At 68.9% G+C, this 53241-nt stretch carries 43 protein-coding genes and 1 pseudogene; 18 read left to right on the forward strand and 26 right to left on the reverse strand.

Going from position 1 to position 53241, the window contains the following annotated elements:
- The 7 genes and pseudogenes from ABDW59_RS19115 to ggt form a co-directional block, all read left to right on the forward strand.
- Positions 1-433 (forward strand): annotated as a pseudogene (locus tag ABDW59_RS19115) (NADH-quinone oxidoreductase subunit L); the annotation flags it as partial.
- An 18-nt stretch (positions 434-451) separates the two neighbouring features.
- Entirely contained in the window at positions 452-1921 is a 1470-nt protein-coding gene (locus tag ABDW59_RS19120; protein WP_343632036.1) for an NADH-quinone oxidoreductase subunit M, read from the forward strand.
- Between the two features lie 12 nt (positions 1922-1933).
- Positions 1934-3415, forward strand: coding sequence for an NADH-quinone oxidoreductase subunit NuoN (nuoN, locus tag ABDW59_RS19125; RefSeq protein ID WP_343632038.1), 1482 nt, complete (start codon positions 1934-1936; stop codon positions 3413-3415).
- Positions 3416-3440: 25 nt separating this feature from the next.
- Positions 3441-3776, forward strand: a complete 336-nt coding sequence (locus tag ABDW59_RS19130; RefSeq protein ID WP_343632040.1) for a DUF2818 family protein — start codon at positions 3441-3443, stop codon at positions 3774-3776.
- A complete protein-coding gene (locus tag ABDW59_RS19135; protein WP_343632042.1) occupies positions 3757-4422 on the forward strand; it encodes an NUDIX hydrolase in 666 nt (221 codons plus the stop codon). Before ABDW59_RS19130 ends, ABDW59_RS19135 begins: the two co-directional genes overlap by 20 nt.
- Before the next feature lie 12 nt (positions 4423-4434).
- Positions 4435-4893, forward strand: coding sequence for a DUF1178 family protein (locus ABDW59_RS19140; protein WP_343632044.1), 459 nt, complete (start codon positions 4435-4437; stop codon positions 4891-4893).
- Between the two features lie 196 nt (positions 4894-5089).
- Entirely contained in the window at positions 5090-6709 is a 1620-nt protein-coding gene (gene ggt, locus ABDW59_RS19145; protein WP_343632117.1) for a gamma-glutamyltransferase, read from the forward strand.
- Positions 6710-6753: 44 nt separating this feature from the next.
- Here the strand turns inward: ggt and ABDW59_RS19150 are convergent, their stop codons facing one another.
- The 4 genes from ABDW59_RS19150 to ampC all read right to left on the reverse strand — a co-directional run bounded on the left by ABDW59_RS19150 (position 6754) and on the right by ampC (position 11504).
- Positions 6754-8079: a M56 family metallopeptidase gene (locus tag ABDW59_RS19150; RefSeq protein ID WP_343632046.1), complete on the reverse strand. Its 1326-nt coding sequence runs from the start codon at positions 8077-8079 to the stop codon at positions 6754-6756.
- Positions 8072-8524, reverse strand: coding sequence for a BlaI/MecI/CopY family transcriptional regulator (locus ABDW59_RS19155; RefSeq protein WP_343632048.1), 453 nt, complete (start codon positions 8522-8524; stop codon positions 8072-8074). The genes ABDW59_RS19150 and ABDW59_RS19155 overlap by 8 nt, the downstream gene beginning before the upstream one ends.
- 69 nt (positions 8525-8593) lie before the next feature.
- Positions 8594-9919: a 3-deoxy-D-arabino-heptulosonate 7-phosphate synthase gene (locus tag ABDW59_RS19160; protein WP_343632050.1), complete on the reverse strand. Its 1326-nt coding sequence runs from the start codon at positions 9917-9919 to the stop codon at positions 8594-8596.
- A 352-nt stretch (positions 9920-10271) separates the two neighbouring features.
- Positions 10272-11504: a class C beta-lactamase gene (ampC, locus tag ABDW59_RS19165; protein ID WP_343632053.1), complete on the reverse strand. Its 1233-nt coding sequence runs from the start codon at positions 11502-11504 to the stop codon at positions 10272-10274.
- 279 nt (positions 11505-11783) lie between these two features.
- On the opposite strand from ampC, the gene ABDW59_RS19170 reads away from it, so the two are divergent.
- The gene (locus ABDW59_RS19170; protein WP_343632055.1) at positions 11784-12197 is read left to right on the forward strand and encodes a hypothetical protein; all 414 of its coding nucleotides are present in this window, start codon (positions 11784-11786) and stop codon (positions 12195-12197) included.
- 75 nt (positions 12198-12272) lie between these two features.
- On the opposite strand, the gene ABDW59_RS19175 is transcribed toward ABDW59_RS19170, so the two are convergent.
- The 3 genes from ABDW59_RS19175 to ABDW59_RS19185 form a co-directional block, all read right to left on the reverse strand.
- Positions 12273-13502 carry an esterase-like activity of phytase family protein gene (locus ABDW59_RS19175; protein WP_343632057.1) on the reverse strand — a complete coding sequence of 410 codons (1230 nt, stop codon included), beginning with the start codon at positions 13500-13502 and terminating at the stop codon, positions 12273-12275.
- 101 nt (positions 13503-13603) lie between these two features.
- On the reverse strand, positions 13604-15538 hold the full coding sequence (locus tag ABDW59_RS19180; protein ID WP_343632059.1) for a DUF2235 domain-containing protein: 1935 nt from the start codon (positions 15536-15538) through the stop codon (positions 13604-13606).
- 51 nt (positions 15539-15589) lie between these two features.
- On the reverse strand, positions 15590-17011 hold the full coding sequence (locus tag ABDW59_RS19185) for a YXWGXW repeat-containing protein (RefSeq protein WP_343632061.1): 1422 nt from the start codon (positions 17009-17011) through the stop codon (positions 15590-15592).
- A gap of 451 nt (positions 17012-17462) precedes the next feature.
- Between ABDW59_RS19185 and ABDW59_RS19190 the strand changes: the two genes are divergently transcribed.
- Together ABDW59_RS19190 and ABDW59_RS19195 are read left to right on the forward strand one after the other, a co-directional pair.
- Positions 17463-18686: an efflux RND transporter periplasmic adaptor subunit gene (locus tag ABDW59_RS19190; protein WP_343632063.1), complete on the forward strand. Its 1224-nt coding sequence runs from the start codon at positions 17463-17465 to the stop codon at positions 18684-18686.
- Between the two features lie 20 nt (positions 18687-18706).
- Positions 18707-21934 carry an efflux RND transporter permease subunit gene (locus ABDW59_RS19195; RefSeq protein WP_343632065.1) on the forward strand — a complete coding sequence of 1076 codons (3228 nt, stop codon included), beginning with the start codon at positions 18707-18709 and terminating at the stop codon, positions 21932-21934.
- A 127-nt stretch (positions 21935-22061) separates the two neighbouring features.
- Here ABDW59_RS19195 and ABDW59_RS19200 read toward each other — a convergent pair whose 3' ends face one another.
- Positions 22062-22448, reverse strand: coding sequence for a VOC family protein (locus ABDW59_RS19200; RefSeq protein WP_343632067.1), 387 nt, complete (start codon positions 22446-22448; stop codon positions 22062-22064).
- A gap of 134 nt (positions 22449-22582) precedes the next feature.
- On the opposite strand from ABDW59_RS19200, the gene ABDW59_RS19205 reads away from it, so the two are divergent.
- Both ABDW59_RS19205 and ABDW59_RS19210 read left to right on the forward strand, forming a co-directional pair.
- On the forward strand, positions 22583-22960 hold the full coding sequence (locus ABDW59_RS19205) for a type II toxin-antitoxin system RelE/ParE family toxin (protein WP_343632119.1): 378 nt from the start codon (positions 22583-22585) through the stop codon (positions 22958-22960).
- Positions 22941-23276, forward strand: a complete 336-nt coding sequence (locus ABDW59_RS19210) for a helix-turn-helix transcriptional regulator (RefSeq protein WP_343632069.1) — start codon at positions 22941-22943, stop codon at positions 23274-23276. Before ABDW59_RS19205 ends, ABDW59_RS19210 begins: the two co-directional genes overlap by 20 nt.
- A gap of 73 nt (positions 23277-23349) precedes the next feature.
- Here ABDW59_RS19210 and ABDW59_RS19215 read toward each other — a convergent pair whose 3' ends face one another.
- The 3 genes from ABDW59_RS19215 to ABDW59_RS19225 all read right to left on the reverse strand — a co-directional run bounded on the left by ABDW59_RS19215 (position 23350) and on the right by ABDW59_RS19225 (position 28505).
- On the reverse strand, positions 23350-26469 hold the full coding sequence (locus tag ABDW59_RS19215) for a two-component regulator propeller domain-containing protein (RefSeq protein ID WP_343632071.1): 3120 nt from the start codon (positions 26467-26469) through the stop codon (positions 23350-23352).
- Between the two features lie 144 nt (positions 26470-26613).
- Complete coding sequence (locus ABDW59_RS19220; protein ID WP_343632073.1) at positions 26614-28059, reverse strand: FAD-binding oxidoreductase; 1446 nt, start codon at positions 28057-28059, stop codon at positions 26614-26616.
- A complete protein-coding gene (locus ABDW59_RS19225; protein WP_343632075.1) occupies positions 28056-28505 on the reverse strand; it encodes a DUF2069 domain-containing protein in 450 nt (149 codons plus the stop codon). Before ABDW59_RS19225 ends, ABDW59_RS19220 begins: the two co-directional genes overlap by 4 nt.
- Before the next feature lie 19 nt (positions 28506-28524).
- On the opposite strand from ABDW59_RS19225, the gene ABDW59_RS19230 reads away from it, so the two are divergent.
- The gene (locus ABDW59_RS19230; protein ID WP_343632077.1) at positions 28525-29796 is read left to right on the forward strand and encodes a YihY family inner membrane protein; all 1272 of its coding nucleotides are present in this window, start codon (positions 28525-28527) and stop codon (positions 29794-29796) included.
- On the opposite strand, the gene ABDW59_RS19235 is transcribed toward ABDW59_RS19230, so the two are convergent.
- On the reverse strand, positions 29780-30106 hold the full coding sequence (locus ABDW59_RS19235) for a hypothetical protein (protein ID WP_343632079.1): 327 nt from the start codon (positions 30104-30106) through the stop codon (positions 29780-29782). The genes ABDW59_RS19230 and ABDW59_RS19235 overlap by 17 nt on opposite strands.
- Positions 30107-30298: 192 nt before the next feature.
- Entirely contained in the window at positions 30299-30877 is a 579-nt protein-coding gene (locus ABDW59_RS19240; RefSeq protein ID WP_343632081.1) for an XRE family transcriptional regulator, read from the reverse strand.
- A 154-nt stretch (positions 30878-31031) separates the two neighbouring features.
- Between ABDW59_RS19240 and kbl the strand changes: the two genes are divergently transcribed.
- Positions 31032-32261 (forward strand): glycine C-acetyltransferase, encoded by a 1230-nt coding sequence (gene kbl / locus ABDW59_RS19245; RefSeq protein WP_343632083.1) that lies wholly within the window; start codon positions 31032-31034, stop codon positions 32259-32261.
- Positions 32262-32325: 64 nt separating this feature from the next.
- Complete coding sequence (locus ABDW59_RS19250; protein WP_343632085.1) at positions 32326-33282, forward strand: NAD-dependent epimerase/dehydratase family protein; 957 nt, start codon at positions 32326-32328, stop codon at positions 33280-33282.
- Positions 33283-33311: 29 nt separating this feature from the next.
- Here ABDW59_RS19250 and ABDW59_RS19255 read toward each other — a convergent pair whose 3' ends face one another.
- Positions 33312-34154 (reverse strand): hypothetical protein, encoded by an 843-nt coding sequence (locus ABDW59_RS19255; protein WP_343632087.1) that lies wholly within the window; start codon positions 34152-34154, stop codon positions 33312-33314.
- Positions 34155-34337: 183 nt separating this feature from the next.
- On the opposite strand from ABDW59_RS19255, the gene ABDW59_RS19260 reads away from it, so the two are divergent.
- Entirely contained in the window at positions 34338-35030 is a 693-nt protein-coding gene (locus tag ABDW59_RS19260) for a hypothetical protein (protein ID WP_343632089.1), read from the forward strand.
- 6 nt (positions 35031-35036) lie between these two features.
- Here ABDW59_RS19260 and ABDW59_RS19265 read toward each other — a convergent pair whose 3' ends face one another.
- The 4 genes from ABDW59_RS19265 to ABDW59_RS19280 all read right to left on the reverse strand — a co-directional run bounded on the left by ABDW59_RS19265 (position 35037) and on the right by ABDW59_RS19280 (position 38698).
- Complete coding sequence (locus tag ABDW59_RS19265; RefSeq protein WP_343632091.1) at positions 35037-35987, reverse strand: hypothetical protein; 951 nt, start codon at positions 35985-35987, stop codon at positions 35037-35039.
- 126 nt (positions 35988-36113) lie between these two features.
- The gene (locus ABDW59_RS19270; protein WP_343632093.1) at positions 36114-36473 is read right to left on the reverse strand and encodes a DUF962 domain-containing protein; all 360 of its coding nucleotides are present in this window, start codon (positions 36471-36473) and stop codon (positions 36114-36116) included.
- A 54-nt stretch (positions 36474-36527) separates the two neighbouring features.
- Positions 36528-37382, reverse strand: coding sequence for an alpha/beta hydrolase (locus ABDW59_RS19275; protein WP_343632121.1), 855 nt, complete (start codon positions 37380-37382; stop codon positions 36528-36530).
- Between the two features lie 5 nt (positions 37383-37387).
- On the reverse strand, positions 37388-38698 hold the full coding sequence (locus ABDW59_RS19280) for an O-acetylhomoserine aminocarboxypropyltransferase (RefSeq protein ID WP_343632095.1): 1311 nt from the start codon (positions 38696-38698) through the stop codon (positions 37388-37390).
- A gap of 179 nt (positions 38699-38877) precedes the next feature.
- On the opposite strand from ABDW59_RS19280, the gene ABDW59_RS19285 reads away from it, so the two are divergent.
- Positions 38878-39336, forward strand: a complete 459-nt coding sequence (locus ABDW59_RS19285) for a CBS domain-containing protein (RefSeq protein WP_343632097.1) — start codon at positions 38878-38880, stop codon at positions 39334-39336.
- Between the two features lie 80 nt (positions 39337-39416).
- On the opposite strand, the gene ABDW59_RS19290 is transcribed toward ABDW59_RS19285, so the two are convergent.
- The 8 genes from ABDW59_RS19290 to uxaC form a co-directional block, all read right to left on the reverse strand.
- Positions 39417-40355 carry a sugar kinase gene (locus tag ABDW59_RS19290; protein WP_343632099.1) on the reverse strand — a complete coding sequence of 313 codons (939 nt, stop codon included), beginning with the start codon at positions 40353-40355 and terminating at the stop codon, positions 39417-39419.
- Between the two features lie 41 nt (positions 40356-40396).
- A complete protein-coding gene (locus ABDW59_RS19295) occupies positions 40397-41257 on the reverse strand; it encodes a GntR family transcriptional regulator (protein WP_343632101.1) in 861 nt (286 codons plus the stop codon).
- A gap of 152 nt (positions 41258-41409) precedes the next feature.
- Positions 41410-43539 carry a glycosyl hydrolase family 28 protein gene (locus tag ABDW59_RS19300; protein WP_343632103.1) on the reverse strand — a complete coding sequence of 710 codons (2130 nt, stop codon included), beginning with the start codon at positions 43537-43539 and terminating at the stop codon, positions 41410-41412.
- A gap of 91 nt (positions 43540-43630) precedes the next feature.
- Entirely contained in the window at positions 43631-44902 is a 1272-nt protein-coding gene (locus ABDW59_RS19305; protein WP_343632105.1) for a porin, read from the reverse strand.
- A 148-nt stretch (positions 44903-45050) separates the two neighbouring features.
- Positions 45051-46403 carry an MFS transporter gene (locus ABDW59_RS19310; protein WP_343632107.1) on the reverse strand — a complete coding sequence of 451 codons (1353 nt, stop codon included), beginning with the start codon at positions 46401-46403 and terminating at the stop codon, positions 45051-45053.
- Positions 46404-46707: 304 nt separating this feature from the next.
- Positions 46708-48183 carry a tagaturonate reductase gene (locus tag ABDW59_RS19315; RefSeq protein ID WP_343632109.1) on the reverse strand — a complete coding sequence of 492 codons (1476 nt, stop codon included), beginning with the start codon at positions 48181-48183 and terminating at the stop codon, positions 46708-46710.
- A gap of 13 nt (positions 48184-48196) precedes the next feature.
- Positions 48197-49888 (reverse strand): altronate dehydratase family protein, encoded by a 1692-nt coding sequence (locus ABDW59_RS19320; RefSeq protein WP_343632111.1) that lies wholly within the window; start codon positions 49886-49888, stop codon positions 48197-48199.
- 49 nt (positions 49889-49937) lie between these two features.
- Positions 49938-51329 (reverse strand): glucuronate isomerase, encoded by a 1392-nt coding sequence (gene uxaC / locus ABDW59_RS19325; RefSeq protein ID WP_343632113.1) that lies wholly within the window; start codon positions 51327-51329, stop codon positions 49938-49940.
- A 205-nt stretch (positions 51330-51534) separates the two neighbouring features.
- Between uxaC and ABDW59_RS19330 the strand changes: the two genes are divergently transcribed.
- Positions 51535-53103: a methyl-accepting chemotaxis protein gene (locus ABDW59_RS19330; protein WP_343632115.1), complete on the forward strand. Its 1569-nt coding sequence runs from the start codon at positions 51535-51537 to the stop codon at positions 53101-53103.
- Positions 53104-53241: the final 138 nt, after the last annotated feature.

Genomic DNA, 53241 nt, shown 5'->3' on the forward strand with positions numbered 1-53241 from the left:
CCCGGTCGCGATGGCGATGCACAGCATCCAGACGCTGCCGCTGTGGCTGGCGATCGGCGGTGTCGTGGTCTCGTATCTGTTCTACATGGTCTACCCGGCGATCCCGGCGGCCTTCGCGCGGATCTTCGGCCCGATCGTGACCATCCTGGAGAACAAGTACTACATGGACTGGTTCAACGAGAACGTGCTGGCGCGCGGCGCCCGCCTGATCGGTACCGGTCTGTGGAAGGGCGGCGATCAGGGCGTCATCGACGGCGTGCTGATCAACGGCTCGGCGCGCACGGTGGGCGGCGTCGCCGGCCTGGTGCGCCTGATCCAGACCGGCCACCTGTACTGGTACGCGCTGGTGATGATCCTGGGTGTCGTGGGTCTGATGACCTGGCAGCTGTGGCCTTACATGGGGCCCCAATTCAAGGCCCTGTTCGGCCTCTGACGCGGGCGGAGAATAAGAATGTTGCTAAGTCTGTCCATTTGGCTGCCCATCGTCATTGGGAGCCTGTTGCTCGCGATCGGTCGCGAGAACAACGCCGGCGCGGCGCGCTGGCTGGCGCTGGTCGGCTCCATCATCTCGTTCCTGGTGACGCTTCCGCTGATCAGCGGTTTCGACACCTCGACCGCAGCGATGCAGTTCGTCGAGAACGCATCCTGGATCGAGCGCTTCAACATCCACTACCACCTGGGTGTGGATGGCATCTCGATGTGGTTCGTCCCGCTGACGGCCTTCATCTCGATCATCGTGGTGATCGCGGCCTGGGAAGTGATCGAGACGCGGGTGCACCAGTACCTGGGCGCCTTCCTGATCCTGAGCGGCTTGATGATCGGCGTGTTCTGCGCGCTCGACGGCATGCTGTTCTACGTGTTCTTCGAGGCCACGCTGATCCCGATGTACATCATCATCGGCGTGTGGGGCGGTCCTCGTCGCGTGTACGCGGCCTTCAAGTTCTTCCTGTACACGCTGGCCGGCTCGCTGCTGATGCTGATCGCGCTGCTGTATCTCTACAGCCAGTCGGGCAGCTTCGAGATCCTGGAATGGCACAAGCTGCCGCTGGCGATGCCGGCGCAGACGCTGCTCTTCTTCGCCTTCTTCGCGGCCTTCGCGGTGAAGGTGCCGATGTGGCCGGTGCACACGTGGTTGCCGGATGCTCACGTGGAAGCGCCGACCGGCGGCTCGGTGGTCCTGGCGGCCATCATGCTGAAGCTGGGCGCCTACGGCTTCCTGCGCTTCTCGCTGCCGATCGCGCCTGATGCGGCCCGTCATTACGACTGGTTCATCATCGGCCTGTCCCTGACCGCGGTGATCTACATCGGTCTGGTGGCCATGGTCCAGCGCGACATGAAGAAGCTGGTGGCCTACTCGTCGGTCGCCCACATGGGCTTCGTGACCCTGGGCTTCTTCATCTTCAACGAGCTGGGCGTCTCGGGCGGCCTGGTGCAGATGATCTCGCACGGCTTCGTGTCGGGCGCGATGTTCCTGTGCATCGGCGTGCTGTACGACCGCGTCCACTCGCGTGAGATCGCCGATTACGGCGGCGTGGTCAACACCATGCCCAAGTTCGCGGCGCTGGCGGTGTTCTTCGGCATGGCCAACTGCGGTCTGCCGGCGACGGCGGGCTTCGTGGGCGAATGGATGGTGATCCTGGGCGCGGTGGCGCACAACTTCTGGATCGGCCTGCTGGCGGCCACGGCGCTGATCTTCGGCGCGGCGTACACGCTGTGGATGATCAAGCGCGTCTACTTCGGCCCGGTGACCAACGACAACGTCCGCAACCTGACCGACATCAACGCGCGTGAGTTCCTGATGCTGGGCGTGCTGGCGCTGGCGACCCTCTACATGGGTCTGTACCCGAAGCCGTTCACCGACGTGATGCACCAGTCCGTCGACGCGCTGCTCAAGCACGTCGCGGTCTCCAAGCTCCAATAAGGACCCAACACAATGAACGACATGAACTGGGTCGCGGTCTATCCCGAAATCCTGTTGCTGGTGCTGGCCTGCGTGGTCGCGCTGGTGGACCTGTTCGTCACCGACCCGCGTCGCACGCCGACCTACTGGCTCACGCAGCTGAGCCTGGTCGTCGTCGGTGCGATGCACTTCTGCGCGATGGGCAACGCGTCCGTCGACGCGATGCAAGGCATGCTGGTCATCGACCCGCTGAGCCATCTGCTGAGCGGCGTCAGCTGCATCGCCCTGATCGTCACGCTGGTCTACGCGCGTCCGTACGCGGAGTCGCGCGACATGCTCAAGGGTGAGCTGTTCACGCTGAGCCTGCTGTCGCTGCTGGGCGTGTCGGTGATGGTGGCCTCCAACAACTTCCTGATGATCTATCTGGGTCTGGAGTTGATGAGCCTGTCGCTGTACGCGCTGACGGCGCTGCGTCGTGACCACACGGTCTCGACCGAAGCCGCGATGAAGTACTTCGTGCTGGGCGCCCTGGCCTCGGGCTTCCTGCTCTACGGCCTGTCGATGATGTACGGCGCGACCGGCTCGCTGGCGATCCCGCGCGTCTTCGAAGTGATCTCCACCGGCGTGCCCAACAAGGCCGTCATGATCCTGGGCGTGGTCTTCGTGGTCGCCGGTCTGGGCTTCAAGCTCGGCGCCGCCCCCTTCCACATGTGGGTCCCCGACGTCTACCAAGGCGCTCCGACCGCCGCGACGCTGCTGATCGGCGGCGCTCCCAAGCTGGCCGCGCTGGGCATCACCCTGCGTCTGCTGGTGGAAGGCATGCTGGGTCTGGCCAATGACTGGCAGCAGATGTTGCTGGTGATGGCGGTGGCCTCGCTGGTCGTGGGCAATCTGGCCGCGATCGCGCAGACCAACCTCAAGCGCATGCTGGCCTACTCGACGATCTCGCAGATGGGCTTCGTCGTGCTGGGTCTGGCCTCGGGCGTGGTGAACGGCCAAGCCGACAACCATGCGCTGAACGCCTACAGCTCGGCCATGTTCTACGCGATCACCTACGTGCTGACCACGCTAGGCAGCTTCGGCCTGGTGATGCTGCTGGCGCGCCAGGGCTTCGAGTCCGAACAGATCAGCGATCTGGCCGGCCTGTTCAAGCGCAGCCCCTGGTATGCGCTGGTGATGGCGATCTACATGTTCTCGCTGACCGGTATTCCGCCGACCGTGGGCTTCTACGGCAAGCTGGCCGTGCTCCAAGCCATGATCACGACCGGCCAATCGCTGTACCTGTGGCTGGCGGTGATCGCGGTGATCCTGTCGCTGGTCGGCGCGTTCTACTACCTGCGCGTGGTCAAGGTCATGTTCTTCGACGAGCCGACCGATCACACGCCCCTGAACGCCCCGGCTGACGCTCGCATCGTGATGTCGCTGAACGGCATCGCCGTGCTGGTCTTCGGTCTGCTGCCCGGTGGCCTGCTGGCTCTGTGCAGCCAGGCCGTGACCCGCGCCCTGGCGCACTGATCAGGCTCACGGATCCGCGCGGACCATGGAGCAGGGCGCTTCGATCTGGACGGTGCTGGTGGTCGCGCTGGTCGCGGCCAACCTCCCGTATCTCAGCCCGCGGATCCTGCTGATCGGTCCGCGCCGCGAGCCCAAGGCCGGCGGCTGGCGCGTGCTGGAAGTGGCGCTGCTGGCGCTGATCACGCTGGCCATCGGCTTCGGACTCGAGTCCCGGCTGGGCCAGCGTTTTCCGCAAGGCTGGGAGTTCTACGCCGCCGGGCTGGCCTTGTTCGTGACGCTGGGCTTCCCCGGCTTTGTGTGGCGCTATCTGCGCCGCTCCCGATCCAAGGTGCGCGAGTTCGATGACGAAGAAACTGCCTGAAGCGAATCCCCCCGTTGAATCCCAGGACGAGGTGATCGGCATCCCGCCGGCCGGCGATTCCGACAAGCATCTGCGCGAGACCCCGCTGGCATCCGACTGGATCCTGCGGGGTCGTTTTCTTCAGGTGAAGCGCGACCGCGTCGCGCTGCCCGACGGCCGGGAGGCCTCTCGCGAGTACATCCGTCACCCCGGCGCCGCCGTGGTCGTCCCGCTGCTGGACGATGGCCGCGTGCTGCTGGAGCGCCAGTACCGCTATCCGCTGGGCCGTGTGGTCACGGAGTTTCCCGCCGGCAAGCTGGATCCGCAGGAATCGCCGCTGCGCTGCGCGATGCGCGAGCTGCTGGAGGAAACCGGCTACACCGCCCGCGAGTGGGCCTACGCCGGCGTGATGCACAACGCGATCGCCTATTCCGACGAGCGCATCGAGATCTTCTTCGCGCGCGGTCTGCAGGCCGGCGAGCGCCGGCTGGACGAGGGCGAGTTCCTCGACCTGGTCGAGCTGAGCGAGGACGAGCTGGATCGCATGGCTTTCGACGGCCGCATCAGCGACGCCAAGTCGCTGGTCTGTCTGCAATGGCTGCAGCGCTGGCGGGCCGGCGCATGGCCTTTGCAGTGGATCAGCGCGGACGAGGCCGCAAGCCGCTAGCATCGTCGGATCATGTTGGTGCTCAACCTCGCCTGCGAGGCCGGACACAGCTTCGAGGGCTGGTTCGCGTCCGCGTCCGATTTCGACTCGCAGCAGCAGCGCGGCCTGTTGAGCTGTCCGCTGTGCAACAGCGCGCAGGTGCGCAAGATGCCGAGCGCGCCGCGGCTCAATCTTGGCGCCGAGTCCTCCGCGTCAGCCGCTGCGTCCACGTCGACGTCCGTGCCCCCGACGACTCCCACGCCCATCGAATTGCAACGCCAGGTCCTGCAAGCGGTGCGCACGATGATGGCCAACACCGAGGACGTCGGCGACCGCTTCGCCACCGAGGCGCGCCGCATCCATTACGGCGAGGCCGAAGAGCGCGGCATCCGCGGCCGCGCCACGCCCGACGAGGCGCGCGAGCTGGCCGACGAGGGCATCGAGGTCGTCGCGCTGCCGGTGCTCGATGCGTTGAAGGATCCGTTGCAATAACACCCTGAGATCCGTTGCCCGCTTGCTTCCGACACCCGCCCGGTGTCGAATCAGCCGGTCCCAGAACACGGAGATCAGGTTCATGAAGTCATTCCGTTTGCTCGTCTGCGCGGCCGCGGCCGGCGCGTCGCTGGCCTTCGCGCCGTCAGAGTCGGTGCTCGCGGCATCCGTCGCGCCGGTCATGGCGCCCAACGGCATGGTGGTCACGGCCCAGCACCTGGCCACGCGCGTGGGCGTGGACGTCCTCAAGGACGGCGGCAACGCGGTCGACGCGGCGGTGGCCGTCGGCTACGCGCTGGCGGTGGTCTATCCGGCGGCCGGCAACCTGGGCGGCGGCGGCTTCATGACCGTCCAACTGGCCGACGGCCGCAAGACCTTCCTCGACTTCCGCGAGAAGGCGCCGCTGGCGGCCAAGGCCGACATGTACCTCGACAAGGACGGCAACGTCGTCAAGGGCCTGAGCACCCACGGCCACCTCGCGGTGGGCGTGCCCGGCACCGTGTCGGGCCTCGAATACGCGCGCGAGAAGTACGGAACGATGAAGCGCACCGCGCTGATCGCGCCGGCGATCGCACTGGCCGAGCGCGGCTTCGCGCTGCAGCAGGGCGACGTGGACATGTTCCACACCGCGACCAAGGACTTCGAGGCCGATCCGGCCTCCGGCGCCATCTTCCTGAACAAGGGCAAGCGCTTCGAGGTCGGCGACAAGCTGGTGCAGAAGGACTTGGCGCGCACGCTGCGAGAGATCAGCGTCAAGGGCACGGACGGCTTCTACAAGGGCTGGGTGGGGCAGGCCATCGTGGCGTCCAGCCAGGCCGGCAAGGGCATCCTGACGCAGGCCGACCTGGACCAGTACAAGACGCGCGAGCTGGCGCCCGTCGAATGCGATTACCGCGGCTACCACGTGGTGTCCGCGCCGCCGCCGAGTTCCGGCGGCGTCGTCATCTGCGAGATGCTGAACATCCTCTCGGGCTATCCGCTGCGGGAGCTGGGCTGGGGTTCGGCGCAGGGCGTGCATTACCAGATCGAAGCGATGCGGCATGCCTACGTCGATCGCAACAGCCAGCTGGGCGATCCGGACTTCGTGAAGAACCCCATCCAGCGGCTGCTGGATCCGGCCTACGCGGACAAGATCCGTGCCGCCATCGATCCGACGAAAGCGGCGTCGTCGGCGGCGCTCAAGCCCGGGGTCGCGCCGCATGAGGGCAGCAACACCACGCATTTCTCGATCGCGGACAAGTGGGGCAATGCGGTGTCGGTGACCTACACGCTGAACGACTGGTTCGGCGCGAAGGTCACGGCGGCCAAGACCGGCGTGCTGCTGAACAACGAGATGGACGACTTCACCTCGAAGGTCGGCGTGCCCAACATGTACGGCCTGGTGCAGGGCGAGGCCAACGCCATCGCGCCCGGGAAGCGGCCGCTGTCGTCGATGAGCCCGACCATCGTGAGCAAGGACGGCAAGCCGGTGATGGTGGTGGGCACGCCGGGGGGCAGCCGCATCATCACGGCGGTGCTGCTGACCATGATCAACGCGATCGACTACGACATGAACGTGCAGGAGGCGGTGGACGCGCCGCGCTTCCACCAGCAATGGCAGCCGGAGGCGACCAATGTCGAGCGCTACGCGCTGTCGCCCGACACGCGCCGGATGCTGGAGGCGATGGGCCACCAGTTCGGCAAGCCGCAGGAGGCGAACCATCTCGCCGCCATCATCATCGGCGCGCCCTCGCTGACCGGGAAGCCGGTCGGGAACAACCGCTTCTACGGCGCGAACGATCCGCGGCGGAACACGGGCTTGGCGTTGGGTTATTGAGGATCGGCGGGCCGCCGGCGCGAGCGCGTCGGCGGCTGCGCCGATCACAGCTTGCGGGGCTTGTCGCCGGCCTCGGCCTTCATCGCCGCAACGTCCGATGCCGGCAGAGTGCGCACGCGCAGGACGAGCTCGGTGCCCGGCTCACCGTCGGGCGAAGTGTGCAGACCCGCGTCCTTGCCGTCCTCGATCTGGATCGCGGCGTTCTTGACCAACGGCTTGCCGCCCAGGCTGATGTCGAAGCCCACGAGCACATGCGTCGGGTCGACCCGGCGCGGCACGGCTTCGATGCGGACCTGATCGGGCGTGGGCTCGTAGGGCTTGCCGCCCATCACGACCAAGGCGCGCTCGCCGTCGTTGGTGAGGAGTCGCAGCTGCGGGATCAGCTTCTGCTGCGTGCCGCCGGCCGCATCGCGCTGGTTGAACTGCACGATCATTTCCAGCGCGATCGGTTCGCCCTTGGTGGCAGAGGCCTCGGTGGGCGCTGCTGCGTTGACCGCATGCACCGCGCCGCCGGCGCCGAGCGCCAGGGCGCAGAGGGAGAGCGCGCCCATCAGTCGGCGCGAGCGGGAACGGGGGCGAACAGCCAGCATGGCAACTCTTTCGATCAATGGGTGGGATGAGCGCCAGCCGGACCACGGCTGGAGCGGGGACGGGGACTCTTGCGCACGCAGCAGCGCACGGCCGTAATCGGCTTGGCTACCGGGGTGGTCGCGCATCACGGCGTGGTCGCAGGAGAGTTCCTGATCAGCGCGCATCGCGCGCAGCGCCAGCCAAGCGACGGGGTTGAACCAGTGCAGCGCGCAAAGCGCGGCGGCCAGGGCATTCCAGTGGTTGTCGAGGCGTCGGCGATGGACCTCCTCATGGGCGAGGACCAGGGGACGTTGGCGCGCGTCGAAGCGCTGCTCAAAGTCCGGCGGCAGGACCAGCCGGGCCGGCCACAGACCGACCAGCGCCGGGCCTTGCTCGCCGATCCAATGCGGACTGCCGTCCTCGCGCGCCAGGGACGCGCCAAAGCGCCGCTGCAGCCAGACCATGCGCGTTGCGATGGCCAGCGCGCCCAGAGCCCAGAGCGTGAGCGCAAGCGCGATGGCCAGCGCATGACCGGTTCCCAGCGGGGGGAGGGTCAACGCCGGCGAATGGGCGAGCACCGGGGCGATCTGCTCGACGATCTGCGCCGAGACCTGCGCGGCCGGACGGCTTACTGGCAGGAGCGCCACGACGAGCAGCAGCGGCAGCGCGGCCCAGCTCGCATAGGCAAGACCTGGCCCGAACTGACGCGCGATGAGGCGCCTCAAGGCGAGCAGCCCGATCGCGACGAGGGAAAGCAGAAGCGTCTGCTTCAGCAGGCCATGGAGCAGAACCTCAGCCATTTCGCTTCGCTCCTTTGACGGGATTGGCGGGCTTGGCGGAGGCTTCGGAACTCGACGCCTTGGCGTCCCGGGACTCGTACTCCTCGATCAGCTGTTTGAGCGCCTTCACATCGCTGGCCTTGAGCTTGCGATGCGACGAGAAGTGCGCCACCAGCGGCGCGAGGCTGCCGCCGAAGAGGCGGTCGAGCAGCGACAGGCTTTCGCCATGGGCCCAGTCGGCGCGCGGGAAGCGCGGCGCGTAGAGGAAGCGGCGACCGTCGCGCTCGGCGACGAGCGCGTCCTTCTTGAGCAGCCGGTTCAGCAGCGTCTTGACCGTGGCGAGCTGCCAGTCCTGCTGCTCGGCCAGCGCGGCGGCGATGTCCTCGGCCGACAGCGGCGAGGACTGCCACAGCACTTCCATGACCTGCGCCTCGGCCTCGGTGATCGGGGGGAGTTCCTGCTTCATGCGAGTCGACGATGTGTCGTTTACGTCGGTAATCGTTGAATGATTACAGCTGTAAATGAAGTCGTCAACTCAGGGTTGATGCGGAGCGCGCGCGGCGTCGGCCAGGTCGTCGGGGTGAACCATCAGCGCGCGCACGCGCAGCAGGGTGGCGTACTGGTGCAGGACGCCGAGGAATCGAGGCGAGGTCCGAAGCGCGTCCCAGACCGGTGTCAACGCCCGAGCCTCGACTGCGTCGCCTCGTTCGAGTCGCGCGGCGACCTCGAGGCTGGTCTCCGCGCTGAGCAGCTGCATCCGACTCGCCGCGCTGAGGAGACGAGGGCGGAGATCCTCGTCGCCATCGCAGCAGTAGAGGAGGCGGCCGCCGAGATCCGGTGCGTCCGCGTCGAGTGCGGCGAGCGAGGCGCCGGTCAGGCGCAACTCGCCGGAGGCGGTCTTGAACAGGTAGGTCGCGCACGGATCGGCGGCGCGAAGCAGCCGCAGCCCGCGCAGCAGCTTGGGGAGGTCGGTCGATGCGGCATCGGCCGAAGCCTTGGCCTCGATGAGCAGCATCAGGTGCCAGGTCTCGCCCTCGGCGCGTCGGAGCAAGGCCACGTCCCACTCGACCTTGGCGCCTGAGGCGTCGCCGGCCAGCAGGCCGGGGACGCGCAGTGAGCTGGCGATGCGCCAGCGGGGCGTCGTCGGGTCGCCGTGCCCGTTGAGCTGGCCGGCGAGAAGCGCCATCGCGTCGGCGCAGAGCGCCTCGCCGCGGGCGCCGCGTCGTTGGGCCTGCGCGCCTTGATCGAGCGCGGCCTCGCTGCCCGCGGCGGGACCTTGTTGTTGGATCATCGCGCGATAGCGGAGGACAAGGGCATCGCTGGAGAGCTCGTCCAGGCGGATGAGGCGGGCCAGCGAGGCGTCGTCGTGGAGCGCGGGGAGGGCGCGCAGGGCGGGCCAGTCCATGCGGGTCGCCGCGTGATGCAGGAGGGCCAAGGCGTCACGCGCGGGGCCGGGGGATTGACGCGCCAGCTTCGCGGGATGGGCTGTCGCGTTCACGATCGACTTGACGTGTCGGCGGTCCGTATCGGCGCCGGCGGAGAGCGAGGCGTACTCGCGTACGCGCGGCTCGTGGTGGCGCAGCACCATGACTTGGAAAGAAGCGTCGCCACGATCCGGATGCATCGCGTCGCGGATCAGACGGAGCAGGGTATCCGTGAAGAGCGCGTGTTCATCGGGGGTTGTCGGGCCGCCGCTCTCGACCGCGATGCGTGCGCGTTCGATCGCGAATGCGAGGGCGGTCCAGGGATCGGTTCGCCGTGCCTCGGCGGCGTTGCGTGGCAACTCCGGCACGCGATGTCGGCGTGTCGCGATGCGCGAGAGCACGGACGCGAGCGTGGGATCGGGCGGGGTCGAGGACATGCACGGATTGTGCGGGGCGGGGTGGGGTACTTCGGCGAGCTCGAAGACCCTCTCCCCAGCCCTCTCCCGCAAGCGGGCGAGGGGGTAAGGCGGGCGCTCTCCCACAAGCGAGAGCGCTCGGTCTCGGCGGCTCCCTCTCCCGCTTGCGGGAGCGCTCGGTCTCTGTGGCTCCCTCTCCCGCTCGCGGGAGAGGGCGGGGGAGAGGGTCTTCGAGGTCCTCGAAGCGCTCGGTCTCGGCGGCTCCCTCTCCCGCTTGCGGGAGCGCTCGGTCTCTGTGGCTCCCTCTCCCGCTTGCGGGAGAGGGCGGGGGAGAGGGTCTTCGAGCTCTTCGCAGACCCCCACCCGCCATGCCTTACTTCCCCCGCTGATCCAGCCGCTTCAAGATCTCGTACCCGGCGCTGATCCGATCCTCATTCGGATAAAAGCGATTCGCCAGCATCACCACGCCGATGCGGCGCTCCGGCACGTAGAGCACGTACGCGCCGAAGCCCCGGGTCGAGCCGGTCTTGTTGAACAGCCGTGGGCCCTCGGGCGTTTTCGCCAGCCGCTTGACCGGCACCAGTTCCCGCGCGATCGAGTTGCCCGCCTGCAGCTGATCCAGCGCGACCGGCCACGCGTACTGTTCCCAGCCCAGCGCCTGGGTCATCGGTCCGTGCTCGTAATAGCCGACATGCGTCCCTTCGATCGCCTGGCGCGCCGCCACGGGCAGGCCGCTCGGATCGATGTTCAACTGGACGAATCGGATCAGATCCCCCGCCGTGGTCTTGATGCCGTAGGCCTCGGCGTCCAGCACGCCGGGATTCACTCGCGTCGGCTTGTCTTGTCGATAGCCCCAGGCGTAATCGCCCATCGCGCCGGCCGGGACGCGGATGTGGGTGTGCTTCAGACCCAGCTGAGGCAGCAGCTCCGATTCCATCGCGTCGGCGAAGCTCCGCTTGAGCGCGACTGCCGCCACATGCCCGAACAGCCCGATGCTGGGGTTGGAGTACAGCCGCTTCTCACCGGGCGCCGCGACCGGCTGCCAGTTCTGGAAGTAGCGCAGCATGCCGGCGTCGCCCTGCGCCTCGACTTCGTCGGGCACCTGCAGCGGCAGGCCGCCTGCCGTGTAGGTCCCCAGTTGCAGCAGCGTCGCCCGGTCGATGCGATGGCCCTTGAGCGCGGGCAGGTACTGGCCGGGATGATCGTCCAGCGCCATCTTGCCGCGCGCCACCGCGTAGGTCGCGAGCGTCGCGTTGTAGGTCTTGCTCACCGAGCCGACCTCGAACAACGTCGCGTCGTCGACGGGACGCTGGGTCTCGCGAGACGCCACCCCGTAGTTGAAGACGTAGGCGCGACCGTCGACGGTCACCGCCACGGCCATGCCGGGGATATCGTGCTTGGCGATCAGCGGCCGGATCGCGGCGTCGACGACGGCGCGCAGCGTGGCGGCCTCGGTCGTGCCGGGCGTGTCCGTGCTCGTGCCGGTGGCGCCGGCGGATTTGTCCGACTGCGCCGCGGCGGGCAGGGCGCAGGCGGCGAGCAGCGCGGCGGCGGCCACTGTCGCCAGGGAGCTCAAAGTCGCGGGGATGCGCTGGAGCCAATGCATGGAAGTCACCTCTTGGAAAATCGCCGTCGCGACGTGCGCGGCATGGGCAGGACGATAGGCCGGACGGACCGAACAGCGGCTCGGAAGTCCGGTTACACGTCCGATGCCGTAACGACGGCACGCTGATCGAGGATCTGCAGTTCAGACGGCGGGTGTGAGCCCGCCATGACGCCCGTCGCGCGGGCGTCATCTCGGGCTCGCTATGATCCCGGTCGCCCCGCCCACCCATTCCATCGTTCATTCAAACAAGAGGGCGGGGGCGACAGGGAGTGTCATCACATGCGGTTGGTTTTGCTGCTGATCGTCGCGGCGTTTGTGGGCGTACTGGCCTGGAAGAAGCGCGACGAGATTCCGTTGCTGCGCGAGGCGCAGACGCAGATCCCCAAGGAATTCAAGTTCGACAACGGCAGCGACAAGCCGCTGCCGCCGCTGCCCCCGCCCTTGAGTGAGACCAAGGACAGCGCGGCCGGCGGCGTGCGCCGCTGCGTGGTCGACGGCAAGACGCTCTACACGAGCGATCCGTGCCCCAAGGGCGCGGTGGAGCACCAGGTCAAGGGCGGCAACATTTCCGTCTACACGCCGCCCAAGCCGCCGGAGCAGAGATCCTCCGGCATCCCCAACGTCCGCGACCTGGCTGGGCCCAAGCTGGACCTGCAGGACAAGATGATCGAGCGCGCCGAGCGCGGACAGTGAGACCGCGCCGCCTCGCCCGAGCAAGGGGCGGCATGGCCTGACCCGGGGCTCGCGCGGCGGACCCGGTGGCGACGATCAGGGCTGGATCTCGAAGACCAGCACTTGATTGCGATCAGTGGGCGAGTCCGCAGTCGGGAAGTTGTCATCCGCGACCACGACCAGGCTGCGGCGGCCGTTGGCCAGTCGCGGCCCGAAGGTCATGCCCTCCAGATTGGCGATGCCGCCCAGCTGCGTCTTGAGCGTCTCGAAGTCCAGCACCAGGCGCTTGGTCACCGGCGTCGCGCCGGTGAGCGAGGCCGCCGTCAGCACGTTGGTCGCGGCGGCGGTGTCGATCTCGTAGAGCCGCACCTGGTTGCCGATCACGCCGACCGAGAAGCTGCGCTCCAGCACCAGAAAACGCGTCGCCGACAGCGCCAGGATCTCGGTCGGGCCGTTGACGGTGAAGGCGTCGGCCGGCACCGGCGCGGCCTGCACCTTCTCGATCGGATACAGGTACTGCGCGGCGGCCTGACCCGAGGCGCGATCGAAGCGCGTCAGGCGCGAGGCGCTGCCGGTCGTGGTGGTCGGCGCGGCGCCGTCCTGCAGCAGCGCGCCCTCCATCAGCACCCAGGCGGACTTGCCGTCCGGCGAGAAGCTCAATCCCTCGAAGACCAGGTTGCCGCGCGGGCCGGTGTTGTCGGCGCTCATCTTGAACATCGGCGGCAGGCTGTACTCGCGCGCATGCGTGCCTTGCGGCGTGATCTCGCGGATGAAGGGATCGATGATGCGCGCCGGCGCGGCCAGCGTGCGGTCGCCCTCGCTGAGCCAGACGTAGTTCCCGTTGACCGGGTCGATGCGGACCGACTCCGGATCGGCCACCTTGGCGTCGGGCACCTTCGGATAGTCCCCGCCGCCCGGCTGCTTCATGGTCACGACGCCGGTGAAGGTCACCGCGCTGAAAGTGCTCGCGTCGAAGGCCAGCTTGGCCGTGTACATGCGCGGCGCGTTGGACGAATCGGTGGTCGTGCGGTCGTCGCTGACGAAGAGGTAGCTGTCGCTCTTGGCGTCGTAGTCCACGCCGGACAGGCCGCCAACCGTCGTGCCCTGATAGTTCATGCGGCGCGGCAGGACCTGCTGGCCGATCAGGCGCAGGCTGGACACGCTGACGTCGGACGAGGTCTCGTCGTCGCTGCCGCCGCAGGCGCAGAGCAGGGCGGCGGCGGCCAGCGCCAGGGCCGTCGGGACGGCGGCGAGGCGGACGGAGTGGCTGAAGGCGTTGTGGAAGGAGCGGCGAAGGGCGTGACCCAGGGACTTCGTGATCGGCATGACAGGCATTCGTTGATGATGCGTGTCATGTTCTTTGCTGGATGTTGCGGTGTGGTGACGGCGCGCCTCGCCTGCGCGCGATCAACCCCGCCGCGCCGGGGTCAGGCTTTGCGTCCGACCTTGCCGACCGACTCCGCGGGCCATACGGCCAGCAGCGCGCGGCCGCCCACGAACACGATCACGCACAGGGCTAGCGCGATCAGCTTGGCGACGGAGAACAGCCCCATCAGGCACAGCGTCAACCAGGCGAAGGTGGGCATGCCCCAGACGTCCATGGCCATGCCTACCAGGGTCAGCAGGTCCTCGGCCACATCGGCGCCGACGAGCCCCGCAGGCAGCCAGCCCATCGCCAGCAGCCACCACGGCGCCGGGTCATGCGGCTGGCGCCATCCCGCCGCCCAGGTGAACACGCGCGAGGACAGCCGCGCCAGCAGATAGCCCGCCATCGCCAGGAAGGCCAGATCCCAGACCATGCCCCAGACCACGCCCGCGCGCAGTCCCGGCACGCCGATCAGCGTCGGCGGATCCAGCGCGCGCTTGAGCACCACGTCGGCCTGCAACTCCGCATAGCCGACGGCCGCGAGCGGCGCGTCCAGCAGGAAGTCGCGCGTCCCGTCGACGACCGCGCGCCAGTCCAGCGGCGTGGCGGGCAGGGCGATCTCCAGGTTCGCGCGGTCGCGCAGATTCCAGCCCGACAGCGCCAGGCACAGCCAGGCGAGCACCAGCGCCGCCAGCATCCAGGCGACCGAGCGCCGCTGATCCCAGACGCTGGGGCCGGGGCGCGGGGTCGGTGGACATTGCGGCTGGACGTCGACCAGGATGGGCGGGCGGTCGGGAATGCGGACGCTCTCCGTCGTCATGCGCCGCACCGTCATGCCGGCGAGCGCCCAGATCGGCGAGTCGTGCAGCGCGTCGTGGCGCAGCGGTACGGCACCGGGGAAGGCTTCCGGCAGCGGCATGCCGAAGGCGCCGTCGCCCTTGGGCAGCGGACCCAGCGGCGGAACGCCGAGCTCGCTGGCCGCCTCATCGATCATCCATTGCAGCGAGGCGTCGGCCAGACCGGTGCGGCCATGCGGATGCAGCGGGTCGTCGGGCGAGCTCATGGGATAGCTGCCGCCGACGTCGCAGTGCACACCCGGGAACCAGCACTGGCGCAGCGTGCGCACGATGGCGCGTCCCTTGACGTCGATGCCGTCGATGTCGGCATGGCAGGGCGAGTCGTAGACGCGGGGAAGGAAAGGCCAGCGGTGCTCGTCGAAGGCCAGCGCGTGCCGCACGTTGAGCATGTGCGGCTTGTCCGCGAAGGTCGCCGTGGCCGGGTTGGTGCGGGAGCCGAAGGGCGGCAGGCCGACCGACTCCACCGTGTCCCAGACGCCGACCCAATGGATGTCGGCGGGCCGGGCGAAGTTGTTGCGGACCTGACGGGCGAGGTCGTTGCGGTCGGCGCTGTCGGCGGATTCCTCGGCGGGGCGGCCGGGCTCCGCGGCGGCCTTGCCGGGATGGGCCCAGGCGCGGTGCAGCGATCGCGTCAGCGACTGGCCCAGGGTCTTGCGGTTGGCGGCCTGGTCGTGCTCGGGCGGCAGCGAGAAGTAGATACGGATCAGCGTCGGGATCAGCTCGCGGTGCTCGGGCCGCAGGATGCCGAAGAGATTGACCATCCCGACGATCGCGCGCGCGGTGAAGGCGCCGCGGGAAAAGCCGAAGCAGAAGATGCGGTCGTCGCTCTGCTCGCTGTACTCGCGCATCAGGAAGGCGTAGCCCTCGCCGATGTTGTCGTAGACGCCCTGGCCCGAGGCCAGGCCCGAGACGCGCTCGGTCGTGCGCTTGAGCCAGTCCAGCAGGTCCGTGGGCGGCGCTGACTGCGGCGACCCGACGCCGGGGTCGTAATAGAGCAGCGTCGGGATGGTCGGCTGCTGGTTGCGCAGATAGCCGAAGAGCTTGAGGACGTTGGTGTCCTGGTAGCCGCCGGTCAGCGTGTTGTTGGTGCCGTCGCAGCACAGCACCAGGTTGCGCTTGGGGAGCGAGGGTGTATCCAAGAAGGCCTCCTGCGCGGCGCTCATGCGCCGTCGAATGAGGCCGACCTTAGCTCACTCGCGGCGCTCGGGTTGTTTCTCCTTGTCCCTCTCCTTGTCGTCCGCGTGTCGCGGATCCCGGTGAGGCTGGCTCGCCGCCGGATGCGGCGCGCGCGCCGTGGCCTGCGCCCGCCCGCGCTCGCGGGCCTGCTGCTCCTGCTGGCGCTGGACCTGCTGCTCGTGTTGACGCTGCGCCTGCTGTTCATGCTGTTGCTCGCGCTGCTGCTCACGTTGCTGCATGTCCTGGTCGCGCCGCATCTGTTGATCGCGCATCTGGCGATCGCGCTGCGCTTGCTGGTCGCGCATCTGCTGGTCGCGCATCTGCTGGTCTCGCTGGGCCTGTTGGTCGCGGCGCTCCTGATCGCGCATCTGCTGATCGCGTTGGGCCTGCTGCTCCCGCATCTGCTGCTCGCGCTGCGATGCCTGGATCTGCTGATCGCGCCGCTGTTCGTCATGCAGCTGTTGATCTCGGACCTGTTGATCGCGCTGGCGTTGGGCCTGTTGAGCCTGCTGTGCATCCTGCAATGGCATGCCCGGTGCACGCCCGCGCGGCGAGTAGGTCGGCACGGCGGCGTTGCTCGCGGGGACCGGCGCCGGGGCGTGGACTTGCGCCGGCAGCGCTGCCGCCAGATGCGCCGCGGCGGGCACGTTGTTCTGGAAGGCCTTGCCGCTGGCCGTGGCGCCGGCGGGCGCCACGATGGTCACGTTCGTGATGTTGGTGACGTTGCGGACGTTGTTGATGTTGGTCGTCGTGTTGTTGACCGTGTTGTTGGCCGTGTTGTGGACGCTGTTGTCGATGTTGACGTTGTGCTGGATGCGCATGCCGACGTTGACCACCGGCGGCGCGCTGACGACCACGGCCGGCGGCGTGCCGATCGGCGCGGGCACGATCAGACCGGGCCGCGATCCGGGCGGCGGCGGCACGAACACCCCCATCGGGCCCATCGGCCGCGAGCCGCCGCCGATCGCCACTTCCACGGCCAGGTGCAGCCCGGACGGCGGCGGCACGAAGGCCACGTCATGCGCCGCCCAGAAGCCGGAGACGAAGACCACCGCGCCGTCGCGGTGCTCGTAATAGGGCTGGACCCAGACGTAGTCCGGCCGCGGCGGCGCCGACCAGCGGCCCGCGCACCAGACCCAGCGGCTTTGATGCCAGCCCCAGTAGCCGCCGGTCCACACGGCGCCCGGGAAGGGCGAGGGCGGCGGGACCTCCACCAGCATCGGCGGCGGAGCGACGTCGACGAAGACCGGCTCGGGCTGGACCAGCGGCGGCTCGATGTAGACGCTGACCGGCGGAGGCGGCGGGGTCCAGGCGGGAGCGCCCACGCGCATGTCGGCGCGGACGCTGGTGTGGGCGGGCGCCACGCAGCCGGCCAATGCCGCGGCGGCGACGGCCGCGGCCAGGGCGGTGAGACGCAAGGAATGACGCGGGGTCATGGTTGTCCTTTTGGGATGAGCGGAATGTCCCCGCCCAACGCCCGCCGGCGGCGTCCGTTGACGCCCGTTCCGCCGCGCGGTTTCCGGTCGTAAGCCGCTTCGTGAGGGCCGCGTGAGGAAGATTTCAGCGTCCCGTTCAGCCCCGTTCAGAACCCGTCGACGCCAAGTGCGGGCGGCGTGCCGAGCTCGTGAGGAAGCCGCCGCCGACGCGTGACGATCGCCCCTGAGCGGATGTACCCGCGCCGTACCCATCCCCCTTCCGGGGGCGCTTGCGACGAAACGCTGATTCCCGAGGATGAGCCGCGCGCATGACCACCTTCACGGGTCGGGGATGACGTTAAGCTAGCGCGCCTTTTTGCGCTTTGCGCACGCGGCACACATCTTTACGCCATTCGAAGCCTCTTCTGAAAGAGGCCCCGCTTCCCGCCACGTTCCTCCTGGAGCCCGCTTCATGTTGCGTCTCTCGCTGATCGCCCTTGTCACTGCGTCCCTGCTTGCCGGTTGCGGCAAACCCGGAGGGGGCGACAAGCAGGCCGCGACACCCGCGGACGCCGCCGCCAGCGCGCCCAGCCTGCTCGTGGCCAACGAGGACGTCCTGACCCTGGGCATCTCCGAATACGCCAGCGGCCCCGTCATCACCGGCTCCATCCAGCCCGAGCGCCGCGCCGATCTGCGCGCCGAGCTGCAAGCCATCGTGCTGCAGGTCTACAAGGAGAACGGCGAGCGCGTGAAGCGCGGCGACCTGCTGGTCCGCCTGGACGACACCGCCATCCGCGACTCGGTGCAGTCCGCCGACGAAGCCGCCCGCGCCGCGGGCCAGAGCTTCGAGCAGGCCGAGCGCCAGTACCAGCGCCTGAAGACGCTGCAAGCCCAAGGCATGAGCTCCATCCAGGCCATGGAGGATGCCGAGATCCGCCGCAACAACGCGCAGAGCGATCTGGTGGGCGCCCGCGCCCGCCTCGCCACCGCCCGCCAGCAGCAGCAGCGCACCGAGGTGCGCGCGCCCTTCGACGGCGTGGTCAGCGACCGCAAGGTCTCGCCCGGCGACTCCGCCCAGCTGGGCAAGGAGCTGATCAAGGTCATGGACCCGGGCTCGATGCGCTTCGAGGGGCTGGTCTCGGCCGACCGCATGTCCGAGCTCAAGCTCGGCCAGACCGTCTTCTTCCGCGTCAACGGCTATCCGCAGATCGACTTCCAGGGCAAGGTGCGCCGCATCGCCCAGGCGGCCAACGCCAGCACGCGTCAGGTCGAGGTGCTGGTGGACTTTGCCGGCCAGCAACAGCCCGGCGTCGCCGGCCTGTATGCCGAGGGCCGCGTGCAGACGACCAGCGTCTCGGCGCTGATGGCCACCGACGGCGCGCTGGTGCGCGAGGGCGACAAGAGCTATGTCTGGCGCATCGACGGCGGCAAGGTCGTCAAGACCCCGGTGCAGCTGGGGGCGCGAGACGACCGACAAGGTCTCTACGTCGTGACCGGCGGCCTGAAGCAGGGCGATCGCATCCTGCGCAATCCGACCAGCACCCTGATCAGCGGCCAGCGTGTCGAGCTGGGCAAGGCCCCGGCCGTCGCCGGCGGCGCCGGCCTGAACTCGAGCAAGGGCGCGCCCGCCGCGGCGCCCACGGGCGGCGCCGCCACGCCGGCCCTGCCGATGGCTTCGGCCGCGTCGGCGCAGTGATGCGCGAAGGAGCCTGAACCATGTTCCTCTCCAATTTCTCGGTCAAGAAGCCGATCGCGATGATCGTGATCATCATCGGCTTGATGGCCCTGGGCCTGCTGGCCTTGTCCAAGCTGCGCGTCAACGAGCGGCCGGACGTGGACCTGCCGCTGCTGGTCGTCAGCATCAGCTATCCGGGCGCGTCGCCTGAAACCTCCGAGCGCGAGATCGTCAACCGCATCGAGAAGTCGCTGCAGAGCATCTCCGGCGTGAACGAGGTGCGCTCGACCTCGGGCGAGGGCTCGGCCCAGCTGCTGCTGTTCTTCAACTTCGACAAGAACATGATCGAGGCGGCCGACGAGGTCCGCAACGCGATCGCCGCGGTCCGGCACAAGCTGCCCACGGAAATGCGCGAGCCGGTGCTGCAGCGCGTCGACCCCTCGGCGCAGCCCATCATGCAGCTGGCGCTGTCCTCCAGCAGCCAGTCGCATGCGGAGATCTCGCGCCTGGCCGAGGACCAGCTCGCCGACCGCTTCCGTGCGATCCCGGGCACGGCCACGGTGTCGGTGAACGGCTCGCTCAAGCGAGAGCTGTCGGTGCTGCTCAACGCGCAGAAGCTGCGCGAGTTCAACGTCTCGGTGACCGAGGTCGTCAACGCGCTGCGCATGCAGAACACGACGGCGCCGGTGGGCAAGGTGCGCGGCCAGCTCGAAGACCAGAGCATCCGCCTGCTGGGCCGCATCGAGTCGCCGGCCGACTTCAACCAGATCGTGGTCAAGCGCTCGGGCAGCGAGCTGATCCGCCTGGGTCAGGTTGCGACGGTGCAGGACGGCTTCGCCGAGCAGACCGGTCTGTCGGTGCGCAACGGCCATCCCAACGTGGGCATCGCGATCACGCGCTCGCGGGACGCGTCGACGGTCAGCGTCGCCAAGGAAGTGCGCAAGCTGGTCGATGAGATCAGCAAGACCCTGCCGTCCGGGACCAAGCTGGAGGTCGTGCAGGACGGCGGCCAGGACGCGCAGGACAGCCTGAACAACGTGATCCACGCGCTGGTCTTCGGCGCGGGCCTGACCATCTTCGTGGTCTACGTGTTCCTGAACTCGTGGCGCTCGACCATGATCACCGCGCTGTCGCTGCCGACCTCGGTGGTGGCGGCCTTCATCGCGGTGTGGCTGTGCGGCTTCACGCTGAACTTCATGAGCCTGCTGGGCCTGTCGCTGGCCATCGGGGTGCTGATCGACGACGCCATCGTGGTGCGCGAGAACATCGTGCGCCACATGGAGCGCGGCGCGGACCGCCGCACGGCGGCGCTCAAGGGCACGGCCGAGATCGGCCTGGCGGTGGCGGCGACGACGTTCTCGATCGTGGCCGTGTTCATCCCGGTGGCCTTCATGCCGGGCGTGTCGGGCGAGTGGTTCCGGCCCTTCGGCCTGACGGTGGTGGCCTCGGTGCTGGTGTCGCTGTTCATCTCGTTCACGCTGGACCCGATGCTGTCGGCCTTCTGGGGCGACCCGCCGGGACATCACGAGGCGCCCAAGACCGGCATTTCCAAGAAGCTGCAGGGCTTCAATGAATGGTTCGACCGTCAGGCCGACCGCTACGGCAACGTCATCGCCTGGGCGCTGCACCACCGCAAGTGGATGGCGGCCTTCGCGATCATGAGCTTCGTCGGCGCGATCGTGCTGCAGTCGACCTTCGGCGGCACCAGCTTCCTGCCGGCCTCGGACTCCGGGACCATCGCCATCGAGGTCCGCACCCCGGCCTCGTCCAGCCTGGAGTACGCCCGCCTGAAGATGGGCGCCGCGTCCAAGCTGGCGCGTGAAATCCCCGAGGTCGTCGCGACCAACGAGAACGTGAACGCCAGCGGCGGCCGCATCTACGTGGACCTGGGCAAGAGCACGAAGCGCAAGCGCAGCGCGGCCGAGATCGCCGCCGATCTGCGCACGCGGGTGGCGCGCCTGGTCGGTGCCGAGTACGTCGTGCTGGACGACCTGAACAACGGCGCGCAAAAGCCCGTGCAGATCCGCTTCTCGGGCGCGGACTCGCGCAAGCTGATGGAGATCACCACCGACTACATGGCGCAGCTGCGCAAGGTCAAGGGCGCGGTGGACGTCGGTCTCTCGGAACAGGATCCGCAGAACGAGCTGCAGATCGAGATGAATCGCGGTCTCGCGAATTCGCTGGGGATCTCGGTGGGCGACGCGGCCAATGCGCTGCGGGTGGCCTTCGCCGGCGTGGAAGTCGGCGACTGGGTGGACCCCAGCGGCGAGACCCGCGACGTGGCGGTGCGGCTGGCGCCGGAGGACCGGGTGGACGCCAGCAACATCGAGCGTCTGCCCATCGCGGTGACGGGCGCGGGCGTGATGGTGCCGCTGGAGCAGATCGCCACGGTGACCATGGGCAAGGGCCCGGCCAAGATCCAGCACGCGGACGGGAAGCGGATGATCGCGGTGTCGGCCAACGCGCACGGGCGCTCGCCGGGCGAGGTCACCGCCGACGCGCTGAAGCTGGCCAAGGCCATCAACTTCCCGCCGGGCTACGGCATCGAGCTGGCCGGCGCGGCCAAGGACCAGCAGGAAGTGTTCAGCGCGATGGGCATCGCGCTGGTGTCCGGCATCGGCCTGATGTACCTGATCCTGGTGATGCAATTCGGCAGCTTCACCGCGCCGCTGGGGGTGATGCTGTCCCTGCCGCTGTCGTTGATCGGCGTGGTGGTGGCGCTGCTGCTGACCAAGGGCACGCTGAATCTGATGAGCTTCATCGGGATCATCATGCTGGCCGGTCTGGTGGCCAAGAACGCCATCCTGCTGCTCGATGCGGCGCGCCAGGAGGAGGCCGACGGCGTGCCGCGCGAGGAAGCGCTGATGCACGCGGGCCGCAAGCGCTTCCGTCCGATCCTGATGACGACCTTCGCGCTGATCGCCGGCATGTTGCCGGTGGCGGTCGGGATCGGCGAGGGCGGCGAGTTCTACCGTCCGATGGCGGTGGCCATCATCGGCGGCACGATCACGTCGACCTTCCTGACGCTGCTGATGGTGCCCAGCTTCTACGACAGCATCGAGATCAAGCGCGACTCCTTCCTGGCCAAGTTCCATCAGCGCGAGGCGCGCTGGACCACGGCCGGCGCCGTGGTCATGGGGCTGGTCGAGGTGGTGCTGTTCCTGACGCTGATCCGTTTCGTCTACCGCCTGCTCGTCTCGGGTTGGCGCCGGATCACGGGCAAGAGCCGTCGCGGCGAAGGCGCGGCGCAACCGCACGGCGCCGACTGAGCGCGGCCGCGGCGTGACGCCGCGGTGATGCCGGTCTCGCCTCTCGAAGGCCGGATCACAGGATCTGAAAGGCAGAAGGGCTCCGTCGACGACGGAGCCCTTTCTCATGGGGAGCGCCGTTGGGCGATCAGCCGCCGGGCGGCGGCTCCCAGAGCTCGACCTTGTTGCCCTCGGGGTCGATGACCCAGCCGAATTTGCCGTACTCGGATTCCTCGGTCTTCTCGAGCACTTGGCAGCCCTCGTCGCGCAGCGCCTGGAGCAGGGCGGCCAAGTCGGCGACGCGGTAGTTGATCATGAAGGGCGCCTTGGCGGGGCCGTAGCCCTCGCCGTCGGCCTTGCCGATGCACCAGGCGGTGGTGCCGCCGACGGGCTTGCCGTCGTCGCCGGTCCAGTCGAAGGCCGCGCCGCCCCAGGACTGGACGTCCACGCCCAGATGCGTGCGATACCAGGCATGCAGCGCGGCGGGATCCTGGGCCTGGAAGAAGATACCGCCGATGCCGGTGACTCGTTTCATCGGGTGCTCCTGTGGGTCGAGAGGAGGGGAGCGTAGCGCGTCGGATCGCTTGGTTGTATTGCGGCTTCGCCGGGGTGCATCCAAGAACGAAGAGCGAAGAAACGTATACCTGTTCTGGTATAGTTTTTGGAATGCTGAGCACGAGCGAGAAGCCTCTGGCCTTCATTGGCAGTAGCAGGAAGGACCTGATGGCGCTTCCTCTCGACCTGCGTCGGTTCTTCGGTCACGCCCTGGATTTCGCACAGCGCGGTGAGCAGCACGACGCAGCCAAGGTGCTCAAGGGTTTCGGCGGCGCGGGCGTTCTGGAGGTCGTGGAAGACGATGCTGGCGGAACCTACCGAGCGGTCTATACAGTCCGGTTCGAGGAAGCAGTATTCGTCCTGCATTGCTTCCAGAAGAAGAGCAAGAGCGGTATCTCGACTCCGAGGGAGGACATCAACCTGATCCGTGATCGACTGAAGGTCGCGGAAGCGTATGTGAAGGAGATTCGACATGGCTTCAAGAAAGCCTGAAGCAGTTGACGTTGAGCTTGGTAGCGGCAACGTGTTCGCCGATCTGGCGCTCCCGGATGCAGACAAGCTGAAGATCAAATCGGGCTTGGTCGTCGAGATCACCCGAGCCATGAAGCGTCTGGGGCTGACGCAGGTCGAGGCGGCCCGTCGCATGGGCATTCCGCAGCCCAAGGTGTCCGCGATGATGCGCGGTGACTTCGCGAATCTGTCGGAGCGCAAGCTCATGGACTGCCTGAACCGGCTGGGCTATGACATCGAGATCAAGGTGACCCGCGCCGCCGAACCCGTCGGTCATCTGTTCCTGGCGTTCGCATAGACGGCGGACTCGCCAGAGAAAGGGCGCTCCATGGAGCGCCCTTCGTATGTCTGAGCCACCGCCGAGCCTGCGCTCAAGTGCGCTCCTGCCCCCATGGGAGTCCCCATCGCTTGCGCCCCGGCTGCGCGACACCCCGCTCATACGCCCGGTCTGCCGACACGCACAACTCCACCTGTGTCCCCAGTCCCGGCCGCGAGCTCAACCGGTACTCCGCGCCCGCCAGCTCCGCCCGCTCGCGCATGCCGGAGAGTCCCCAATGCCCGGGCCGGCCGCCGCGTTCCTGCACGTCGTCGGGCACGCCGATGCCGTCGTCGCGGATGAACAGGCTGAAGCTGTCCGCGCCGTACTTCACCGTCACCTCGATGCGATCGGCCTGCGCATGCTGGAAGGCGTTGAAGATGGCCTCCCGCGCGATCAGGCACAGCGAGGCCGACAGCGCCGGCGCCAGTGCCCGCGGCGTGCCCTCGACCGCCAGTGCGAAGGCCGCGCCGTGCGTCTGCGCCAGCTGCGTGCCCAGCGCGTCCAGCGTCTGCTCCAGCCGGCCCGTGTCCGGCGGCGGCAGCCGCAGATCGGCGACGCGGTCACGGCCCTCGACCAGCAAGGCGTCGGCATCGACCAGCACCCGCTCCATCGCCACCCGCTCGTCCGCGGGCAGGCGCCGCGCCACCGCCTCGAAACGCAGGATCAAGCCGTACACGCCTTGCAGCAGCGTGTCGTGCAGATCGCGGGCGATGCGTTCGCGCTCCTGCACGCGGGCGGCGAGGCGCTCGCGGCGGCGCGTCGCGTTCTGACGCGCGCGCAGCAGGCCGGCACCCAACAGCACCAGCACGCCCCCCAGTCCCGCCAGCACGCGGAACCAGGTGGACTGCGTCAGCGTGGGCTCGATGTGCAGACGACGCGTGGCCGGGGTGGCGCTCCACGGGCCGCCGTCGATCGAGGCCTCGACGCGGAACTCGTAACGGCCGGGGCCGAGGTTGGTATAGAAGGCCCGACGACGCGACCCCGCATCGATCCAGTCGGCGTCCTGGCCCTCCAGGCGGTAGCGGAAGCGCGTGCGCTCGGGCAGGCTCAGGCTCATCGCCGTGTACTCGATCTCCAGGTCACGCGTGCCGGCCGCCAGCATCGCCGGCTGCGCCGCGGGAAGCGGCATCGGCACGCCCTTGACGATCACCCGCTGGATGTCGACCGGCGGGGGCGTGATCTCGTCCCCGACCAGCTTCGCCGGATCGATGGTCACCAGCCCGTTGTTCAGGGCGAACCACAGCAGCCCGTCAGGCGTTCGAAGCGCCGTGCGCAGCGGCCAGGACTGCTCGGCGCGACCGGTCAGACCGTCCAGCAGGTCGATGCGGCGTCCATGCGGCCGGTACGCGGGATCGGCGAGCGCGCGCCGGACCTCGTTGGCGGTCAGGTGCGTGATGCCCCTGGCGCCGTTGAGCCAGAGATCCCCCTCCGGCGTTTCGATCAGCCCCGACACGCCTTCGAGCGCGTCCGGATCGCTCAGACGCAGCACGGGCATGCCGGCCTGGCTGACCAGCTGCACGCCGTTCTCGCCGCCGATCCAGAGGTGCTCGCCATGCCCGGTGATGACTTTGATGCCGCCGATCTGGAGGCCGTCGGCCGGCGTGATCACCGAGAGCTTCTCGCCGTCCAGGCGGCGCAGCGAGCCGTCGCCGTAGCCGAACCAGAGGCGCTTGCGCGCGTCGGCGCCGATGGCGTCGGCGCCGCCCTGAGGGAAGCCCTGGCGGCCCGACATCCATTCGGTCTTGCCGTCGGCGTAGCGCAGCAGCCCGTAGCGGTTGGCGTTGAACCAGATCGCACCGTCGGCGGCCTCGGTGAACTCGAAAGCCGCGGCATGCCAGGGCACGCCGTCCGGCGACGGGAGTTGGACGAACCGGTCTCCCTCCTGCCGCCAGGGCCCGTTGCGACCGGCCATCCAGCGTCGTTGCCGGCTGTCGATGAAGATCGCGGTGAAGGTCTCCATCTGGCCGCGCACCGGGACGGGCACCAGCGAGCCACCTTCGGCGGGGCGGCGGTAGACGATGTTGCGCGCTGCGATCCAGAGCTCGCCCGTCGCACTGGTGGCCATGGTCGCGCCGGTGTCGAGGTCCGGCAGCGCGACACGCTCCACCGCCGCGCCGCGGAAGCGGTCCAGGCCGCCGTTGGTGCCCACCCAGATCGCCCCGTCGCGATCCTGGAACACCCGCATCACCAGATCGCCGGTCAGGCCGCTGTCGCGCAGCAGCAGGTCCCAGTCGCCGTCGACGGGCGGGTTCCGCGAAGGGCTGGAATCGCCGGCCGCGCGGGTGCGCAGCAGCCCGCGATTGCCGCCGAACCAGAGCTTGCCCTCGCGATCGAACGCCGGCATGAACATGCTCATGGGCGTTCTCACGCTGGGGCCCTCATCGGTCTGCCCGGGGAGCGCGAGTCGCACGAAGCGCCGATCGCTGCCGGAGGCCCCGCTGGCCCAGGCGCGTCCCTCGTGGTCGATGGCGAGCTGCCGCATGCCCAGGCCGAGGTCCCCCAGCGCCTGGACGAAGCGCGTGCTGCCGGCCGGGCGCACATACAGCGTCTGGTCGGTGCAGACCCAGACGTTGTCACCGCCGTCGATCTGGAGGTTGATCGTGGGCGGGGGCTGCGACCCGGTGCCGTAGCCCGATTCCGGTCCGATCCGGACCCAGCGGTCCCCCTCGCGTCGCAGCAGCGCGCGCCCGGTGGCGAGCCAGATCGTGCCGTCGCGCGTCTCGGCGATGCTGCGGGTCGACACCGAGAAGAGGCCGCCGGGCGGGCTTTTCGGTTCGAGGTGTTCGATGTGACCTTGCTTCACCAGGGCGACGCCGCCCTCGAGCAGACCGACCCACAGCCGGTTGTCCCGGGTCGCGTGCAGGGACATGACCTGGCGGCTGGGCAGGTGCTCGCCCGCCAGGGTGTCGAAGCGCTCGAAGCGCACGCCATCGAAGCGGTAGAGCCCCGTGCCGGTACCCAGCCAGAGGTAGCCGTCCGTTGTTTGAGCGATCGCCATCACCGGGCCAGGCATCCCGTCCTTGAGCGTCCAACTGCTGTGCTGCAACTGCGCGAGCGGCTGCGTGGACGGCGTCGTCGCCTGAGCGAGGACGCGGTCGGGCGCGAGCGCCCCGGCGGTCAACAGCGCGGCGAGGCAGACGGCAGGGAGGCGTGTGAATCGCGTGAGTCGCATGAATCGCGGGCGCGTGCCCTCGGCACGGCGCGCTGGCGTCGGGATTGTCATCGTGGGACGGCGGCGGGAAACGAGACGGCGAAAGCGGCCGGATTGTGCCCGCCTCGCAAGCACGAATCGTGCAAGCGATTGTGATGAAGCCGCTCAGATCACCCGATTCGGATTCAGCAGCCCCTGCGGGTCCAGCGCCTGCTTGATCTGCCGCATCAGCCGCAGCGCCACCGTGCTCTTGCGCTGCGCGAGCTCCTCACGCTTGAGTTGGCCGATGCCGTGCTCGGCGGAGATTGAGCCGCCATGCGCCATCACCTGGTCGTAGACCAGCGCGTTCACCGCGTGCTCGTGCTCGCGCAGGAAGTCGGCGGCGGACACGCCCTCGGGCGCCTGCACGTTGTAGTGCAGGTTGCCGTCGCCCAGATGGCCGAAGTCCACCAGGCGCGAGCCCGGGAAGTGCTCGGCCAGCAGGGCGTCGCAGCGCGCGACGAAGGCCGGGATGCGCGACACCGGCAGCGCGATGTCGTGCTTGATGTTCAGGCCTTCCTCGCTCTGCGCCAGCGGGATGGACTCGCGCAGATGCCACATGGCCTGGCTCTGCGCCAGACTCTCCGCGACCGCCGCGTCGACGATGACGTCCAGTTCCATCGCCTGCTCGAGCAAGCCCTCGAACTGCTCGCGGGCATGGGCCTCGCTCTCGCTGTCCGAGAGCTCCAGCAGCACCGTCCAGGGCTGCGGGCCCAGCGGCTGCGCCAGCTGCGGGAAGTGCTTGGCCACCAGCGCCAGCGACAGCGCGTTCATCACCTCGAAGCCGGTCAGCGCCGCGCCGCAGCGCGATTGCGCGTGGCCCAGCAGCGCCACCGCATGGCCCAGCGACTCGCAAGCGGCCAGCGCCGTCATCCGCGCGCGCGGCTGCGGATGCAGCTTCAGCGTGGCCGCGGTAATCACGCCCAGCGTGCCCTCGGAGCCGATGAAAAGATCGCGCAGGTCGTAGCCGGTGTTGTCCTTGCGCAGGCCCGACAGGCCGTCCCAGATCTGGCCGTCGGCGGTGACGACCTCCAGGCCCAGGCAGAGCTCGCGCGCATTGCCGTAGCGCAGCACCTGCGTGCCGCCGGCGTTCGTGGCGAGGTTGCCGCCTATCGTGCAGCTGCCCTCGGCCGCGAGGCTCAGCGGGAACAGCAGGCCCGCGTCACGCGCCGCCAGCTGGACGTTCTGGAGCACGCAGCCAGCCCCGACGGTCATGGTCAGGTTGGCCGCGTCGATGTGACGGACACGGTTCAGACGCTGCAGGCTGAGCAGCAGTTGCGCGCCCGAGCCGTCCGGTACCCCGCCGCCGACCAGGCCGGTGTTGCCGCCTTGCGGCACCAGCGCGATGCCGTGCTCGCGGGCGAGCGCGACGACCGCCGCGACCTGTGCGGTGTCGGCCGGCCGGGCCACGGCCAGCGCGCGACCGACGTAGCGCTTGCGCCAGTCGCGCTCGTAGGCGGACAGGTCGTGGCCGTCGGGGGTCAGGACGTGCGCGTCGCCGAGCAGCTCGCGCAGCGCGTCCAGGAAAGCGGAAGCGGCCTCGGAGGCGGAGGTCGATGCGGGCGGGTTCATTGCGGCGTCTCCAGCGCGGACGGGCTCTGGGTCGCGGCCTTGGCCTCGGCCAGCCGCTGCCGGATCTGCGACGCGCAGGCGATGAAGATCACCACCGACAGCAGCACCTCGGTCCACGCCAGTGCCATGCCGATGCCGGCCTCCGAGGTCGCGCGCACCAGGCCCTCGGTGGTGTAGAGCCAGATGAAGATGCTCAGCGCGCGATAGGTGTACATGCGGTAGCGCCACAGGCCGGCCAGCGGCAGCAGCAGCGGCAGGGCCTTGATCGCCAGCGTGCCGCGGCCGGTCGGGGCCAGCCAGAGCTCCCAGGCCAGGCAGATCAGCGCCAGCGCCAGCGTGGCGGCGACCGCGGTGTTGCGGCTGGCGCGCTCGCGCGCGGTGGGCTCGGTGCGCGGGCTCGGCGCGGAGCCGATGGACGCGCCGCGGGAGGCGGGCAGGCTTGACATGGCTGGCATCATAGCCAGCATGAATATCAGACAGCGGGTGGCGCGGCGAGGCGTGCGCGAAGAGCTCCGGGAGGTGGCGCGGGAGTTGTTGCAATGGCCGTGGCTGCGCACCTTGCGCGTGTTCGTGCAGCGCTTCCGGGAGGAGCGCCTGGGCATGACGGCGGGCAGCCTCACCTTCACCACGCTGATCTCGCTGGTGCCGCTGCTGACCGTGGCGCTGGCGCTGTTCACCGCCTTCCCGATGTTCTCCAGCTTCCAGGCGGCACTGGAGAAGTACTTCCTCAAGTCGTTGATCCCCGACAACATCGCGCGCCCCGTGCTGATGTCGCTGACGCAGTTCGCCGCGAAAGCGAATCGCTTGGGCGCGGTCGGTCTGGTGGTGCTGGCGGTGACGGCGCTGTCGCTGATGCTGACCATCGACCGCACGCTGAATCAGATCTGGCGCGTGCAGCGGCCGCGGCCGATCGCGCAGCGGGTGCTGGTGTACTGGGCCGCGCTCACGCTGGGGCCGCTGCTGCTGGGCGGCAGCCTGACGGTGACCAGCTTCCTGATCTCGGCCAGCCGCGATTACGTCGACAACATGCCGCGCGGCCTGGTGCTGCTGCTCAACAGCGTGGACGTGATGGTGCTCTGGGGCGCGATCGCGGCGCTGTTCCATTACGTGCCCAACACCGACGTGCGCTGGCGCCATGCGCTGATGGGCGCGGGCTTCGTCGCCATCGCCTTCCACTTCGCCAAGCAGGGGCTGGCGATGTACGTGAAGCAGGTGCCGACCTATTCGACGCTCTACGGGGCGTTCGCGGCGGTGCCGATTTTCCTGATCTGGATCTACGTCGGCTGGTCCATCGTGCTGCTGGGCGCGATCCTGGCGGCCAACGCGCCCGCGCTGGCCGGGGGCGTCAGCGTGCGCCGCAATCGGCCAGGCATGCAGATGGCGCTGGCGCTGGATGTCATCCGGGAGCTGGACGCCGCGCGCGTCACGGGCGAAGCGGGGCTGACCTCGCAAGCCCTGTCCAGGCGCCTGTGCGTGGACCCTTTGCAGCTGGAGCCGGTGCTGCAGCAGCTGCAGCAGCTGGATTGGGTCGGTCGTCTGGAAGAGGAGGGCGCGCAGCGCCTGGTGCTGCTGTGCGATCCCTCGTCGACGATGGCCGAGCCGCTGATCCGCGCGCTGCTGGCCGAGCGGCAGGAGGGGCTGTCGACCTTGTGGGACAAGGCCGGCTGGCAGCAGACCACGGTGGGCGCGCTGATCGCAAGCGCCACGCCGGTCTCGGGGCCTACCTCAGGTAGGTGAGCGCGGCGCCGCCGGCCACGACCACCAGCCCGATCACCGCATAGAGCGTGCGCCGGAAGGGCGGCTTGGGCCGCGTCGCGCCGGTGGGCTTCATGCCGTACCTCGGGGCGGCGCCCAGCGGGAGCTCGCCCTTGTCGATCAGCGGCGTGGAGCGGTGGTCGCGCGCGCGCTGCTCGGCGGCGCGCAGACGCGCCGTTCCTTCGAGCAACTGCAGCTGCTTGGCCTGGGTCTCGCTGTCGATGGTGGCCGGCTGGGTCGGCGTCGGGATGTGGTGGGACTTGTGCTGTGTATTCAACGAGCGTTGCTGCATGGATGTACTGCCTTGAATGCCGGGAACGCTCCCTCGCCTCCGCGATCGGGCGATTGTGACCATCGAGGGGGCGAGGTCAAGTAACAGTGGGTGTGAAGAGACGACGAAAACTCCGTCGTCATCGCAGGGGCGAGCGATCCGGTGATCGGCGATTCGGCACCCCGAGGTGCTGAGGGTTGGAGGGGCCGAGGGTCAGGCGTGCAGGACCACCAGCAGCGCGGTCGCGGCCTTCTTCGACAGGTTGCGGATCGCGTGCGCGCCGTCGACCGCATAGCGCGCGGTCTCCCCGGTCTTGACCAGGTGACGGCTGCCGCCGGCCGTCACTTCCAGCTCGCCGCTGAGCACGCTGAGGTGCTCGCGCGAGCCCGGCTCATGCGCCGCCGATTCCAGCGCGCCGCCGGGTTGCACGGTCAGCTCGTACCACTCGAAATTGCCGGCGAGCTCAATGGGCCCGAGGATGCGCAGCCGGCACAGGCCGTCCGGGCTCGACAGCCCCGGTGTCGCATGCGAGGCGACCACCTCGATGGACGGCGCGGCGGGGCGCTCGCCGCCCAGCAACTCCGACAACTCCACCCGCAGCGCATTGGCAAGCCGCCACACCACCGCCACCGTGGGATTGGCCTGATTCCGCTCGATCTGAGAGAGCATCGACTTCGACACCCCCGCGCGCCGAGACAGCTCGTCCAGCGACAGGCCCTGCGATTGCCGCAGCGCCTGCAGGGTCGCGCCCACGCGCGGAGGTTCTAACTTCTCGGAAGGAATGGCGGACATCGGATCTCGGGCGTCGGGCTGGCGTCGTTCGGGCGGACGGGGCGGTCTCCTGGAACGCGCCGCCTTGACCGGTCCGCGCAGTTTCGTGATACTGCACGGCTGTTCGATATAGCGAACGCGTTCGATTTAACGGATTGTGCCGCAGGAGCACCGCATGACCCACATTGCCATCCCGTCGACCTCGCCGACCACGGACGACTTCTATCGTCATCTGCAGAACGAGCTGCAGGGCATCCGCGATGCCGGCCTTTTCAAGAACGAACGCGTGATCACCAGCCCGCAGGGCGCGATCGTCAAGACCCGGGACGGCCGCGAGGTGATCAACCTGTGCGCCAACAACTACCTGGGCCTGTCGGCGCATCCGCAGGTGCTGGAGGCGGCGCACGAGGCGCTGCGCACGCATGGCTACGGCCTGTCCTCGGTGCGTTTCATCTGCGGCACGCAGGACATCCACAAGGAGCTGGAGCAGCGCCTGGCGCGCTTCCTCGGCACCGAGGACACGATCCTGTACGCGGCCGCTTTCGACGCCAACGGCGGGCTGTTCGAGCCGCTGCTGGGCGAGCAGGACGCCATCGTCAGCGATGAGCTGAACCACGCGTCCATCATCGACGGCATCCGGCTGTGCAAGGCCAAGCGTTTCCGCTACAAGCACAACGACATGGCCGACCTGGAGCGCCAGCTGATCGAGGCCCGCAATGCCGGCGCCCGTCATGTGATGGTGTTCACCGACGGCGTGTTCTCGATGGACGGCACGATCGCGCAGCTGGACAAGATCCGCGAGATCACCGACCGCCACGGCGCGCTGCTGGGCATCGACGAGTGCCATGCCAGCGGCTTCATGGGCAAGACCGGCCGCGGCACGCACGAGTACCGCAACGTCTTCGGCAAGGTGGACATCATCACCGGCACGCTGGGCAAGGCGCTGGGCGGCGCGTCGGGGGGCTTCACCACCGGCCGCAAGGAAGTCATCGAGCTGCTGCGCCAGCGCTCGCGCCCCTATCTGTTCTCCAACACCGTGGCGCCGAGCATCGTCGGCGCGTCGATCGCGGTCCTGGATCTGCTGGAGGGCAGCACCGCGCTGCGCGACAAGCTCGAGGCCAACACGAGCTACTTCCGCGAGGCCATCCAGCAGGCGGGCTTCCAGATCAAGCCGGGCACGCATCCGATCGTGCCGGTGATGCTGTTCGACGCGGTGAAGGCGCAGCAGCTGAGCGCGCGTCTGCTGGAACTGGGCGTGTACGCGGTCGGCTTCTTCTATCCGGTCGTGCCCAAGGAGCAGGCGCGGGTGCGGGTGCAGATCTCGGCCGTGCATGAGCGCGAGCATCTGGAGAAGGCGGTCGCCGCGTTCGCGCAAGCGGGTCGCGAGCTGGGCCTGGTGAAGTAAGGGCGGCGACGCCCACGGCAGAGCGCGACAGTCCGCGACAGCAAGCAAGAGAAGAAGAATTCCCATGACCAAGATCCTGTTGATCGGCGCGAACGGCCAGATCGGTTCCGAACTGGCGGTGGAGCTGGCCAAGCGACACGGCAACGCCAACGTGATCACCAGCGACGTCGCGCCGCAGGGCCGCGTGCCGCAGCTGACGCACGAGATGCTGGACGTGACCGACGCGGCGGCGCTGGCGGCGGTCGTCAAGCGACACGGCATCACGCAGATCTATCACCTGGCGGCGGCGCTGTCGGCCACGGGTGAGAAGCATCCGATGTGGGCCTGGGACCTGAACATGAAGGGCCTGCTCAACGTGCTGGAGCTGGCGCGCACGGTGAAGCTGGAGCGCGTGTTCTGGCCCAGCTCGATCGCCGCCTTCGGTCCGCAGACGCCCAAGCGCGAGACGCCGCAGACCACGGTGATGGATCCGACGACGATCTACGGCATCTCCAAGCTGGCGGGCGAGGGCTGGTGCCGCTGGTACCACGCGAATCACGGCGTGGACGTGCGCAGCCTGCGCTATCCGGGCCTGATCAGCTGGAAGACGCCCCCGGGCGGCGGCACCACCGATTACGCGGTGGAGATCTTCCATGAGGCGCTCAAGCAGGGCCGCTACACCTGCTTCCTGAACGAGGATCAGGCGCTGCCGATGATGTACATGCCGGACGCGCTGCGCGCGACGCTGGAGCTGATGGAGGCGCCGGCCGATCGCATCACCGAGTGGGGCAGCTACAACCTGGCGGGCGTGAGCTTCACGCCGGAACAGATCGCCGCGTCGATCCGCCGCCGGATCCAGGGCTTCAAGATCGACTACGCGCCGGACTTCCGGCAGAGCATCGCGGCGAGCTGGCCGCAGTCCATCGACGACTCGGTCGCGCAGCGCGACTGGGGCTGGAAGCTGGGTTACGACCTGAATGCGATGGTGGACGACATGCTGGGGTCGTTGAAGGCGCAGATGGAGCAGGCGGCGAAGGGCTGAATCACCCCGGGCCTCCTGCCAGACGACGATCAGGCGGGTGCTTGATCGTCTATCGCGCGATCGGCGTCGAGGTGACGCTTGACCAGTGCCTCGGTCAACAGGGAGTAGTCGATCCCGTGGCGTTGAAACACGGTCCGGATATCGCCTCCGGCCATGATCTCTCGACGCGCCGGGCTGTGTCGCCTGAGATCCGTCATGAGGGCGACACGTGACGGATCTCGGACGCCGGCTCGTTCCAGGCAAGAGTCGACGTTCGCGCCCGCCTGGATCGCCGGTGCGACATGAGCGCTGATCGCCACCAGTTCCAGGTGTAAAGCGTCAGCGGGCGAGGGGTCGACCAGGGTGCGCATGGCGCTGATCACGCTTTCACCCTCGCTCACGGCGCCCGCTGCGCGCGGGCGGCGCAGATCGTGTACGAGCGCATTCAGCGAAGCGCTGCGCAGATGGGCCGGCAGGGCAGCGACTGCCGTCGAGAACGCCAGGGCGGCATGAGGCATGGCGTCCTCCGGGAAGCTGCTGATCCGGCGGCCTAGGGTGTCCATCAAGCCGGACCGGTCCGAGAGCCGGACGGTCTGGATCTCGGCCAACACATGTCTGACGCGGTCGACCCCCGCAGCCCCCGCGGCCGCGCATCGCACCCTCGCGAGTTTCATCGGATAGGCCAGAGTGGGTGTCAGCGCGGGGAAGGCCCGGCCGAGCCTGGCCTGGTCGTCCACGGGCAGGTATGAGGCGATGCGCTCGATCATCTCTGCCGGCTGATCGACCAGCGACTCGCGCGGTGTGGGGACGGGACTCGAATCCGAGTTCGCGAGCTCGACGGCTTCGTGCGTGTCGCCAATGAAGGCAGCCTGCCGGCCTTGAATGCTGTACATGCGCTTCTCCTTGTCAATGCCATGTTCGACCGAGTCGCCGATGACCCGAGGACAACGGCGAGGGCGCATGGGTGTCAGCGTGGGGCGTGCCGGTTCTCCAGCCGGATCGGTGCGCGATTCGGTCAGGGGGGCGTCCGAAGACGTAGAGTGCGCTCTTGTCCGATCTTCGACCTTCATTGCGCCGTGTCCCGCCTCACCACCGAATTCCAACGCCTCTACGCCGCCGGTCCTGACGGATCGGCGCGCGCGCTCGTGCTCGACGTCGGCCGCCCATCCGATTGGGAGCTGCTTGGCGTCGTGTGGCGCAGCGTGCAGCTGGACTTGGGTCTTCCCGCGCCGGGCATCGTCATCGCTGGGGAGAACAGCTATCAGCTGTGGTTCTCGTTGCAGCAGGGATGCTCGGCGGACGAAGCGATGCGCTTCTTCGACGGCCTGCGCGCTCGCTATATGAGCGAGCTGGCCGCGCCGCGCATTCGCTGCCTGACGACGCCGCCACAAGTGCCGGCGCAGGTGAAGGAGGATCAGTGGTCCGCGTTCGTCGCACCGGATCTGGCGCCCGTCTTCGTCGAGGCGACATGGCTGGACATCCCGCCCGGCGCGGAGGGGCAGGCCGACCTGCTCAAGGGGCTCAAGAGCATCAGCCCGTCGGAGTGGGCGACGGCGCTGGGCCAGCTCACGTCCGAGCCGCAAGACCTGGCCCCGGCGGTCGTTGCCTCAACGGCGACCGCTCCGATCGCGGCGCCTTCGTTCGCGCCCGCCACGACCTTCACCGATCCGCGCGCCTTCCTCATGCAGGTGATGAACGACGCCGCCGTGCCGATGGCGTTGAGGATCGAGGCGGCGAAAGCGTTGTTGTCGGAGCGCTCGCGGACCTGATCGCTTTCAGGGGCTGAGCCCCAGGCGCTGCCACTGTTTCTGATCGATGCTTCGGGCGATGGCCTCGGCCTGCTGCAGGACTCGCTGCCGCTCGGGTTCCGAGAGACCCCGGAGCGCGGACTCGGACAGCGATCCGCCGCAATGGCCGTTGGTCGAGCACAGCATCAGGTACGGGACCGAGTCGGGGCCGCAGTCGTAGCCCAGCAGGCATTGGCTGAGCAGGACGGCGACGCCGATGTGAGCGGTGTCTCGAAGCAGCGGATCGAGGCTGCTGCGCTCCAGGCCGGCCGAGTGCTCGATCCATCCGCCCACGGCCGGCGCCAGCCAGGTCAGCGCGTCGGGTCCTTGGCGATCAAGCGATTCGAGAAGCGCCCGTTTCGCCGTGGCGATTTCCTGCGTGGCCGGGGACCGAGAGAGTTCCGCGTTCGCGGGATTGATGGGCAACCCTGCGGAACGGAGACGCCGATAGGCTTCCCCGCGCTGCTGAATCAGCGTCAACGCGGAAACGCTGGAGAAGTCCCGGCAGGCGACCTTGAGCCGCTCGCGTGTGCGCATGACTTCGGCCGCATCGGCGCCGTCATTGCGAGTGAGAGCATCGTCGATGAATGGCTCGCGCATGGCGTAGGGAAGGCAGAGATTGAGCGCCTCCCTCGCGAGAAACACCTCGGCCATGTCCGGGGACGCGATGCCCTGCTTGTAGATCTCGAAGAGATCGTTGGCGGAACCCCAGAAGGCCTTTGCCGTCGGATGCACCGCTAGCGCAGATGATTCCAATGGCTTGGTCACCGCCGTGCGCGCACCAGGCGCCGAGGAGGGCAGCGGGACGGGTGATATCGCGGCGGGGTGCGATCGATCAGAGGCAAGTCGCCCCGCCATCGGAGAGGTCTCCCAAGGGCGAGCGACCAGAAGCGCGGTGATGGCGATGGCTAGCGCCGCTGCGACGAGGAGACGATTCATTTAGGCATCGGTCCGGCAGAGGATTCGTGCCGTCGCCCAGGTGCTCTCTTCATCTGCCTCTCCGGCTGTGGAGAGGGTCAAGTGGAGGCAAGGTGCTGATGCGTTCCAAGTACCCCGAGCGTCAGCTCAAAACGGAATCCTCCCCGTCCAAATGTCCTTGTACATGACCCAATCGCCCATGAAGCTGTACAGCGGCCGCTTGAACGAGGCCGGCTTGTTCTTCTCGAAGCCGAAGTGCCCGATCCACGCGAAGGCGTAGCCGCACAGCAGGCCGATCAGGAGGAAGCCCCAGGTCTGCGTGACCAGCGCATAGGCCAGGCACAGCAACCCCAGCGTCGAGCCGACGAAATGCAGTCGCCGGCAGGTCGTGTTGCGGTGCTCGCCCAGGTAGAAGGGGTAGAACTCCGCGAAGCTACGCATTGCCTTGATCCGATCCGCGGCGGACTCGGCGTCCTGCGGGGCGTGGGGCAGGGGGCTGGTGCTCATGGCTGTCTCCTTGGCGCGGCCCTTCACGGGCTCTGTGCTCGGACTCTGCGACGCTCAGTCCAGCGCCGCCTTCAGCGCATTCAACATCCCTTCCGGCGCCTCGGTCATCAGTGAATGCCCGGCCGCCAGCGTCTGCACCCGCGCGCCGAGCAACTCCGCCAGCTGCTTCGCGGCCTTCGGCGGCGTCATCGCGTCCTTCGCGCCGACGATCAGGTGCGAGTGCACATGGCCCGCCGCCGTCACCTTCGCGGCCGCCTCCGGCGCGCCCTGGTATCGATCGCAGACCTGGAAGTCGTGCTCGAAGAGATTGCCCGTTTCCGCGTAGCCGTCCTGCAGCCGCTCCATCAGCGCCATGCCGCCGCCGTGCAGCCAGCCGCCCGGCCCCGGGTACGACGGCTTGGCCGCCGTGGTCGAGTGCGCGAAGGCATTGACCATCGCCATCGCCGCGCGAGGCCGCTCCCGCGAGGTCGACAGCAGCGCGTCCGAGACCTTCATCGGCCAGGCCGTGCCGACCAGCGCCAGCCGCGCCACCCGCGCCGGCCGCTGCGCCGCCGCCTCCAGAGCGATCAGCGAGCCCATCGAATGGCCCACGAGCGACACAGACGGCGCTTGGCGCTCGCGCCCGGAGTCGCTCTCGCCCGAGGCCACGCCCGCCGCATCCAGCAGCTCATTGATCCAGCCGCCCAGCGCCTGCACATCGGGCAACGCCGGCCCCGCGCTGCGGCTGTGGCCGGGCAGGTCGACCGCGAGCACCGCGCGGCCGTGATGCGCGAAGTAGCGCGCCAGCAGCGTCCATACGCTGTGGTCGTTGAGCGCGCCATGGATGAAGACGACCACCGGCAGTGCCGCGTCGAAACGCTTGCCGCCGGTGTACGCATAGGCCTCGCGGCCCTGGACTTGCAGCTTGATCGAGCTCATTTGGCGGCCACCTTCAGCGCGGACTTCAGATCGGCGATCAGATCGTCCGGATCCTCCAGACCGATCGAGAGACGGATCGTGCCCGCCGTGATGCCCGACGCGGCCAGTGCCGCATCGTCCATGCGGAAGTGGGTCGTCGTCGCCGGATGGATGACCAGCGAGCGCGCGTCGCCCACGTTGGCCAGATGCGAGAACAGCCGCAGCGATTCGATGAAGCGCTTGCCCTGCTCGCGACCCCCCTTCAGGTCGAAGCTGAACACCGCGCCGCTGCCCTTGGGCAGCAGCTTCCGCGCCAGCGCGTGATCGCGGTGCGAGGCCAGCCCCGGATAGTTGACCCGCGACACGATGTCCTGCGACTCCAGGAACTCCGCGACCTTCTGCGCGTTGCTCACATGGCGCGCCATGCGCAGCGGCAGCGTTTCGATGCCTTGCAGGATCAGCCAGGCGGTGTGCGGGCTCATGCAGGCGCCGAAGTCGCGCAGGCCCTCGCGGCGCGCGCGCAGCAGGAAGGCGCCGACGGTGCTCTCCTCGGTGAACACCATGCCGTGGAAGCCGTCATAGGGCTCGCAGAGCTCGGCGAAGCGCTGCCGGCCGCTGGCCGCATGCGCCCGCTCCCAATCGAAACGGCCGCTGTCGACCAGCAGACCGCCCACCACGGTCCCGTGTCCGCACAGGAACTTGGTCGCCGAGTGATGGACCAGGTCCGCGCCCAGCGCCGCCGGCTGCTGCAGGTAGGGCGTGCTGAAGGTCGAGTCCACCAGCAGCGGAACGCCCGCCTCGTGCGCGATCTGCGCGACCGAAGGGATGTCCAGCACGTCCAGGCCGGGATTGCCCAGCGACTCGCCCAGCAGCAGCTTGGTCTCGGGGCGGATCGCGTTGCGCCAGCCGTCGAGGTCGCCCGGGCGGACGAAGCTGGTCGAGATGCCGAAGCGCTTGAGCGTGTAGTGCAGCAGGTTGTGCGAGCCCCCGTACAGCGCGCTCGACGCCACGATGTGGTCGCCGGCCGCCGCGATGGTGGCGATCGCCAGATGCAGCGCGGCCTGGCCGCTGGCCGTCGCGATGCCGCCCACGCCGCCCTCCAGCGCCGCGATGCGCTCCTCCAGCACCGCCGTGGTCGGGTTGGACAAGCGCGAGTAGACGTGCCCGCTGCGCTCCATGTTGAACAGGCCCGCGGCGTGCTCGGCGCTCTCGAACACGAACGAGGTCGTCAGGTGCAGCGGCACGGCGCGGGCGCCGGTCGTGGGATCGGGTGCCGCCCCGGCGTGTAGCGCCAAGGTGTCAAAGCCCGGGTCTGAGGGACCAGACATGCATGTCTCCTGCGTGTTGTGCTGTTGTATGCGGCGCATTGTGTGCTATGTTGGGCGCCACTTTTCCCGCCTCGTGCGGGCACCCACCCACCCCCTCGCGCGCCATCCGCATTCACCGTCTCCCGACTGTCACGCGCGCGACGCCGTCCCCCGATTCCAACCGTCTTCTCCTCGAGATCATGAAAGTCTCCGACATCCTGCGCGTCAAGGGCAGCACGCTCTTCACCGTCTCACCCGACCAACCGCTGGCGCATGCCGTCGAGACCATGGCCGAGCGCGACATCGGCTCGCTCGTCGTCATGGAGTTCGGCGACCTGATCGGCATGCTCACGTTCCGCGAGGTCATCCAGGCCGTCGTGCGCAACGGCAACATCGTCGGCACGTCGCTGGTGCGCAGCGTCATGGACGACGCCCCGCTGACCTGCACGCCCGAGACCGAGATCGACGAGGTCCGCCGCATGATGCTGGGCCGCCATGCGCGCTACATGCCGGTGCTCAACGGCAAGCAGCTGATGGGCGTGATCTCGTTCTACGACGTGGCCAAGACCGTCGTCGACGCGCAGGACTTCGAGAACCGCATGCTCAAGGCCTACATCCGCGACTGGCCCGCCGAGGACGGCGCCGCCAATCCATCGTGATCGGCTGAGCGTCTCAAGCACAGCCCCATGAAAAAGGCGCGCCCTCGGGCGCGCCTTTGCGTTTGGGGTCGGCCGTTCGCTCATTCCCAGAGCGCCGTCGGCATCGCCTCCAACGGAATGATGGCGCCCGGATGCTGGATCACCGTCGCCGCAAGCCGGTTGCCCGCCATCGCCGCCGTCATCGGATCGCGGCCGTGCAGCCGCGCCGCGAGATAGCCCGCGCCGAAGGAGTCACCCGCCGCCGTCGTGTCGACCACGCGCGCCACCGGCACCGTCGGCGCCTCGATCCAGCGCCCGTCGGCCCGCACCCGCGTCGGCGCCGCGCCGCGCTTGACGACCAGCTCCGGCACCGTCGATTCGCCCAGCGCTTCCAGCGCCGCCGCTTCGTCCGGCAGCGCCCACAGGTCCTGCTCGTCGCTCAGCGTGACCAGCGCGATGTCGGCCCGGACGTAGGCCTGACGATAGGTCGCGCGCGCCTCGTCCGCCGAGGCCCACAACCGCGGCCGGTAGTTGTTGTCGAAGACGACGCGACCACCCTGTTGCCGCAGCCGCTCGGCCAGCGCGAACAGACGCGCGCGGCCCTCGGGCGGCAGGATGGCCAGGCTGATGCCGCTGAAGTAGAGCCAGCCGATCTCGGACAGCAGACGCTGCAACGGGCAATCCGGCAGCGTCAGGTAGCGGCGCGCCGGCGCGTTCTGGCGCCAGTAGCTGAAGCGGCGCTCGCCGGCGGGATCGACATGGATGCTGTAGAGCCCGGGCAGCTCGCCGGGCAGGCGCGCGACGCAGCGCGTGTCCAGTCCCTCGGACTGCCACCGCGCGACCATCGCCTCGCTGTAGGGATCGTCGGCGCCCAGCGCCGTCGCGTAGCCGGCGCGGTAGGCCTGTCCGGCCAGACGCGCCAGATAGACCGCAGTGTTGAGCGTGTCGCCGCCGAAGGACTGGCTGACCAGGCCGTCGGCCTGATGGCGCAGCTCGACCATGCATTCGCCCACGGCGACCAGGAAGGGAGATGAATTCATGAAGAGGCGCGACGGGCGGCCTGTCGGCTCGCGCCCGCCGCTCACTGGCTTTGAGGGTTGACGAAGTATTCGGGCCGGAACGCCCGCGTGACCTCGATGACCGGCAGCACATGGTCCAGATGTTCCCGCATCGCCGCGGCGGCCTCGGCGGCGCGGCCGTCGCGCAGCGCGTCCACCACCGCCTGGTGTTCGTCGACCACCCCCGCCATGCGGCCCTCCAGCGGCAAGGTCAGGCGACGGAATCGGTCGACCTGGGTCTTGGCCTGCTGGATGGTCCGCCACACGCCGGGGAAGCCGGCGATGTCGGCCAGCGCCGCGTGGAAGGCTTCGTCGGTGCGGTGGAAGCTCGGCATGTCCTTGGCCAGCGTCGCGGCGCGCTGCGCCTCGAGGATGAGCTGCAACTGCTGGACGTGCTCGGGCCGCAGCCGCTTGGCCACGCGCTCCACGACGGCGACTTCCAGCGCCGTGCGCACCAGCATCGCCTCCTCCAGTCCATCGACCGGAATGCGCGCGACGAAGGTGCCCACCCGCTGCTGGATCTCGACCAGGCCCTCGTCGGCCAAGCGCTGCACGGCCTCGTGCACCGGGGTGCGGCTGACGCCGTGCTCGGCCGCCAGGTCCAGCTCGACGATGCGATCGCCGGGTGCCATCTCCAGGTCCAGGATGCGCTGACGCAGCACCTGATAGACGCGGCGCGAGGCGCTCTGCGCGCTGTCGGCCTCGTCGATGGCCGCGACGGGCGCGGCGGCGGGCTTGGCGTCCTTGCGCGGACGGCCCGGCTTGGCCCGGGCGGGCGCGTGGTCGTCGACCGCGACGGCCTTGGCCGCCTTGGCGGTACCCGCTGCGGCGGTCTTGGAGGAGCTGGAACGTGCGGGGCGCGCGGCGCCGGAAGATCGGGTCATGGAAGAGGGGCTTGCGGAACGTCTGGTGGGACGACAAGTCGACCGGCGATTATGAGAAATCCTGGTGACTTGTCTCCCCCCATTTGCCAGATCCCCGGGGGAGGTTTCCCCGGAGATCGGCCTCGCGGGTCATCCCGCGAAGCGGTGCTGGATCACCAGCTCGTGCCCGCCGGGCTGGTGCCGGACGGGAAGTCCACGTATGCGCGGCTGCAATCCACGACCTTGGACGCATCCACCGCCTGCGTCGCCGTGCCGTTGACGACGATGCGGCGCGAGGCGTCGGCCAGGATGGGCAGGTTCACGCCGCTGATCGTCAGGTTGGCGTCCGACGAGATCAGGTCCACGCCGGTGGGCGTGTCCGTCACCACGTTGGTCAGCGACATGACCAGCGGGTACTGCGGGTTGTTCAGGCCGCCGGTGTTGGCCTGGAAGCCCTGCAGCTTGACGCCGGTCTTGCCCTGGATGCTCACGTTGCTGATCTGGATGTCGTGGAAGTTGGGGATCTGCGCGCCGCCGGCGGGCAGGGCCTTCGTGCTGTAGTACGGCGTGAAGAGCAGCGCATTGAGCGTGTTGCGCATGCAGATGCGGTCGTAATAGATGTTGCTGACCTCGCCGCCGCGCGCGTAGTCCGACTTGATCCGCAGGCCTTCTTCCGAGCCGTTGAAGCTGTTGTCGTACACGTGGACGTTGGTCACGCCGGCATTGGTCTCGCTGCCGATCGAGATGCCGTGGCCCCAGTAGATGTGGTTGTGGGCGATCACGATGCCGTGCTTGCGGTCGGCGCGCACGTCGCGGTTGCCGTCGATGCCGGGCAGGCCGGAGCCGGCCGGGCTCGGGTTGTTGCTGCCCTTGAGCACGATGTCGTCGTCGCCGGTGGACACGAAGTTGTAGGCGAAGACCACGTTCTTCAGGTAGCCGTCGAAGGACATCGCCGCGGCCGAGGTCGTGGTCGAGCCCGTCGCCAGCTTGCCCGACAGCGCCTTGCCGGCCGAGCCCGGATCGAAGGCGTCGGTGTTCTTGACGTTGTCCTCGTTGAAGGTCTCGCCGGTGTACAGCGGATTGCCGTTGCCCGCCGGGTTGGCGAAGGCCGCCAGCGACGGCGTCTGCAGCTTCACGCCCCAGACCGTCAGCCCGTCGATGCCGCTGGGCACGACGTGGAAGTTGGCGCTGTTGTTGAGCGTGATGCGGTACAGGGTCAGGTTCTTCGCGTAGTTGAAGACCATCATCCGGAAGTTGGACTGCGAGCCCGCGCCCGTGGTGCCGTTCTGGACCATGTTGCCCAGGTAGGCCAGGTCCCACCAGGTCATGTTGCGCGAGGAGGACTTGGAGTCCACCACCGTGCCGCCGTTGTCGCAGCTGGTGCCGTCCGCGGCCTGCTGGTCCTTGGCGTAGGACGTGTAGGTGTTGGAGCAGGTCATGTCGACCTTCATCAGCGGGTACAGCTTCTGCGTCGAGACGATCTCGGCATAGCCGCGGCTGTCGATGGCGCCGTCGCCGACCACCGCCGAGTTCACCAGATTGGACCCGTTGATCAGCGCCTGGCAGTTGCCGGAGCTGCCCGCCTTGGAGCTGCTCACCGCCGTGTTGGCGCAGTAGGGGCCGGCCTTGCTGGTGATGTAGGCCGTCGCGTCGCGCGAGGCGAACAGCGTCACGCCGTTGTCGATCCACAGCGTCACGCCCGAGGGCAGGGTCAGCGGACCCGAGATGAAGGCGTTGCCGCCGCCCGGGTTCACGACCAGGCGCACGGCGTACTTGCTGGCGCGGTACTGGGGCTTGGCCAGCTCCTCGCCGCTGACGCCGGCGATGTTCTTGTTGGCCACCGCGGCGGCCTTCTGCGCGGCCGTGGCGGTCGCGTCGGCGGCGGCGATCGCGGCGCCGACCTCGGCGTCGACGGCGGCGCCGCAGGCGTTCAGCGCGGCCTGGATGCGGGCCTGGTCAGGATTGACCTTGGCCGGATCGGCCGCGACGCTGACGCCGGCGACCGAGGGGTCGGCCTCGGGCGGCAGCGCGCCGTCGGGGCGCTTGACCAGGGTGTTGCTGGCCTGCAGCGTGGCGCAGACCTGCGTGTCGCTGGGCAGCGTGGGCTCGGGCGGCAGGTCGGGGTCGTAGCTGGTGGTGCCGACCTGGAAGGGCTTGGTCGACTCGTAGCTCACCGCGGTCGAGTCGTTGCCGCCACCGCCGCCGCAGGCGGCCAGGGCCAGCGTCAGGCCGGTCAGCGCGAGCAGCGCGGCGGCGCCCGGCACCGAGCGCTCGCCGCGCGCGGACTGCGAAGAGTCGCTCATTGAAGAGGGATGCTTGGTCATGATGTCTCTGATGTCGTTATGAGATCGCCGGCGCGCGGTCATCCGCGGCGCGGCGCGAAGTGAGAGGCGCTCAGAAGTTGGCGATCAGGCCGACGCCGATGGCGCGCGGGCTGTCGCCGGGCGACAGGTAGGCGTCGGCGGTGCCGCTGCCGACGCTGTACAGCGGCGTCTGGCCCAGGTTGGCGCTCTGCTGCGGCTTGTTGCGGATGCGGGTGAAGTAGGTGTAGGCCGTCAGCGTGTCGTTGAGCTTGTACTTGGCGCCCAGCGAGAACTGCGTGGCCTTGTAGTCGTCCTCGTTGCCGAAGACGGCCTTGTCCAGCTTGCTCAGCTGGCCGGCCGAGAACATCAGCGTCGCGTGGCCGAATTCCTGCGCCAGCGACAGCATGGTGCCGGTCTGCTTCATGCGGCCGCTGTTGAGCACCGGATAGAAGTTGGTGCCGCTGGGCGGGACGAACTCGGTGAAGCCGTAGCTCGCCTGCTCCACGCCCGCGCCCAGGTAGGTGCCGGTGGGGAACTTGTAGCTGCCCACCAGCTTGACGAAGCGGGTGTTGGCGCCGTCCTGGCCCATGGTGCGGAAGCCGAAGCCCTGCTGCAGATGCTCGATGTCGACCCCGGTGCTCTGCTGCTGGTCGACCGCCACGCCCAGCTGCAGCGGGCCGTTGCGGTACTTCAGGGCCAGCGACATGCGGCCGCGGTTCAGGCCGGCGTTGCGGGACTCGTCGAAGCCGTAGGACGCGGCGGCCGAGAAGCCCATCAGCTCGGGCGAGAAGTAGTGGACCGAGTTCTTGTAGCGCGACTCGCCGCGGCTGAACACGCTGTAGCTGTTGCCCGTCAGCTGGGCCGAGGTGTTGTTCCACAGGTCCAGGCCGGTGACGGACAGGCCCAGGTTGCCGCCCATCTCGCCGCCCGATCCGACCAGGCTGCGATAGGCCGAGTCGTAGTTGCCGACCAGGAAGCGGCCCAGCTGCACGTCCTCCAGACCGACGAAGGAGTTGCGCGAGGTCAGCGTCTGCGACTTGCCCAGGTCGTCGGTGCCGCCCTGGTCGAAGCTGTTGAGGCTGCCCTCCAACTGCCAGATCGCCTTCAGACGGTCATTGACGGTGAAGGCGCCGGTGATGCCCAGGCGCGAGTTGCCGTCGGTGACGCGGCCGCGCGACTGGTAGGGCGTGGTGCCGCCCTTGGCCTGGACCTGCTCGATCTCGGCGTTCAGGAAGCCGTAGAGCTTGATCGGGACCAGGACCTCGGCGTGGACGGTCGCGGGCAGGGCCGCGACGAGCGAGCCCAGCAGCGCCGGGGAGGCGATCGCCAGCGCGAGGCGCGAGCGCTTGAGAGAGTGGTTCATGTTGTCTCCAGTGGAAGAGGGCAAGGCTTCGCCCGGCCCGCCGCGTGGGGACGCGACGGAGGCGGGGAGCTGTGCCGGGGTGACTCGGGGAAGAGTGGAAAGGCGGAAAGAGAAAGGCGGCGGACCGCGCGAGAGGAGGGCGGCGACCTCAGGAGGTTGCCGCCGAGGGACCGCTCGCGCGCGGCGCGTGCGGCGGCGCGGCCGGCGCGCTCGTCGGGGACGAGGCGTCGGAGCCGGCGTGAGGGGCTGCGGCGTCGTGCGACGCGGCGGCGGCATCCAGGCCTTGCGGCGCGCGGGCCAGGGCCCACACGACGACGGCGGCGATCAGGTCGAAGACGGCCAGCACCACGAACAGCGGCGCATAGCCGACCTGCGTGACCAGCACGCCGAAGACGGCGGTGAAGGCGGCGGCGCCCAGGTAGCCCATCATCCCGCCCATGCCGGTGGCGGTGGCCACCTCGTGCTTGCCGAACAGGTCGGAGGTGACCGAGTAGATGGCACCCGACAGGGTCTGGTGCGCGAAGCCGCCCACGCACAGCAGCGCGATGGCCGCGTAGGGGCTGGCGACCAGGCCCACGCAGGCCGGACCGATCATGCACAGCGCGCCGAAGGCCACGACGATCTTGCGCGAGGTCATCAGCGAGACCTTCAGATGGCGGTGGCACCAGGGGCTGAGGTAGCCGCCCAGCACGCAGCCGATGTCGGCGGCCAGGAAGGGCAGCCAGGCGAAGAGCGCGACCTCCTTCAGGTTCATGTGGCGCTCGGTCATCATGTACAGCGGGATCCAGGCGTTGAAGGTCTGCCAGGCCGGCTCCGACAGGATGCGCGGCAGGCCGATCGCCCAGAAGTTGCGGCTGACGATGATCTCGGTCCAGCGGCGCTTGCGCACGGTGGGATCGCGGTACTGGGCTTCCTGGCCGGAGACGATGTGCTCGCGCTCCTGGTCCGACAGTTGCGGATGCTTGGCCGGGTGCTTGTAGAACAGCATCCACAGCAGGGTCCAGATCAGGCCCAGCACGCCGACGGTGAGGAAGGCCCACTTCCAGCCGCCGTTGAGGATGGCCCAGACGACCAGCGGCGGCGCCAGCAGCGCGCCGATGGAGCTGCCGATGTTGAACCAGCCGATGGCCACCGAGCGCTCGCGCGCCGGGAACCACTCGGTGGTGGCCTTGACGCCGGCGGGGATGCCGGCCGCCTCGGTCATGCCCAGCAGGCCCCGGAAGGCGGCCAGGCTGGCCCAGCCCGTGGACATCGCCGCGGCCGCGCAGGCCAGCGACCAGGCCAGCGCGAAGATCGCGAAGCCCAGCTTGGTGCCGATGGTGTCGATGATGTAGCCGGCGATGGGCTGCATCAGCGCGTAGCAGACCTGCCACGCCACGACGATGTGGGCGTACTGCTCGGTGGTGATGCCCAGCTCGCTCATCAGCGTGGGCGCGGCCACGGACAGCGTGTTGCGGGCCAGGTAGTTCACGATCAATCCGGCCGTGACCAAACTGACCATCCACCAACGAAGTCCTCGAATGCCACGCGCGCCGGAACGGCCGCGAGCGTTGCTCACGTTCTGCATCTTGTCTCCTGCATCTACTGCGGCGCCGGTGCTTTGCACCGTGCGCCCGGGTCTTGCCCTGGTGCCGCCTTTCGACGGTCTGGGCCGCATTGAGCGGTCTTCTTGTTGATGACTTGTTGCCGCGGCCGCATTTCGGGCGATCCGCGTTGTTGCAGATCCGCGCCACAGCGCTGCTATGGCTCCGTCTGCGCCTAGCGGCTCGCCCGAACTGCGGCCGCGGCCCCTCTGACGGGGGTCTTCAGATCTTGCTGATGACGGCGCGAATGCCGTGCTCGTCGATCGCCGCGAGCGCTGCGGCCAGCGTGGCCGTCAGGCCGTCCTTGTCGTCGCCGCCGTGCGCGGCATGCAGGTCCTCGCCCCAGACGGGGCGATGGGCCAGCCAGGCGGCGGCGAAGTCGTTCCAGGTCCATGTGCCCGAGTCGCGGCGCGGCCAGGCCTGGCGGAACCAGTCCAGCGTCGCCGGGTCGTCGGACAGCGTCATGTGCGCGCCGCGGTACAGGTGCATGGTGGCGGCGAGCGCCAGCACCAGCCGCTGCGGCCACTCGCCGCGCAGCGCGCGATAGCGCAGCAGCTGCGGCATCACGCGGGCCGCGAACTTGCTCCAGCTGTTCAGCGCGATGGATGCGAGCCGGTGATGAATGAACGGGTTGCCGAAGCGCCGCATCACCTCGGCCGCGAAGGGCTCAAGCTCCTCGCGCGGCAGCGGCAGCGCGGGGATGATTTCCTCGTGCAGCGCGGCGACCAGGAAGCCGCGCACGGCCTCGTCGCGCAGGGCCTCGCCGACGCTCTCGATGCCGGCGAGCAGCGCCACCGGCACCAGCGTCGTGTGGCCGCCGTTGAGGATGCCGACCTTGCGCTGCTTGAAGGGCTTGATGTCGTCGACCAGGCGGAGGTTCAGGTCCGCGCCGGCGAGCTTGAGCTCCTCGCCCAGCGATGCCGGGGCCTGGATGGCCCAGAACGAATAGGGCTCGGCGGTGACGAGGAACTGGTCGCGGGCGCCGATCTCGCACTCGATGGCGTCCATCTCCTCGGCCGGGTAGCCGGGGACGATGCGATCGACCAGCGTCGAGTGGAAGGCGCAATGCGTGAGCAGCCAGTCGTCGAAGGCCGGCGCCAGCTGCCACAGCGCGGCGAAGTGGCGCACGGCGGCGAGCAGCGCGGGGCCGTTGTCGTCGATCAGCTCGCAGGGCAGCACGACGACGCCGGATGCGGCCGCGCCGTCGAAGGCGATGAAGCGCTCATGCAGCCAGCGGGTGAGCTTGGCGGGGAAGCTCGAAGGCGGACGGTCGTCGGCGCGATCGCTGTCGTTGACGGCGATGCCGGCCTCGGTCGTGTTGGACACGACGAAGCGGATCGTCGGCACCCGCGCGGTGTCGAGGTAGGCGTCGAACTGGCGATGCAGGTCCAGCTCGGTCAGCACGCAGGAGACGCGGCGGAACTCGCGCACCGGCTGGCCGTCGGCGCCCAGGCCGCGGACCAGCGTGGTGAACAGGCCGTCCTGCGCGTCCATCAGCGGGCGCTCCGAGCGTCCGGTCGGGCGCACGATGACGACGCCCGCGTCGAGGTCCGAGCGCTCGTTCAGCAGGTCGATCATCCAGTCGGCGAAGCCGCGCAGGAAGTTGCCGGAGCCGAACTGCAGCACGCGCGGCGTCAGCGTGGACGGGGACTCGCGGCGCAGCGGCGCGAGCGGGGAGGTCGTGTGGGAGGCGGTCATGGCGGGGATCGCCTCACAGCGAGATGTCGCGCTTCCAGAACAGGAAGTCGTATTGCTGAAGCCGGTCGGCCTTGGCCTGGTACTGGCCGCCGGCGGTGGCCACGACCATGTCCAGCAGCGAGCCGGCGACCTCGGGCAGCGGACGGCCCTCGATGACCGGGCCGCAGTCGAAGTCGATCAGATCGTGCAGGCGCGCGGCGACGCGGCTGTTGGAGGCGATCTTCAGCACCGGCACGATGGGATTGCCCGTGGGCGTGCCCAGGCCGGTCGAGAACAGCACCACGTTCGCGCCCGAGGCCACGATGCCGGTGACCGACTCGACGTCGTTGCCCGGCGTGCACAGCAGGGACAGGCCCTGGTCGGGCGCGGGCTCGCCGTAGTCGCGCACCGCGACGATGGGCGAGCTGCCGCCCTTCTTGGACGCGCCGGCCGACTTCATCGCGTCGGTGATCAGGCCGTCGCGGATGTTGCCGGGGCTGGGGTTGTCGGCGAAATGGGTACCGACCGCCAGCGCCTTGGCCTCGAAGTCGCGCATCAGGCCGAGGAAGCGGCGCTTGTCCTCGTCGTTGACGCAGCGGCGGATCAGGTCGCCCTCGACGCCGCAGAGCTCGGGGAACTCGGCCAGGATGGAGGCGCCGCCCAGCGTGACCACCATGTCGGACACCAGGCCCATGGTCGGGTTGGCGGAGATGCCGGAGAAGCCGTCCGAGCCGCCGCACTTCACGCCGATCTTCAGGTGCGACAGCGGCACCGGCGTGCGCTGCGCGCGGTTGGCCTCGGCCAGCGCGGCCAGCGTGTCGCGCACGACGGCCTGCATCATCGCGGGCTCGCCGCCTTCCCACTTCTGCTGCTCATAGATCAGGCAGGGCTTGTCGAAGTCGGGGTTCTGACGCGCCAGCTCTTCCTTGAACATCGCGATCTGCGCGTTCTGGCAGCCCAGGCTGAACACGGTCACGCCGGCGACGTTGGGGTGATCGGCATACGCGGCCAGCAGCTTGCAGAGATGACGCGCATCGGCGCGCGTGCCGCCGCAGCCGCCGGCGTGCGTGATCATGCGCACGCCGTCGACGTTGGGGAAAGGGCGCGGCGCCGGCGCGGGCGCGGCCATGTCCTCGTTGAGCAGCGACAGCGTGAACGCCGCCAGGTCGTCGCGCGCATAGCCCAGCGGGCGCTCCAGCGCGTTGCGCAGGTGCTCCACGTTGCGGTTCTCGCAGAACACCAGCGGGAAGATCAGCCAGTAGTTGGCCGTGCCCACGCGGCCGTCCTTGCGGACCACGCCGGGGAAGGTCGCGCCGTCCCAGCGCGTCACGTCGGGCGCGGTCCAGGTGTAGGGCTCGGTGGCCTGCAGCTCGACCTCGGCGGCGTAGTGCGCGAGGTTCTCGGTGGTCACCGCCTCGCCGCGGCGGATGGGCCGCACGGCCTTGCCGACCGGCACGCCGTACAACCGCAGCACCTCGCCCTCGGCGAAGGCGCGGCGCGCGAACTTGTGCTTGCGCGCCACCGGCGTGGCGATCAGGTATTGCTCGCCCGCATCGGTGACGACCTCGCCCATGGCCAGGTCGTCGAGCGCGACCAGCATGTCGTCGTCGGGATGGATGCGCAGGACCTTCTGCGCGGCGGCCTGCGCCGCGGCGTTGGCGCTCGCGCAGGCGGCGATGTCGGCGACGTTCGCCGCGTCGGGCGCGGTGGGGATGGGCTGGGACATGGCCTTGCTCCGGATCTCAGGACAGCGTGGAGGACAGCGGGGCGAGGGCTCAGAGGCCGAAGTAGCGCTTGGCGTTGTCGTAGCAGACGCCGCGCACGATGGCGGCCAGCGCGTCCAGATCGGCCGGGTACTCGCCGGCCTCGACCCAGTGGCCGAGCTGGCGGCACAGCAGGCGGCGGAAGTAGTCGTGACGCGGATAGGACGCGAAGGAGCGCGAGTCCGTCACCATGCCGACGAAGGTGCCCAGCACGCCGTGGTTGGACAGGGTGCGGATCTGCTCCAGGTTGCCGTCCTTGTGGTCGTTGAACCACCAGGCCGGTCCGAACTGCAGCTTGCCGGCGGTGTCGCCGTCCTGGAAGGAACCGATCAGCGTGGACAGCACCTCGTTCATCGCCGGGTTCAGGCAGAACAGCATGGTCTTGGGCAGCTGGTCGTCGGCGTCCAGCGTGTCCAGCAGGTCGGCCAGGCCGGCGCTGCTGGTGAAGTCGGCGATGGAGTCGTAGCCGGTATCGGGGCCCAGCTGCGCCAGGCGGCGGCGGTTGTTGTTGCGCTGCGCGCCGATGTGCAGGCACATGGTCCAGCCGTGCTTGGCGTACAGGCGGCCCAGCGCTTCCAGCAGGCCGCGCTGATACAGCGCCTGTTCGGCATCGCTCAGCAGCGTGCCGTCGACGCGCTTGGCGAAGAGCGCCTCGCATTCGGCCGGCGTCGCGGCGCGGGCGGGCAGGGCGGCGTCGATGGCGTGGTCGGAGATGCGCGCGCCTTGCTGATGGAAGAACGCGAGCCGCGCGGCCAGCGCCGCGATCAGGTCGTTGAAGCTGGCGATGCGCATGCCGGCGGCCTGGCCCAGCACCGTCAGGTAATCGACGAAGCGGTCCTTGTTGATGCGCATCGCCTTGTCCGGGCGATAGGCCGGCAGCACGCGGGTCTTGAGCTCGGAGCGCGCAATCTCGGCGTGCTGCAGCAGGTCGTCGGCGGGGTCGTCGGTGGTGCAGGCGATCTCGACCTTGGCCTGCTCCAGGAAGCTCCACGCGTCCATGCCGGCCAGGCGGGCGTTGGCTTCCTCCCAGATGCGGCCGGCGTTGGCGGCGTTGATCGTCAGATCGATGCCGAACAGGCGGCGCAGCTCCAGGTGGCTCCAGTGATGGATGGGGTTGCCGGCGGCCAGCGGCAGCACGCGGCAGAAGGCGTGGAACTTGGCCTCGTCGGATTCCGTGCCGGTGATGAAGCGCTCGTTGACGCCGGCCGTGCGCATCAGGCGCCACTTGTAATGGTCGCCGCCCAGCCAGAGCTCGGCCAGGTTGCGGAAGCGCTTGCGCTCGGCGATCTCGCCTTGCTGCAGATGGGAGTGGTAGTCGATCACCGGCAGGTCGGCGGCCACGTCGCGGTACAGCGTGCGGGCGATGGCGGTGTCGAGGAGGAAGTCTTGATCGATGAAGGACATGGCGTCGGGCACTGCGGTGGGGTGCACCGCGAAAGTGCGGCGCTGAAATATCAATATACTAGGCCTGATATTTCAGAAGCGCAATGCGGTCCGATCCGGGGAATCACGTAAAGACGTGTGCTCGGGTGCGGCGACCGCCCAGCGCTCGAGACCGCTCCGCCCGCGAGAGGCGAGGCGGGGTCCGTGTGTTTGCCAGGAGACAAGCGTGTTTTCGTTCGCCCGACTCAAGCTCGGCCAGCAGTTGCTGCTGGCGTTTTCGCTGTGCGCCGTGATGCTCGTGAGCATCGGCGCGATGAACGTGGTCCGGCTGCGGCAGCTCAGCCGCATGCAGGAGGAGATGGTCCAGGAGGAGGTGCGGCCGCTCGCGCTGATCCGCACGGCCTCGTGGCAGGCGGCGACGCATTTCCGCCGCGCGTACTCGTACATCCTCAAGGCCGACGCGGCGGGGCGGGAGGAGACGCTCGCGCTCAATCGCAAGAGCGAGGCCGACGTGCTGGCCGCCATCGACTTCGAGCGCGCGCATCCGGTCGATGACGCGCAGCGCGACGAGCAGCGCGCGGCGCTGGAGGCGTTCGCGACGCTGTGGCCGCGCTATGTCGAGTCGATGGGGCGGCTGCAGGCGTTGGCGCGTGCCGATGACCGCGACGGCGCCTTCGCCGAGCTCAACAAGACCACCGATCCCACCCATGTCGCGATCCGCAAGCAGCTCATCCAGCTGGGCGAGTTGCGCGAGGGCTCGGCGAAGCATCGCGCCGACGACGGCGTCGCGCTGGTGCGGCATGAGGCCTGGATGCTGGCGGGGCTGGTGACACTGGGGGTGCTCGTCGCGCAGCTGGCGGGCTGGTGGGTGACGCGGCGCGTGACGCGGCAACTGGGCGGCGAGCCGGGGGATGCGGCGGCGCTCGTGGGGCGCGTGGCGGCCGGCGATCTGGCTGCGACGGTGCCGCTGCGCGAGGGCGACGAGCACAGCTTGATGGCGCGGCTCGCGGCGATGCGGGAAGAGCTGGTGGCGGTGATCGGCGGCGTGCGGCAGGGCGCGGAGAGCGTGGCCACCGCGTCCGAGCAGATCGCGCATGGCAATCTGGATCTGAGCCAGCGCACAGAGATGCAAGCGAGCGCGCTGCAGCAGACGGCGGCGGCGATGGAGGAGCTGGGTTCGACGGTCCGTCAGAACGCGGACAACGCGCGGCTGGCGAATGGGCTGGCGCATGAGGCGGGCAGCGTCGCGCGTGATGGCGGGCGGCAGGTGGGGGAGGTGGTCGATCTGATGGGGCGCATCAATGCGAGCGCGGGTCGGATGGCCGACATCATCGGCACCATCGACGGGATCGCGTTCCAGACCAACATCCTGGCGTTGAATGCGGCGGTTGAAGCCGCGCGTGCGGGCGAGCATGGGCGCGGGTTCGCGGTGGTGGCGTCGGAGGTGAGGGCGCTGGCGCAGCGCTCGGCGGGCGCGGCCAGGGAGATCAAGGGCTTGATCGAGACCAATGTCGGCGAGGTGGATCGCGGCATGGCGCTGGTGCGCGAGGCGGGACGGACGATGGACGGCGTGCAGGCGGCGATCGGGCGCGTGACCGATGTGATGGGGGAGATCCGCGCGGCGAGCGAGGAGCAGAGCACGGGGGTCGCGCAGGTGGGCGAGGCGGTGCAGCAGATGGATCAGGCGACGCAGCAGAACGCGGCGTTGGTGGAGGAGACGGCGGCGGCGGCGGACAGTTTGAAGTCGCAGTCGGGGCAGCTGGTGGCGGCGGTGTCGGTGTTTCGGTTGAAGTGAGGGCGAAGACCCTCTCCCCCGCCCTCTCCCGCAAGCGGGCGAGGGAGCCATACGAGTCCTCAAGCCGGATCAACCCTCGGTTGACGGGTTCTGGCGACAGCCGGCCGCCGCTCGCCTTCCGACTTTCGGGACGGCCCC

Source organism: Roseateles sp., assembly GCF_039595295.1.
Lineage (GTDB): Bacteria > Pseudomonadota > Gammaproteobacteria > Burkholderiales > Burkholderiaceae_C > Roseateles.

Coding starts and splice junctions, on each gene's coding strand:
- ABDW59_RS19155 (WP_343632048.1), bottom strand. CDS start 8,524: ATGAAGCAGGAACTCCCCCCGATCACCGAGGCCGAGGCGCAGGTCATG.
- ABDW59_RS19270 (WP_343632093.1), bottom strand. CDS start 36,473: ATGAGCACCAGCCCCCTGCCCCACGCCCCGCAGGACGCCGAGTCCGCC.
- ABDW59_RS19320 (WP_343632111.1), bottom strand. CDS start 49,888: ATGTCCCAGCCCATCCCCACCGCGCCCGACGCGGCGAACGTCGCCGAC.
- ABDW59_RS19235 (WP_343632079.1), bottom strand. CDS start 30,106: ATGCAGCAACGCTCGTTGAATACACAGCACAAGTCCCACCACATCCCG.
- ABDW59_RS19230 (WP_343632077.1), top strand. CDS start 28,525: ATGAATATCAGACAGCGGGTGGCGCGGCGAGGCGTGCGCGAAGAGCTC.
- ABDW59_RS19135 (WP_343632042.1), top strand. CDS start 3,757: ATGACGAAGAAACTGCCTGAAGCGAATCCCCCCGTTGAATCCCAGGAC.
- nuoN (WP_343632038.1), top strand. CDS start 1,934: ATGAACGACATGAACTGGGTCGCGGTCTATCCCGAAATCCTGTTGCTG.
- ABDW59_RS19160 (WP_343632050.1), bottom strand. CDS start 9,919: ATGTCCTCGACCCCGCCCGATCCCACGCTCGCGTCCGTGCTCTCGCGC.
- ABDW59_RS19175 (WP_343632057.1), bottom strand. CDS start 13,502: ATGCCGATCACGAAGTCCCTGGGTCACGCCCTTCGCCGCTCCTTCCAC.
- ABDW59_RS19315 (WP_343632109.1), bottom strand. CDS start 48,183: ATGACCGCCTCCCACACGACCTCCCCGCTCGCGCCGCTGCGCCGCGAG.
- uxaC (WP_343632113.1), bottom strand. CDS start 51,329: ATGTCCTTCATCGATCAAGACTTCCTCCTCGACACCGCCATCGCCCGC.
- ABDW59_RS19250 (WP_343632085.1), top strand. CDS start 32,326: ATGACCAAGATCCTGTTGATCGGCGCGAACGGCCAGATCGGTTCCGAA.
- ABDW59_RS19150 (WP_343632046.1), bottom strand. CDS start 8,079: ATGGCTGAGGTTCTGCTCCATGGCCTGCTGAAGCAGACGCTTCTGCTT.
- ABDW59_RS19265 (WP_343632091.1), bottom strand. CDS start 35,987: ATGAATCGTCTCCTCGTCGCAGCGGCGCTAGCCATCGCCATCACCGCG.
- kbl (WP_343632083.1), top strand. CDS start 31,032: ATGACCCACATTGCCATCCCGTCGACCTCGCCGACCACGGACGACTTC.
- ABDW59_RS19240 (WP_343632081.1), bottom strand. CDS start 30,877: ATGTCCGCCATTCCTTCCGAGAAGTTAGAACCTCCGCGCGTGGGCGCG.
- ABDW59_RS19210 (WP_343632069.1), top strand. CDS start 22,941: ATGGCTTCAAGAAAGCCTGAAGCAGTTGACGTTGAGCTTGGTAGCGGC.
- ABDW59_RS19310 (WP_343632107.1), bottom strand. CDS start 46,403: ATGGTCAGTTTGGTCACGGCCGGATTGATCGTGAACTACCTGGCCCGC.
- ABDW59_RS19280 (WP_343632095.1), bottom strand. CDS start 38,698: ATGTCTGGTCCCTCAGACCCGGGCTTTGACACCTTGGCGCTACACGCC.
- ABDW59_RS19185 (WP_343632061.1), bottom strand. CDS start 17,011: ATGACCCCGCGTCATTCCTTGCGTCTCACCGCCCTGGCCGCGGCCGTC.
- ABDW59_RS19295 (WP_343632101.1), bottom strand. CDS start 41,257: ATGACCCGATCTTCCGGCGCCGCGCGCCCCGCACGTTCCAGCTCCTCC.
- ABDW59_RS19220 (WP_343632073.1), bottom strand. CDS start 28,059: ATGAACCCGCCCGCATCGACCTCCGCCTCCGAGGCCGCTTCCGCTTTC.
- ABDW59_RS19300 (WP_343632103.1), bottom strand. CDS start 43,539: ATGAGCGACTCTTCGCAGTCCGCGCGCGGCGAGCGCTCGGTGCCGGGC.
- ABDW59_RS19255 (WP_343632087.1), bottom strand. CDS start 34,154: ATGTACAGCATTCAAGGCCGGCAGGCTGCCTTCATTGGCGACACGCAC.
- ABDW59_RS19120 (WP_343632036.1), top strand. CDS start 452: ATGTTGCTAAGTCTGTCCATTTGGCTGCCCATCGTCATTGGGAGCCTG.
- ABDW59_RS19200 (WP_343632067.1), bottom strand. CDS start 22,448: ATGAAACGAGTCACCGGCATCGGCGGTATCTTCTTCCAGGCCCAGGAT.
- ABDW59_RS19290 (WP_343632099.1), bottom strand. CDS start 40,355: ATGAATTCATCTCCCTTCCTGGTCGCCGTGGGCGAATGCATGGTCGAG.
- ABDW59_RS19130 (WP_343632040.1), top strand. CDS start 3,441: ATGGAGCAGGGCGCTTCGATCTGGACGGTGCTGGTGGTCGCGCTGGTC.
- ABDW59_RS19225 (WP_343632075.1), bottom strand. CDS start 28,505: ATGTCAAGCCTGCCCGCCTCCCGCGGCGCGTCCATCGGCTCCGCGCCG.
- ABDW59_RS19170 (WP_343632055.1), top strand. CDS start 11,784: ATGCGGTTGGTTTTGCTGCTGATCGTCGCGGCGTTTGTGGGCGTACTG.
- ampC (WP_343632053.1), bottom strand. CDS start 11,504: ATGCATTGGCTCCAGCGCATCCCCGCGACTTTGAGCTCCCTGGCGACA.
- ABDW59_RS19305 (WP_343632105.1), bottom strand. CDS start 44,902: ATGAACCACTCTCTCAAGCGCTCGCGCCTCGCGCTGGCGATCGCCTCC.
- ABDW59_RS19195 (WP_343632065.1), top strand. CDS start 18,707: ATGTTCCTCTCCAATTTCTCGGTCAAGAAGCCGATCGCGATGATCGTG.
- ggt (WP_343632117.1), top strand. CDS start 5,090: ATGGTGGTCACGGCCCAGCACCTGGCCACGCGCGTGGGCGTGGACGTC.
- ABDW59_RS19215 (WP_343632071.1), bottom strand. CDS start 26,469: ATGCGACTCACGCGATTCACACGCCTCCCTGCCGTCTGCCTCGCCGCG.
- ABDW59_RS19190 (WP_343632063.1), top strand. CDS start 17,463: ATGTTGCGTCTCTCGCTGATCGCCCTTGTCACTGCGTCCCTGCTTGCC.
- ABDW59_RS19285 (WP_343632097.1), top strand. CDS start 38,878: ATGAAAGTCTCCGACATCCTGCGCGTCAAGGGCAGCACGCTCTTCACC.
- ABDW59_RS19140 (WP_343632044.1), top strand. CDS start 4,435: ATGTTGGTGCTCAACCTCGCCTGCGAGGCCGGACACAGCTTCGAGGGC.